Genomic DNA, 56,772 nt, shown 5'->3' on the forward strand with positions numbered 1-56,772 from the left:
ACTGCCACTACCGCAGACAGGCAGCCCAAGAATCATGACAAAACGGATCTACAACTGGAGTACAGGATGCCCGGTGATTCCCGACCTCCGCGCCTGGCCATCGCCGCGCTCGACAATCCCTCCTGCCCGGACGAGGTACGCACTCACCTCCTCAGTGAGGTCGACGATGGGCTGCTGGCCCTCCTGGGCTGGGCGCAGGCGGGCGGTCCGCTCCCTCGGGCCGTGGTAGACGAGCTGCGGAGCAGGTGTGAGCACGTCCCCGCGATGGTCCCCGAACTGTTGGACGCCCCCACCGCGGCCCAGAGGGTCCTCAGTTTCACGCCCCTGAACGACGAGGTATTCCGGGCCGCCCTAGAGCTGCTTCCCAAAGCACCTGATCGAAGCGGACGTGAAGGGGAGAGCATCGACCTGAGGTTGTCCCGCATCGAGGCCGCTCACTCGGCGTGGAACACCATGTGGCACCGAACCCTTGCTTCCCAGCCCGAGCGACACCGGGAGATCCTGGACTGGGCCACCGGGACGGCGGCGGAACAGCGCGTCCGGAATGCGCTCCTCAGCGATCTTCCCTGGGACGTGGAACCGGAGTTGCTCACCGAACTCGCCGAGTACGACCTGCAGCGCCTCCCCGCTGTGCTACTGAGTGCGCGGGCCGCTCGAATGCGACTCGACGGCTCCACAACTGATGAGGTACGAGAGCGGCTCGCCGCAGAGATCTCCGAGCACGGCGAGAAGCGGCTGCACCTGTTGGACCTGGCGCTCGAAGACGACCAGTTCTATGTGCGGATGGTGCTCGATGAGCCAGTGAACTGGGTCGAGCAGCGCGTCACCAAGAACTGGAAGCACATCCTCCACCCGAACGAAGCCACCGATCGGTTCGGACGCCACCGTACCTGGCGTACCTCTGCCGAGACACTAACGGAGCTCGGGCGGCGGTTCGCGACTGCCGCAGTGCAGGTCATCCCCTACTGGCAGGAGGCCTATGACAGGTCCAGCGAGAGGCCTGACAGCCTCCGCTGGCTGCGGGAGACTCTGACCCGTTTTCCTGGGATCACGCCCGAGCTTCGTACTAGCGTCCGCCCAATCATCCGCGCTGCGCAGGCACCCTTCCGAGCGGATGGCCAACCGTGGAACCGCCGCCCGGAGCCCGCCCCCACGGATCGGCTGCGGGAGGATCTGTCCGCGATCAGGGAGTTGCTGGCCGAACCGGACGAACCGTCGGAACTTGAAGAGACACCGCTCGGCACGCCCGATCGGGTGAGCCGCCAGGACCTGGCTCGCCTGCCCACAGACGAGCTCAACCGGTACTTGGACTCCCATCCCGGTGACGACGCCTTGGTGGAGAAGGCCCTGCTCTCGCTCGCCGGTGCGACCTTCAACGGAAGGAAGATCTTCTCTGATGTTCTGGAACGCCACGCAGAGCCCGAGGCTGCGCTGCTTCGGTTGACATGGGATCTACGCCGCCGCCTGGGCGGCGGACCCCACCTGAGGCACGGGTGGGCGGAACTGGTCCTGTCACTGCCCGACGTGCGCGACGAGGTGGTGCGTGCCCTGCCACTCTGGTCCGCTCTCCGTGTTCGTGGAGGCCACTACCGCGAAGGACACCCGGCTGTCGCGTCGGTCGTCCGCGAGGCCCTCGGCTCGAATGTCACAGCGTGGAAGAGGTTCGCTGCCAACCCCGGGGCGAACAGCGGTGACAACGCCTGGCTGAGGCTCGGGGATGTCCTCGACACAGCCGTAGTGGGAACCGCCTGGCCGACGGCACCGCCCAAGCGGTAGATCCTGCGGGGAACACGGGAGGGCTCGCTTTCGAACGCTCGTCGGGTGGTGGCATCGGTCGCGCACTCGCGCATCGCCATCGACGAATCCGAGCCCAGTCGGCACCGCTGAGAATCGAAAAATTCCAGGACACGAATATTCGGGGTATTCCTGGACTCGGGCGCGGCGCATGCGTAGATTACGGAGCGCAACCCCCTATCGCGGAGGTACGACCGTGGACATGGTCCAGATCGCCGGTGACTGCAAGGGCGACGACTGCCCCAAGGTGTTCACCACTGACAGGAACTCGATCGTGGTCCAGGGCGACCTGGTCACGAGCCTGGACAGCCCTGACGGCGAGGCCGTTGTCGAGATTCCCCGGAGGGTGTGGGAGGAGGCCGCCCGTGCGCTTGGAAGGTGACGCCTGGCGCGAGTTCTTCGACGCCTTCAAGGACTACGCGTTCCGGTTGGAGACCCTGCCGGTCTACGGGGTCGCCTCCGAGGACGAGGAGTTCCGGCGCTTCCTGGCTGGCGAGCCGCGACCGGACGAGGAACTGGCGGACTCCCCGTGGCTGCACCGGGTCCGGAGGTTCACAGCGACCGGGCGCAAGGTGGAGCGTGTCCATGTCGTGACGCCGCCGCTGTCGGACTACCTGCGCTACGAGATGGAGTGGGGGTACGACTTCAACATCCTGGCGGGCGAGGACGTGCGGATCCTCGAAACCGACTCCCCGGCGGACCTTCCGTTCCCGGCGCACGAGGACTTCTGGCTCTTCGACGACGAGCACGTCGTCCTCATGCGGTACGAGGACGATGGCACGCAGATCGACCGGATCCTTCTCGAAGGCGCGGATGTCGGAGACTACATCTCCCGCAGGGACGCTGCGCTCCGGATGGGGATCCCCTACGAGCAGTACAGGGCACGACTGAACACATAGTGCTGGAACCGGAGAGCATCGACGGGCGCCGCGGAGAACTGTCCGAGGCGCTCCGTCGTGTGCGTAAGAGAGCGGGATTCACCGGCGAACGACTCGCCTCGCGCGTCGGAATGAGCCAGAGCAAGATATCGAAGATCGAAACCGGGAAGACGGTTCCCACGGCGTTCGATGTCGAACGGATCCTGCGCGTATTGAAGGCCACGCCGGAAGAAGTGGAGGAGATCTCCGCTCTGGCGCGCGTAGCCAACACGCAGTACCAGAACTGGCGCTCCTCACTGCGGCGCGGGCTGCACCACAAACAGGCGGAGTTGGCGACTCTCGAAGCCACCTCGACGACCTTTCGCTACTTCCTCCCGGCCATGATCACGGGACTGCTCCAGACGCCGGAGTACGCCCGAGCGAGCCTGGCGAGTCTGCCCGGGGACCACACGCGTGCCCTGATGAAGCGGTTCGAGCGCCAGTCCGTCCTGTACGACACTGGCAAGGACTTCACCTTTCTCCTGACCGAGCAGGCGCTCAGGTGGCCCCTGTGTCCACGCAGTGAGATGTCGGTGCAGTTGGAACGGATCGCCGCTCTGGCGGAGCTTCCCAACGTCCGGGTGGGGGTTCTTCCTCTGGAACGGGGGCCGGTTCCGGAGGGGCCGCTGTCCACGTTCACCGTCTACGACCAGTCCTTGGCGACGGTCGAGACGTTCACCGGGGCCCTCCTCATCCGGTCCGCGCAGGACGTCGCCCTCTACGCGGAGACCTTCCGCCTCTTCGAAGAACACGCACTGTTCGGCGCGGAGGCCCGAGACTTCATCCGGCGCGCAGCGGAAGCGTTTCGTGAATAACCTCTGATGAGTCCGAACCAGGCCCGGTCGCCTTCCCGTTTCGGTTCCTCGCTTGATTTTATTCAATAACGGGAAACCCGTGGATTCTCCTTCCGTGCGTATCTAGGATCTGAGCGAGTTCGTTGATATCAGTGGGAGGAGAATTCTGGTGGCCATGGATGTGGTCGAAATCGACGGCCTTCGCCTCCGATGCGTCATCGGCTGCACGGACGAGGAGCGCCGCGACCGCAGCGACGTCGTGATCGGGCTCCGGATCGGCGCGGACGCACGGAACGCGGGACGCAGCGACGTCTTGGCGGACGCCTGGAACTACCGGACCCCGACCAAGGGCGTGATCCGGGTGGTGGAGGGCCGGACCTGGTTCACGGTGGAGGCGTTGGCGACGGAGATCGCCAGGGTCCTCGTCACAGAACACGACGCCCCACACGTCAGGGTCAGGGTCCACAAGCCCGGAGCCCTCAGGTTCGCCGACAGTGTCGGCGTGGTGATCGAGCGGACCCCCGCCGACTTCGCCCCCGAGAAGCACTGGGCGGAGGCGGTACCCGCATGAGTCTCCACAGTTCAGCACTCCAAGCACCGAACGGTACTCCGCGCTCTTCCCTCCCGGACATCGGAACCGCTGAGCGCGCCGCGACCGGGATGCTGCGAGCGCTCGGTGTCGACCTGTCCACCGAGTCCACGGAGAACACCCCGGCACGCATGGTGAAGGCCTATGTCGAGCTGCTCACCCCGCGCGACTTCGACCTGACCACCTTCCCCAACGACGAGGGCTATGAGGAGCTCCTCATCCAGCGGGACATCTCCTTCGTCAGTATCTGCGAACACCACGCCCTGCCCTTCACCGGGCAGGCCACCGTCGGCTATCTGCCGGGGGAGAGGATCGTGGGACTGTCGAAGCTCGCGCGCGTGGTCGAGCACTGGGCGCGGCGCCCACAGGTCCAGGAACGTCTGACGAAACAGATCAGCCAGTGGCTGGACGAGCGGCTCAGCCCGCGCGGCGTCGGTGTGGTCCTGCGTGCCGAACACACCTGCATGACCCTTCGCGGGGTTCAGGCGCCCGGCACCTCCACCGTGACGTCCTCCCTGCGGGGTCTGCTCCTGGAGGACGATCGAACGCGCGGTGAGTTCTTCGCGTTGGGCGGTGCCTCGCGATGACAGTGCCCAACCCGATTTCGGCTGTGGTGGGGATCGGTTCCAACATCCGGCCTGAACGGCATGTCCCGGCCGTGTACGCGCTTCTCGAACAGAGGTTCCACGTCACCGCGTCGTCGCCCGTGTACCGTTCCCCGGCTGTGGGGATGCCACCGGGAACCGGGGACTTCCTCAACCTCGCCGTCGAACTGGAGTGGTCCGGGTCCCTCTTCGAACTCAAGGGGGCGTTGGAATCGGTCGAGGATCTGATGGGACGTCGTCGGTCGGACACGTCCGCATGGGTGTCACGAACCGTCGACCTGGACATCCTGACCGCAGGTGACCTGAGCGGGTCCGTCGGAGCGTTCGAGGTTCCGCACCCGGACATCGAGGTCTTCGCACACACGGCGGTTCCCCTGACGGATCTGGCGGGTGAGCGCATCCACCCCCGCCTCGGAGTGTCCTACGGCGAGATAGCCGCGGGGTTGGACACCTCGGCCCTGGTGCGGATCGGCGCCCTGACCGAAGACGGGAACGGCTGATGCGCGCAAAGGGCTGTGCCGTGGCCATCGTCTGCGTCCCCTGTCGGCGCCGTCACGGCTTCTTCGTCCCGTCCTCCGAACTGGTACTCGCCTCCCTCGACGGCGACGAACAGCGGCATCCGGCCTTCGGCCTAGCCGAACTGCTGCGTTCGGACGAGTTCGTCGCCGAGCTGCGACGGCGGGAAGCCAATGAACTGGTGGTCATCGTGGACGACCTCGCCGTGGCCAGGAGCTGGATGCTCCCGCCACAAGCACCCTCCGTGGCGGAACTGTGGCCGGCGCTTCGCCCGAATCTCGAAGCGCTCTTCGCCGGAGGTGCGATCCCGTGTCGCGTCGTGCTCTGGTCCGAGCTGCTAGCCGAGGGGCGCGAGGCCTTCGAGGCCGAGGTGACGGCCGCCGCGCGCCGGTTCCAGTGCGCCGTTGCCAGGCCGGGTGGCAGCCGGATCAGAGCCGCCATGGGCGAGGAGCTGCGCAGGCGTCGACGCTTCGAGCGTGGGACCGGTCGCGGCCACGGAGAGAACCTGATCCGGGAACGCGCGGCCATGCAGGTCGCCAACTACGCGGTCCAGGGACGTCTCATGGCCGACTGGGGTGTCGTCGCCTATGTGCCGTGGACTGAGGACGAGATCCGCCTCATGTCCCTGCTGGAACCAGGGTTCCCCGCGCGCGTCACACCCACGGGGTACGGCGGACGTCCTTCCCGGAGTGATCCGCTGGAGGCCTTCCCCGAAGGACTCACCGACCTGCGGACCGAACTCCGGCTCTACGTGGCGGATCTGCCCGGCACTCCGGGTGCGGTCCGTCCCGGACTCGTGGCGCCTCTCCTTGACGCCGTGGCCGCCCTCGTGACCCCTGGAACACGGTCCGGGGCCGTGCGCCGTATCAAGGCGTTCAACCGGGTTCTGCTCGGCGGTGCGTTGAACCGCAGGAGGACCGAGCAGCTTCTGGACACGGCGCGCCGGACGGAGCCGAGACCCGGTTGGAGACTGGAACAGACGGTGAAGAAGCTGTTCTGCCATCTGACCTCCCGCTATACCGACGAGGAGTGCCGCCGAGAACACCAGCGCCACACCCGGACCGTTCAGGAACTGGCCGGACGGCTCCCCGAGCACGCTCGTACCCGCATAGCCCTGGCACTGACCGGTTCCCTGCCGCTGGCCCCGGAGGGGATGTGGCACCCCTATTTCAGTGACATCGACGTCATGCCCCTCTTCCCAAGCCCGCCCGACGCGGCGGTGCTGGAGGCGGTGCGTTCGGCCTACGCCGCTACAGCGCGTCCCGTATGGCTGCACCTGAACGAGGGCGCCAGGGAAGGGGTCGCCGGTCTCACCCACGACCCGGTACAGGGCCTGTTCGCCGCGGACCGCCTTCACACACTCAACGACGACGAGTTCGGCAAGCTCTCCCGACTGGTCGCCCCCATGCGGCACGTCGGAGGGTCGCCGCGGGTCTTCCACGAGTTCGTCAGCGCCTATACGGAGCAAGCCGCCGCAAGGGAAGGCAACCGGGATGTCCCGTGACCCTCGATGCGCTCTGATCACCGGAGCTGGTCGGCGCGTTGGCGCATACCTGGCCCGCAGTCTCGCCAGACGTGGCTACGCCCTCCACCTCCATGCGCGGACGAGCGCACTGGGCCCTCTCGCCTTCGAACTCCGTGAGGAGTTCGGCACGCCTGTCTTCACACACCACCTGGACCTGGAGGACACGGTACGGGTCCAGGACTGGGCACGGGACCTGAGAGACACGCGTTTCCCGCCGACCCTGCTGGTCAACAACGCCTCCCCTTTCCCATCAGGCCACTCGGTGACGGAGATCGAACACCTCGAACGAGGACTGCGCGTCCATCTCCTCGCACCCACTCTGCTCCTCGACGTCCTGTCCCGAAACGGCGGGCACGTCGTGAACATGCTCGACGCACGCCTACCGCTCACTGATGGGCTCCGGCCCGGCTACGAGCTGTCGAAACACGCACTGGCCGCACTCACCCTGATGGCGGCCAAACGCCTCGCCCCACGGGTGCGCGTCAACGCCATCGCCCCCGGACTGCTCCTGCCCCCACCGGGACACGACGCCGAGGCACTCGGCGTTCTCGCCCGGCGACGAGGACCACTGCGCCGCCCCGCGCACCTGGAGGACGTCGCCTCGGCCCTGTTCTTCCTCGAAGGTGCCGCATCGGTCACCGGACAGGTGATCCACGTGGACGCGGGCGAGCACCTCGGAGCCCCGTTATACGAGTGATCAGGCACAACGCGCATGACACACTTGACCAAACCCCGGGCTCCCAGGCCCGGGAACCAAGAACAGGAAACGGAGTCACCGTGGTAGGGGACATCGGAGAGGACCTCGGACAGCGCGTCGTCGCTGCCGTCGGTGCCGCGTTCGACGTAGCGTGCACGATCGAGGACGCCGTGGTCCGACCCTCCCAGCGAGAGGGTGTGGACTACCAGGTCAACGCCGCTATGGCGCTGGCCAAGCGACTCCGACGCCCCTCCCGCGAGGTCGCCGAGGCCATCGTCGCCCACCTCGATCTGGGTGACATGGCCGAGAACGTGGAGGTGGCCGGGCCGGGGTTCATCAACATCACCCTGTCCACGTCCTGGCTCGGAGAACACGTCGCCCGGCTCGCGGCCGATCCCCGCCTCGGCTACGTACCGGCCACCAGCCCCCAGCGGGTCATCATCGACTACTCCTCGCCCAACATGGCCAAGGAGATGCACGTCGGTCACCTGCGGTCCACCATCATCGGTGACAGCCTGGTGCGACTCATGGAGTTCGCCGGACACGAGGTCATCCGGCAGAACCACATCGGCGACTGGGGGACGCCGTTCGGCATGCTGGTCGAGCACCTCATCGACGAGGGTCTGGCCGAGCGCGAGTTCAGCATCGGTGACCTGAACGTCTTCTACCAGCAGGCGCGAACCAAGTTCGACGCCGACGAGGACTTCGCTGAACGCGCCCGCGCCCGTGTGGTCGCCCTCCAGGCCGGAGACCCCGCCACGCTGGAGCTGTGGGACCGGCTGCTCACCGAGTCCAAGCACCACATCGAGGCCGTCTACGAGCTGCTCGGCGTCCGCCTGACCCCGGACGACTACAAGGGCGAGAGCACCTACCAGCCCTGGTTGAACGACGTTGCCGACGAGCTGGTCCGGCGCGGCATCGCCGAGGACAGCGACGGCGCCCTGTGCGTGTTCCTTGACGGGTTCACCGGCCGCGACGACCAGCCGGTGCCGCTCATCGTGCGCAAGCGCGATGGGGGATTCGGTTACGACGCCACCGATCTGGCCACGATCCGCTACCGGGCCCAGGACCTCAAGGGCGACCACCTCATCTACGTGGTGGGTGCCCCGCAGGCCCTGCACTTCGCGATGATCTTCGCGGCTGCCCGTAAGGCCGACTGGGTCAGCCCGGAGACCACGACGACGCATGTGGGGTTCGGCAGCGTCCTGGGCGAGGACGGCCGGATGCTGCGCACCCGCGCCGGTGCCTCGCTCAAGCTCACCGATCTGCTCGATGAGGCCGTAGAGCGCGCGGGCGCCATGGTGGCCGACCGGACCGACCTGCCCGAGCAGGAACGGGACGACATCGCCCGTGCTGTGGGCATCGGCGCGGTGAAGTACGCTGACCTGTCCTCGGACCGGGAGAAGGACTACGTCTTCGACTGGGACCGGATGCTGGCCATGGACGGCAACACCGCCGTCTACCTCCAGTACGCGCTCGCGCGCATCCGCTCGATCGTGCGCCGCGCGGGCGAGACCCCCTCGCTCGGATCGTCAGTAATGCTGACGGAGCGGGCCGAACGCGATCTGGCCCTGCGCCTGGCCCGTTTCCCGGACGCGGTGCAGACGACCATCGCCCACCTCCAGCCGCACCGGATGCCCACGTACCTGTTCGACCTCGCGACCACGTTCAGTTCCTTCTACGAGAACTGCCCCGTGCTCAAGTCCGAGGGGCGGGTGCGCGAGTCACGTCTCGCTCTGGCGGCACACACCGCGGCCGTTCTGGAGCGGGGGCTCGATCTGCTCGGCATCACCGCCCCCGAGCGACTGTAGAAAGCCGTCCCGGGGCGGCGAATCCTTGTATGGGACCCGCCCCGGCCACCCATGGGTCGTCTAAAAGACCACGACCAGGCAGCCCCTTCGGTTCCGGTGCCGTGGCCGGACCCGAGCGCCTCTAGTCTCGGGACATGGCTTCTGATCCCACGGAATCCTTCGCCCGCCCGAGGGTCGCCGCTGGCGCCCTGTTCTTCGATCACCTCGGTCGGGTGATGATGGTGGTCCCCTCCTACAAGGACTACCTGGATATCCCTGGCGGCTACATCGAGCACGGGGAGACCCCGACCCAGGCCGTGGCTCGTGAGGTGAAGGAGGAACTGGGGATCACTCCGCCGATCGGACGACTCCTCGTCGTCGACTGGGCGCCCAACCCCTCCGAAGGCGACAAGCAGCTCTTCGTCTTCGACGGGGGCGTGCTCGACCAGGACTGGCTGGACCAGATCGTCCTCGACCCAGCCGAGCTGACCGGATACGAGTTCCATGACGTGGCCTCGATCGCGGAGGTGACGATCCCCCGGATCGCGCGCAGGATCACCCATGGCACTCGCGCCCGTGGGGAGGGCACGACGGTCTACCTGGAGAACGGCGAGGCGGTCTCGTAAACGCCTACTCGCTGGCGGAGTGGAGCGTGGTGACGAAGGCGCGCCATTCGGTGCCGCTGAAGGTGAGGTGTCCCGACCCGCGGTTCTGGGTGTCGCGGACGTCTGCTCCGATGCTGTGCTCGCGGACCTCGACGCACTCGTTGGTCCCACCGCTGTAGCTGCTCTTGTGCCAGTCACTCATAGTCGATCGCCTTCATCTCGTCGTGGATGGCTTGCAGTGTCTCCTGCGGGTCTCTGGAGGCCCCTTGTAGAGCAGTGAACACCATACGGCTCCGGCTGATGTCTGCTGAGCCGGAGATGATACGGCCCTCCTCGGCCGATTCCATGTACACCACTTCGGGTTCGTCCGCAGTGGTGATGATGCGCCTTGGCCCCGATGTTCCCGCGTGCCGTGGAGCCCGGACCGGGAGCATCTGCACGGTGATCCGTTCACGTTCGATCTGATGGGACACATACGCCAACTGGTCCCGCTGCACTTGTGGGGATCCGTAGCGGCGCCAGAGTACGCTCTGGTCGATGATCAGCCAGATCATCGGGGCCACGGCTTCGGCCATGCGCTTGGCACGGTCGCTCCTCTCCTTGGCGAGGGCGAGGACCTGTTCATGGGAAAGCCACGGCGCTCCGTATCGGATGAGCGCGTAGGAGTAGTCCTGGGTCTGGAGGTAACCCGGGAACACCAGGGGCTGGTACTCGAACAGGGCGTCGGCGGCGTGGGTGCGCTTGGTGACCTCGTGCAGCCACACCTGACGGCCGGAGCCCGTCAGCTCCTCCCAGAGCTGCTCCAGCCTGCCGTCGCTCTCCAGGATCTCGTCCAGGAACTTCCGGAGCCACGGCCGCGCCATCGCCCGGCCGTTCTCGATGTCGGACACGTGCGAGTCGCTGATCGTGGTGCCGCGCTGGCTGACCCGCCGGGCCAGGGCCTGTTGGGTGAGCTCGGCTTCCGTGCGCAGCCTGCGCAGTTCCCGTCCGAAGGCCTTGAGGGCGCGTTCGTCTGTGTGCATGGGGCCATGTGACCACAAAGAGTCACCCCTGGTGGGGGATTCCACAGAATTCCAGAGTCCCGTGGAAGATTCGGGAACTCTCCGTGCAGCCTTCACCGGGCAATCGTCCCGGCCACATCCTTTTCGCGCGGGCTCTCCCACGGCGGCCAAAGCGACAGCGAAAGGACCCGGTGGAAAACCATGGCTTCAGTCCAGCCGACGATCGATCTGCCCAGGCGCATCGCTCACATGAACCCCGATGTGAGCGGCCTGGTGTGCGGCTCCGACCCCGAGCATGTGCAGACCGCGCGCCGATGGGCCACGCGTGCCATCAGGGCGACGCCTTCGGTGGCCCAACCCCTGGTCGTGTCGCTGGCCGAACTGCACGCCAACGCCCTGAGGCACACCGCCTCGGGGCTTCCGGGCGGCCGGGTGAGGATCGAGCTCGAGCGGCGCCGCTGCCTGTTCCTGCTTCGCGTCACCGACGACGGTCCTGGACCGGGCGCGAAGGTCACCGTTCCCGAAGTCGTCACTACGGCCGGTCCGGCGGATCGGGGAGCCTTCTTGGTGGAAGGCGGTTACGGGTTGGCGCTGGTGGACGCGATGGCCCTGTACTGGGACTTCACCGGCGAGCGGGGCGGGCCTTTGACGGTTCGTGCTGCTTTCGACCGGTCCGGGCGCACTCGCCTGCCGTGGTGATTCTGGGTCCGGTGATGTTTCCGAGCCACAGGTATTGAAGAACCTCGTTCACCCAAGCCACCATCAACCACCCTAGCGAAACCGGCACCGTTTTCGCTGGCATTGGGAACTTTGTTCCTTTTGTGCGGTGTGGGTGAAAAGTGCAGTTCCGGGGCGTGTGCCCTCGGGACCAATGACACCCACCTGCCCCGCAGGGCACGAATTGGAAGAAGACGTGGAGGTGCCCCGGAGCGGTGTTAGCGGCACCGAGCCGGGGCGTGATCAACCACCTGAGCAAGCAGGAGGATGACCGTGCAACACACTACCGGCCGTCACCGCAGGCGGCAGCGAACCCTCGCGGGCCAGCTCTGGGCCCTTGCCACAGCGACGGTGGCCGCGATGCTGACGTTCGTGTTCGTCCCCGACCCACCCAAGCGCGACAGGGCCGCGACCTCTCCGGCACCTGAACGCCCCCAGCCACCTGCTCCGGCCGTCTCGGCGACCGCGTCCGAACCGAGCACCTTGGCGCGGCGGGTGGCGTCGGTCGAAGAGGTGGCTGCGTACTGGGAACACGACGACCACATGGAGCAGTTCGACGCCGCGCCTGAGACCGACCCGGAGGAGGAGTGGGGTGCCCTCGTCCGCCCCTACATGCCCCCGCCACCCCAGATCCGGACGCCGGTTCCCACTCCCCACGTTCCTGAGGGTGACCTGTTGGCCGCCCCGCCGCAGCGGGCTTCGGACGATCTGGCCGATCTGGCCGCGGTGGTCCGGACTTATCTCAACACGGTTGGTTGAGCGGTTCGGACCGGGATGAGGGTGGTGTCGCTTCAGCGGCACCACCCGCCTACTTCATGGGTGGGCGTGATCGCAGGAACGCCCACGCGCGCCTGGATCTCCGAGGGCGGAGATTCGGGTGCTCGGTGTCGCATCCGCGCCTTGCCCGTCTCCATAGGGAGGTGGAAGGCAAAGGAAGGGCGACGACCCCTGGAGGGCGTGCGTGAACGAGTACGAGCAGACACTGTCGAGGTTGGCTCCCCGGATCACCGACCGGGACCGGCAGATCCTGGTGGGCCTGTGGGAGCACCAGGTGATGACCACCCACCACCTGCACCGCATCTACTTCCCTCATGCCGGACCCCGCCGGGCCCGCTCCCGGCTGCTGACCCTGTTCCGGTACGGGTTGCTCAATCGGTTTCGCCGCCACGCACACGACCGCAACGCCCCCGACCACTGGATCCTGTCCCCGACCGGAGCGGTGCTGGTCGCCCTGTACCAGGACAAGGAGCCCGAGGAGCTGAACTTCCGCTCCGACCGGGCCCTGGCGTTGGCCCACTCGCCCCGCCTGGACCACATCCTCGGTCTGGCTGAGACCCGTGCCCTGTTCCTCGAAGATGCCCGTGAGGTGGGCGCTGATCTGCTCCGGTGGAGGTCGGAGCGCGAGTGCAAGGAGAGGTGGGGCCGCTACGTCCGCCCGGACGCTCTCGTGCGCTGGGAGGAGGGCGAGGTGGTCCTGGACGCGTTCGTGGAGTACGACACCGGTACCGAACCCCTCACCCAGCTCAAGCGGAAGATGCCGGGGTATGCGCTCCTGGCCCAGGCCAGCAAGTTGCCGTCGATCGTGCTGTTCGTGGTCCACTCCGACCGGCGCGAGGACAACGCGGCGCGCACGCTCGCCTCCGCCTGCACCGGCACGGTGGGGGTGTACCTGACCACCCACCACCGTCTGGCGGTGGAGGGGGCGGGCGCGCCGATCTGGCGGCTGGCGCACTGCCGTGACCGGGTGGAGCTGTGCGATATCCCCAATGCGTATCCCCGCGAGGAGAAAGGCAATTCCTCGTCCTGGTAGAGAGGTAGGGATTCCCGTTTGTGGCCGCTGGGAAAAGCGGACCTGCGTGCGGTGGCAGCGAGAAGAGGGAGGGATGGTTGGCGCTGCTCGGTGAAGCTTCGGCGGGCGGTCGTGATCCTGGTGGAGAGCTGCCGGTAAGTGGGCCTGTGACTCCGCCTGTGACTGGGCCGGTAAGTGGGCCGTTACCGCGTCCGCCGTGGCCTCCGTCTGGCGCTCCCGCCTTGGGTGGACCACCCCCGGCGGTGGGTTCAGTGCAGGTCGAACGGTCTGTGGGGTGGTCCACCGGCCGCCGCGGCTGTATACCCAAGTGGGTAGTCCTCTTCACGTAGGGCGCGCGGCGCCCGGGGCGTGCGGGGGCGGGCCCGCCCCCGCACACCCACCCCACGAGGGTCTCACTATCCCCACCCACCCGCCCCTCCTACCCTTTCTTGTTCACCACATCATCCATTTATTGACGCACCTCCGCGGCTCGGGTTGGTGCGGTCAAGATCGCGCAGCCAGGCGAGAGTCATGGCGGCGCGTGTTTTCTTCTCGCGCCGCTTTTTCTTGGTTGCCGTGAACTGCTTCGCGGCTCGTCGGGCGAGCACTGGCGGCGCCGCGTGATCGCCACCTCGTGATCGCAGTTCGGGTGTCGCATCTGCGGTGGGGCCGTCTTCCTAGGAGGTCGTCAGAGGGGAAGCGACGACGGATCCGGACGGATCATGAAAGGGCGGACATGGGGGATGCGAATCGGCAGACGCCGCTGGTGGGCCACGTAGCGGCGGGGACACCGCGCCCGCGCCCACTACGCCGGGGCGGCGTGTCGGGGGCGGACGGGCGGTTTGGTGGCCCCGTACGCCCCGACCCGCGCGACGGGGGCTGGCAGGCGTATGCCGCGTGTTGGGGAATGGACCCGAACCTGTGGTTCCCGGCCCAGGGCGGGTCGGTGCGCGCGGCCAAGCGGGTGTGCCGGGTGTGTCCGGTCCAGGTCAACTGTCTGGCCGAGGCGATCAAGCGCGGCGAACTCTACGGGGTGTGGGGCGGCGCCTCGGAGGACGAGCGACGCCAGATCCGCACCGCCAGTCGTGACGAGCGCGGGGGAGGTGTGCGTGGTGGGGGACGAGCGGCCTGACAACGATCACGAAGACGGGGCGCTGGAGCGGTTGTTGACGATCCCTCAGGCGGCGCGGGTGCTGGCGGTACCGGAGTCGTGGTTGCGTGAGCGGGTCCGGTTGCGGCGGGTGCCGCATCGCAGGCTCGGCAAGCACGTCCGCTTCACCACCGCCGACCTGGAGCAGATCGTGGAACGAGCCGCTCACCAGGTCGCTCCCGCACGGCGAACCTTCCAAGGGCGCCCGTACAAGAGATAGGGAGAAGGAGCAGCGGGCCGGTGGGGCGGGAGTGTGCGCCCGCCCCACCGGCCCTTCTGGCCCTAGACCTCTCGGTCAGGAGATGAGCCGCAGGCGCTTGCCGCCGTCCGGATCCAGGTGGGGTGCCGGGGCGGTGGGTGGTCCGTCGATGGCTTCGATGATGGCGTCGTCGATGTCGGTGACCAGGTGCCCGTACCGGTCCATGGTGGTGGTGATCGACTTGTGTCCGAGCCTGCGTTGGATCTTGAACACGTGCACGTCCTTGTCGATCAGCCACGCCACGTGGGTGTGGCGCAGGTCGTGGATGCGCGGCTTCTTGGCCAGGCCGCGCTCTTGGGCCTTCTTCACGGCAGGGACCCAGCGTCGTGAGTAGAAGGAGGAGTGTCGCCACCACGCTCCCGTGTTGGTGGTGAACACGAAGTCCTCGGCGTCCTTGCCCTTCAATCGTGCCTGGATGAGGTTGATGGTGCCGGGCGAGAGCGGGACGCGCCTGCGGGAGTTGCGGGTCTTGGGCGGGCCGAGCTTGAAGGTGTTGTCGCTCTGGCGCTTCCACGCCCTGCGTACGTCCAGGTAGCCGCGTACGGTCGCGGTCCCGTCGGCACCGACCGCTCGGGTGATGGTGATGTCGCGGACCTGGAGGGCGACCAGTTCGCTGTAGCGCAGACCGGTGCGCACGAACACCTCCAGCATGTCGCGCACGTCGGCGTGGGCGGCGTCGCGCAGGATCTGGAACTCCTCGCGGGTGAGGAAGCACATCTCCTGGTCGCCCTCGCCGTCGTCCACGCGGGGTAGGCGGGTGCGGGCGGCGGGGTTGGAGTGGCGTAGCGGCGGGTCCTCGCGGACGGCGGCCTCGCAGATGGTGAACAGCAGCGCGTGCAGGTTCTGGATCGACTTCGGGGCGAGCGGAGGCCGTAGCCATCCGTTCTTCTGTCCGCGTTTGGCGCCCTTCTTGCTGCCCTTGCCGTTGTTGGGGTTGACGGGGGTCCTGGGGTCGGGGATTCCGGCCTGGAGGTGGTTGACCCAGGCCCTCACGTCCTTGGGCTTGAGCTGAGAGGTGTCGCGCAGGTTCACCTTCCCGAAGTGGGGGAGTAGGTGGCGGTCGAGGTCGCGGTGGTAGTCGGCGCGGGTGCGTTCGTCGATGCCGGACATGGAGTCGATCAGTTCGCGGGCGAAGTCGGCGAACAGCACTGGTTCCTCTTCGGGATCATCGTCCTCCTCGATCTTGACCCACCCGTGGCCGGGGACCCACCCCTGCGCCCACCCTTGGCGGGGGATCCAGTTCTCCGGCCACTGGTGGCCCGCTGCCTCGACGTGGAGTTTGAAGGTGTAGGCGTCGGCGTGGACGTTGAACGGTTCGGACTGGGGTGCACCGTCACGGGTGCCGCCAAGCCGCCATTTCACCCAGTACCGGATGCGGCCGCTGGCCAGTTTTCGCTGGTTGATGGTTGCCATGCGTGGACCATCGCTTGGGTGGGGCCGGAAGCGAAGGGAATCGGCGGAAGATCTTGGAGAACCTTCGCCCCGGGCGCCGCGGTGGGCGATCCATCCGCGTTTGCCCTGGTTGCCGGGCTCACGCGGCCGGTCCGTGCACCCGCGTGCACCCCGGCCGGAGGTGTGTATGACGGGATGGGCGGAGCACACCCACCGGCCCGATCCCGGCCCCGTGCACCCGCTGGTGCACCCCCAACGCGAAGACGGCCCCTGGTGTGCGAAGCGTTATCGCACGTCAGAGGCCGTCTTTCGAACGGAGCGGATGACGGGAATCGAACCCGCGTTATCAGCTTGGGAAGCTGAAGTTCTACCATTGAACTACATCCGCTTGCTCCCGCCGGTGATCCTCACTGGCTGGCAACGAACGCTATCCTAGCCCAACTCCGGGGTCGGTGGGCAACTCGCCGCCGGATCGGGTCGCCGTACGAGGTCGCCCCCGCCGCGTTCTCCCAGGCGGTAGGTTCGGAGCGTGCTGCTCTCCGATCGCGATATCAGGTCCGAAATCGACGCCGGGCGGGTCAGGATCGACCCCTTCGACCCCGGTCTCGTCCAACCCTCCAGCATCGACGTCCGGCTGGACCGGTACTTCCGGGTGTTCGAGAACCACAAGTACCCCCACATCGATCCCTCGGTCGAGCAGCCGGACCTCACCCGGCTGGTCGAGACCGACGGCGACGAGGCGTTCGTCCTCCACCCGGGCGAGTTCGTGCTGGCCTCCACCTACGAGGTCGTCTCCCTCCCCGACGACATCGCCAGCCGTCTGGAGGGCAAGAGCTCCCTCGGCCGCCTCGGTCTGCTCACCCACTCCACGGCCGGGTTCATCGACCCCGGTTTCTCCGGGCACGTCACCCTGGAGCTGTCCAACGTCGCCACCCTGCCGATCAAGCTCTACCCGGGTATGAAGATCGGCCAGCTGTGCATGTTCCGGCTCTCCTCGGCCGCGGAGCATCCCTACGGCTCCGCCCGGTACGGCTCCCGCTACCAGGGTCAGCGCGGTCCGACGCCCTCGCGCTCACACCAGAACTTCATCCGCACCCCGATCCCCGCCGAATCCGACTGACCGGATGCGGCCACTCCCGTCGGGGGTGTTGACGGTATGGTCAGGGTTGGACACGTTCCGTGGGGTGGTGTAACCGTTTTGGTGATGTGTCCAATATCACCATAGAATACCATGTGGCATAGATCACAACTGGGTGTTGTGTGGTGCCGGGAACCGCCGTCATAGGTCGACATACCGTTTTTATCCCGGTTAAACCTGTTATTTGCTGGTGACATTCCAACTAAACCGCCGGTGTACATCTCGGTAAGGTGGCGCCCCGACGTGACACCAGGTGGCGGTCTCGCCCCGGTCTTCGGGGTGCGCACGCGGGGGCTCTGCGCCGACCCGCCGCCTGAGGTAACCGCGGGTGGCGAAGGGGCACACGCCTTGTCGGGGCTCGCGGTGGGACAGCCCCGTAGAGGAGACCGTGTCAGCAGTACGTGCAGACAACCTGTACAAGGTGTTCGGCAGGCAGGCAGGGGCCGCGGTCGAGCGGCTCTCCGACGGCAGCCACCGTGACACCATCGCCGACCTCGACGTGACCGCAGCCGTCATCGACGTCTCGTTCGAGGTCAAGCCCGGCGAGATCTTCGTCGTCATGGGCCTGTCCGGATCCGGGAAGTCCACCCTGATCCGCATGCTCAACGGCCTCCTGGAGCCCACCTCGGGCACCGTCGAGGTCGACGGCGTCAACATCTCCGCCCTCAGCAAGAAGGACCTGCTGAGGCTGCGCGGCGAGAAGATCAGCATGGTCTTCCAGCACTTCGCGCTCCTTCCGCACCGTACGGTCCGCGAGAACGCCGCCTACGGTCTGGAGCTGCGCGGTGTTCCCCGCGCCGAGCGCGACCGCAGGGCTCAGGAGACCCTCGACCTGGTCGGTCTCGGGGGCTGGGAGGACAAGCTCCCCCACCAGCTCTCCGGCGGTATGCAGCAGCGCGTGGGCCTGGCCCGCGCCCTCGCCGCCGACACCGACATCATCCTCATGGACGAGGCGTTCAGCGCCCTGGATCCGCTGATCCGCCGCGACATGCAGACCCAGCTCCTCGAACTCCAGAAGACCCTGGGCAAGACGATCGTCTTCATCACGCACGACCTCAACGAGGCCATGCGCCTCGGAGACCGGATCTGCGTCCTGCGCGACGGCCGCGTCGCCCAGATCGGCACCGCCCAGGAGATCCTCAGCGCTCCGGCCAACGACTACGTCGAGCGCTTCATCGAGGACGTCGACCGCACCCGCGTGCTCACCGCCACCGAGGCGATCGACCCCGACGCGCCCGATGACGCGTCCCTCCCCGAGGTCGCGGCCGACACCCCGATCGCGGACCTGTACGGCAGCATGACCACCTCCGACCACCTCCGTGTGGTCGGTGACGACGGCCGGGCGATCGGGACGGTGTCGCGCACCTCCGTGCTCGCCGCCCTCGCGGCCGGGAAGGAGAGCGCGTGACCCCCGTCGACTTCCCGCCGACCATTCCCCTCGGCGCCGGTTTCGAGACCCTCAACCAGTGGCTCAAGAGCAACTTCGGGGTGGTCTTCGACGCCGTCGGCGCCTTCGTCAGCTGGTCAGTGGAGGCCCTCTCCGGGTTCTTCGTCTCCCCGGCCGCCGGTCAGCTGGCCTTCATCGCCGCCGCGATCATCGCCGCCCCCCTGCTCAGGACCCGGCGCCAGCCCCTGGTGGCCGTCGTGGGCGTGGTCTCGGTCCTCTACATCCTCCAGGCCCAGCTCGGGGTCGGCGACTGGGCCATCAACAACCTCCTCCCGCCCGCGCCGATCCGGTGGTTGATCGACGCGACCGGAGAGTACGCCGACGGCTACTTCGTGGTCTCCCTGCTGTTCCTGGCCGCCGTGACGGTGCTCGGGGCGCTGGACAGGGGCACCCGGGTACGCACCGGGGTGGTGGCCGGGGGCTGGCTCGCGGCCGTCCTGCTCGGCTGGTTCCTCCTGCCGGTGGTGGTCACCGAACCCCGCGCCCTGTTGATGCTCCTGCTCCTCAGCCTGCTGGCGTTCTCCGTGGCGGGCTGGAAGATGGGCGTGTTCGCCCTGGTGGCGCTGTCCGTGGTCGCGTCGGTCGACCAGTGGACCAACGCCATGGACACCCTCGGCCTGGTCCTCGTGGCCAGCCTCATCGCGGTGGTCATCGCGATCCCGATCGGCATCCTGTCGGCCTACAACGACACGGTCAGCAAGATCGTCAAGCCGGTCCTCGACCTGATGCAGACGATGCCCGCCTTCGTCTACCTCATCCCGGCGATCTTCTTCTTCTCGATCGGCTCCGTCCCGGGTGTGGTCGCGACCGTCGTCTTCGCCATGCCGCCCGGCGTCCGCCTCACGGAACTGGGCATCCGCCAGGTCGACAAGGAGCTGGTGGAGGCCGGCGAGTCCTTCGGCGCGCCCAGCCGCAAGATCCTGACCGGGATCCAGGTCCCGCTCGCCCTCCCCACGATCATGGCCGGTGTCAACCAGGTCATCATGCTGAGCCTGTCCATGGTCGTCATCGCGGGGATGGTCGGCGCGGGCGGCCTGGGGAACCAGGTCTACCAGGGCATCTCGCGCAACGACGGTGCGCTGGGCTTCGAGGCCGGTGTCGCCGTGGTCGTCCTGGCGATCTTCCTCGACCGTCTGACGGCCGCGGTCACGCACAACACCCCGCAGGCACGCGCCGAGCGCGCGCGCTCGTGAGGGAACGACAGAAGCATCGAGGGAAGGGAAAACACGTATGAACGCGCGTCTGGCATCGCTCACGGCCCTGGGCCTGGGCAGTGCACTCCTGCTGACCGCCTGCGGTGGCGGCGGGCAGGACCTGACCGAGGGTGACGGCGACGACCAGGCGGCGGGCGCCTGTGAACCGGGCGCGGAGGCGCCGGTCGTCGAGGAGGCCGACATCCCGGTGGTCGACATCCCGGAGTCCGGCGAGGACGCCGACGAGATCAACATCGCGCTGATCCCGTGGGAGGAGGGCATCGCCGCCACCGCCCTGTGGGAGGTGCTCCTGGAGGAGAAGGGCTACGACGTCACCATCACCGAGCTCGACGTCGCCCCCATGTACCAGGGCGCCGCCAACGGCGACGTCGACCTGTTCCTCGACACCTGGCTGCCGCAGACCCACGCGGACTACTGGGCGGACTACGGGGACGACCTGGAGAACCTCGGTTACTGGTACGACAACGCCCGCCTGACGCTGACCGTCCCCGCCTACATGGAGGACGTCAACACCATCGCCGACCTGCGTGAGCACGCGGACGAGCTGGGCGGCCAGATCGTCGGCATCGAGTCCGGCTCCGGTCTGGTGCGCACCACCAAGGAGCACGCGATCCCGGGTTACTGCCTGGGCGACGACCTGGAGCTGGTCGAGTCCTCCACCGGCGCCATGCTCGCCGAGCTGGACTCCGCCTACCAGGCCGAGGAGCCGATCGTCGTCACCCTGTGGCGTCCGCACATCGCCTACGCCCAGTACGACCTCAAGGACCTTGAGGACCCCGAGGGCATGATGGGCGGCGCCGAGACCATCCACGCGGTCGGCCGCGGCGGCTTCGCCGAGGACTACCCGAACGCCGCCTCCTGGCTGAGCGAGTTCACGCTGTCCGACGAGGAGCTGGGCTCCCTGGAGTCCCTGACCCTCGACGAGTACGAGGACGACCCGCAGGAGGGCGCTCGCGTCTGGCTCTCCGAGAACCCCGAGTTCCTGGAGCGCACCCTGGGCGACGACGCGGAGGGCCTGGAGTTCTGACCGGCTCCCGGCGTCCCGGGCCCCGTGCCGAGGTCACGAGGCCGTAGGAAACGGATACGGGCCGTCTCCCCGACCGGGGAGGCGGCCCGTACGTGTGCGCGGCCCGCGCGGTTCAGGGCGCGTAGTAGCCGCCCTGGGCTCCGGGCTTCCACTGGTTGGCCTGGTCCCGGCGTTCCCGTCGGGGGAGCAGGTAGGCGGAGAGCAGGCCGCCGATGAACCCGAACAGGTGGGCCTGCCACGAGACGCCGGGGTGTTGGGGCAGGACCCCCCAGATCATGGTCCCGTAGAAGAGGACCACGCAGATCATGATCACGATGTCGATGGTCTTGCGCTCGATGATGCCGCGCAGGATGGTGTAGCCGAAGTAGCCGAAGACGAGCCCGCTGGCTCCGACGGTGAGGGAGAGGGGCTGGCTGAACAGCCACACGCCGAGTCCGCTCACCACCGCCACGATCAGGGTGGTCAGGAGGAACCGGCCCAGACCGCTGAAGGCGACCAGGGATCCCAGGACCAGGAACGGCAGCGAGTTCCCGATGAGGTGCGCGAGGTTGCCGTGCATGAAGGGTGCGGTGAGCACGGTCCAGGGCTCGGAGAAGGTCCAGGCGCGCAGCCCGAACTCACGGTCGAGCCCCCCGTTGAGCAGGAAGCTGTCGAGGATCTCGAAGACCCACATGGTCGCGAGCATCCCCGCTACGGTCAGGATGGCGGTGATTCTGGACTGCTTCACCCCATCGAGGGTAGATCACGTGCCCTTGAGGCGGTATGTCCGTGGGGCGTGTGGTGCGGCCGTCGCCGCACGTGTCCTGAGGGGCGCGGTCTCCCGGAGCGCCGCGCTGACGACGCCCCGGCCCCGCCCGGGGAGGTCGGGCTCAGGAGGTCAGGGAGCGCTCGCGGGGCGGGATACCGGCGACCGCCATGAACGCCTCGACCTTGGCGGGCCTGGTCATCCCGGTCAGCGGAAGGTGCGTGCGGGCGGTGCGGCGGCTGTGCAGCGACGGGAAGCGCTTGGGCCGCCCGGCGGTGTCGTACAGGGCCAGGGAGCGGATCCGGCCGGGGAGCACGTGGTACGAACCGATGTCCTGGAACGGCACGCTCACGGTGTAGCGGCCGCGCACGTAGCGGAACTCGTCGTCGGAGACCTCCAGGACGGGCGCCTTGATGAGGTGGCCGTGGACGGCCAGTGCGGCGCCCATGAGGGCGAGGAGGACTCCCAGGGTGATGGTGGCCCAGTGTCCGGGTTCGAGGACCACGGCGACGACGGCCAGGGCCACGAGGAGGTAACCGGCCGTCAACTCCACGTGTTTGCGGCCTGCGGGGCAGACCATGCGGACGGTTTCGGACACGGCAGATGCCTCTCTCACTGGGTACTGCACGGGGTGACGTCGGTCGCCGATCGCAGCTTATCGGCTCCTCGCCCCTGCGGACTGCGGTTTCGGACACCCCGGTTCACGGTGCAGGCTGCTCGTCTGTGACTGTTGGTAGCTGTTGTTCGGCTTTGTTTCTTTTGTCCGATTGTAATCGGATCTTCCGATGAAGGGATGTTTGTCTCTCCTGTTTTCCGACTGGTGAATGATGCGATCGACGGTGGGTGTTTCTCAGATTATGTGAGCTGTTTGATGCCTGATGTCCGCTTTGTCGGAGGGGTGGATGGAAGGCGCTCGCGTGGATAAACACTGTTGACCTTGGTCCCGATTTCGCGGGGTGTCCGCCGGAAGGTCTTCGTCCATTTTTGGCATGTCCGAATCCGGCTTCGCTGGGTAGCTTCGCTGATATCTCCTCTGGCCTGCGAAGACGTGGGGCCGCGTGGAGTGTTTCCGGGGTGTTGGGGCGCGTGCCGACCACTCTCGGCGACGGCAGCGAACGGGTTGCGGATGGGTCACGAATCCGGCATTGGGGCTATACAGACATTTCGCCTAATGGTCTTCTGAACGACTAATCGCCTAACTTCGGCGGGGTATGCGTCATGTGTTCCGACGCTGCGTGTTCGTCTCGTATTAGCGATCAAGGGTGTAACTGATGCACGAACGAAGGAAATCGCTCGCGCTGGCCGCGGCGGGCGCCTCCGCGATGATGGTCTTGACGGCCTGTTCCGGTTCCGGAGGCGGTCCGGCGGAGGGGGAAAGGGAGGTCACCTGGGTGATCAACAGCCTCCCGGCCGCGTGGGCGAGCACCAACGGCTCGGGCAGTGTCTACACGGTCCAGATGCTCTCCGGCGTGATCCCGCACACCGGTGTCTGGCAGCCCGACGGCACGTATGAGTACAACATGGACGTCCTCGCCGAGGAGCCCCAGGTCATCAACGACGACCTGGACGCCGGGCCGTTCCAGTACAGCTTCACCCTCCACGAGGACGCGGTCTGGAGCGACGGCACGCCCATGACCGGTGAGGACCTGCGCGTCACCGCGATGATGTCGGCCTCCCCGGACGAGGGCTACTGCACCACCTGCGACTCCCGGGGCACCACCAACGCCGACATGATCGACACGATGGAGGTCGACGGCAAGACCATCACCATCACCCTCAAGGAGGGGCTCTCCGACCCAGAGTGGATGAGCCAGTTCGACTCCACCAGCGCCAGCGGCGGCTTCTACCCGTCCCACCTGGCGGAGGAGAACGGCTGGGACGTCGACGACCCCGACGAGCTCGGCGAGTTCTTCACCTGGCTGCACGAGACCCGTCCGGAGTGGTCCGGCGGCCCGTGGATGATCGTCGACGGCGACCTGGAGAACCAGGTGGTCAAGGAGCCCAACCCGGAGTGGTGGGGCGACCCCGTCCAGTTGGACCGCATCATCATGCCGTTCAACACCGACGAGGGCACCTTCGTCAACGCGTTCAACAACGGTGAGATCGACGGCGCCAACCCCGCCCAGTTCAGCGAGGACGTCATCGCGGAGCTGGAGGGCGTCCCCAACGCCACGGTCACCATCGGCGAGGGCAGCACCTGGGAGCACATCGACATCAACACGGAGAACGAGTGGCTCTCCGACGTCGAGCTGCGCCGCGCCATCTTCACCGCGATCGACCGGGACGACATCGCCAACCGCACCTACGGCCAGGGCTTCCCCGACTACGAGCTGAAGAACAACCACATCTTCGACAGCAACAGCGAGTACTACGTCGACCACATCACCCCCACCGGCCAGGGCAGCGGTGACACCGAGGCCGCGCTGGAGATCCTGGAGGAGGCCGGGTACGAGCTCGACGGCGACACCCTCACGCTCGACGGCGAGCAGGTCGGCCCGTTCCGCCTGCGCAGCACGGACACCGTGGTGCGCAACAACTCCGTGCAGCTGATCCAGGCCCACCTGGCCGAGATCGGCATCGACACCACCATCGAGATGACCGACAACCTCGGCGAGATGCTCGTCGGCCAGGACTACGACATCGTCGAGTTCGGCTGGAGCGGCTCCCCCTACTTCACCAGCAGCCCCGAGCAGTTCTGGCACAGCGAGAGCTCCAGCAACTTCGGTGGCTACTCCAACTCCGAGGTCGACGAGCTCACGGAGATGACGGGCACGGCCGCCAACCGCGACGAGGCCGCCGAGTACGCCAACCAGGCCATGGAGATCCTCGTCGAGGACGCCTACGTCCTCCCCCTCCTCGCCGACCCGAACTACTTCTTCGTGAACGACCGGGTCGCGGGCATCGAGGACAACCTCTACTCCAGCCTCCGCGCCACCTACAACATCGGTGAGTGGAGCCTGGCCGAGTAGCTCGGTCCAGGTCTCCGGGCCCGGGCACGGTACACCCACCCTGCCCGGGCCGGTCCTCGTCCACCCTGAAGGATCACACCCCATGCTCGTTTACACGGTGCGGCGCGTGCTGGGCGCGATACCCGTCCTCCTCCTGGCGTCCGTCCTCACCTTCGTCCTGATCGACCTCTCCGGTGACCCGCTGGCCGATCTCCACGTCCAACAGCCGCCCCCGGACCCGGAGGTCATCCAGCTCCAGGCGGAACGCCTCTACCTCGACCGGTCCATGCCCGAGCGGTACTGGCTCTGGATGACCGGCATCGGCGGCAACGGCGACATCGGCCTGCTCCAGGGCAAGTTCGGCCCCTCCACCCAGAGCGCCACCTACGACATCGGCGCCAACATCGCCGAACGCCTCGGGGTCACCCTGCGGCTGGTGGGGGCGGCCATGGTCTTCGCGCTCGGCCTGGCGGTCCTCACCGGGGTCGTCAGCGCCATGCGCCAGTACTCCAAGCTCGACTACGCCCTCACCTTCGTCGGCTTCCTCGCCCTGGCCATGCCGACCTTCTGGTTCGCCGGACTCGTCCAACAGGCCGGGGTCTCGTTCAACGAACTCGTCGGCACCCCCTTCTTCGCCACGGTCGGCGACGGCACCTACCAGGCGCAGGGGCTGTCCCCGTGGGGCCGCTTCACCAACGCCCTCGCGTACATGACGCTGCCGACCATCGTGCTGATGCTGACCAGTTTCGCGTCGTGGAGCCGGTACCAGCGCACCTCCATGCTGGAGGTGCTCAACAGCGACTACGTGCGCCTGGCGCGCGCCAAGGGGCTGCCCAACCGCGTCGTCGTCCGGCGGCACGCCCTGCGCACCGCCCTGATCCCCCTGACCACGGTCGTGGCCGTCGGCATGGCGGCCATCATCGACGGCACGGTCCTGACCGAACGGGTCTTCCAGTGGCGGGGACTCGGCGAGTTCTTCATCCAGGCGGTGGAGGCCAACGACTCCTTCGCCCTCATGGCGTGGCTGATGCTCAGCGGCACCACCGTCATCCTGGCCAACCTCATCGCCGACCTGCTGTACGGCGTGCTCGACCCGAGGATCCGCTATGAGTGAGAACAGGGCGCCGGACACGGTCCGCACGATCGACGCCGACGGGGTGGGCGGCGTCGAGCGCACCCAGCTGCAGATGATCACACGCCGGTTCCTCCGGCACCGGCCCGCCATGATCAGCCTGGGCGTGCTGGTCGTGATCACGCTCTTCGCCTTCGTCGGCCCCTACCTGTGGACGTGGGACCACACCGTCCACCGGGAGATCCCGCCCAGCGTGCCGCCCAACGCCGACCACCCGCTCGGCACCACCACGGCCGGGAACGACGTGCTCGGCCAGCTCATGCGCGGCGCCCAGCAGACCCTCAAGGTGGCGTTCACCGTGTCGATCCTCGGCACGGTGGTCGGCTCCCTGTGGGGGGCGACGGCCGGGTACTACGGCGGCCGGGTGGACTCCCTGATGATGCGGATCGTCGACGTGTTCATGATCGTCCCGCTGCTGGTCATGGTCGCCGCGATCGCCGGAAGCGTGCGCGGGGGCACCACGTGGTGGGCGGTGGCGCTCATCATCGCCGCGTTCTCCTGGGCGCAGATCGCCCGTGTCGTCCGCGGCGTGGTGCTGTCCCTGCGGGAGCAGGAGTTCGTGGAGGCGGCCAGGGCGGCGGGCGCGTCGCCGGGCTGGATCATCGTCCGGCACCTGCTGCCCAACGCGGCCGGGCCGATCATCGTCGCCGCCACCCTCCTGGTGGCCGTGGCGATCCTGCTGGAGGCGGGGATGTCCTTCCTCAGCTTCGGCATCCAGCTCCCCGACATCTCCCTCGGCCAGATGATCGGCGACGCCCGCACGGCCGCCTCCACCCGGCCCTGGCTCTTCTACCCGCCGGGCGTCCTGCTGGTGGTCATCTGCCTGACGATCAACTTCATCGGTGACGGGCTCCGCGACGCCCTGGACCCGCGACAGACCATGGAGCGCCGATGACCGCGACCGACGCGACCAACAGTGAGAGGGAAGGCACCGTGGACCGCGACGACGTGGTGCTGGAGGTCGACGGCCTCAGCGTGACCTTCGAGTCCGACGACGGGCCGCTGCGGGCGGTGCGCGAGGTCTCCTACGTGCTGCGCGCGGGGGAGGCGCTGGGGATCGTCGGCGAGTCCGGATCGGGCAAGTCGGTGACGTCCATGGCGATCATGGGCCTGCTGCCCCGCAACGCCCGGGTGACGGGTTCGGCGCGCGTGCTGGGCCAGGAGGTCATCGGGCTGACGGACGCCCAGATCAGCAAGGTGCGCGGCGAGCGGATCGCGATGATCTTCCAGGACCCGCTGACCTCGCTCAACCCCGTCTACACCGTCGGCTACCAGATCGCCGAGGCCGTGCTCGCGCACCGGAACGTCAGCAGGGCCAAGGCGATGGAGCGCGCGCTGGAGCTGCTGGAGCTGGTGGGCATCCCCCATCCGGAGCAGCGGCTCAGGCAGTACCCGCACGAACTGTCGGGCGGTATGCGCCAGCGCGTGGTGATCGCGATCGCGATGGCCAACGAGCCCGACGTCATCATCGCCGACGAACCGACCACGGCGCTGGACGTCACCGTCCAGGCCCAGGTCCTGGAGGCGCTGAACGCGGCGCGGCGGGAGACCGGCGCGGCGCTCGTGCTCATCACCCACGACCTGGGCGTGGTGGCCGGGAACGTCGACCGGGTCGCCGTGATGTACGGCGGCCGCATCGTGGAGTCGGGACCGGTGGAGGAGGTGTTCTACCGCCCGCGGATGCCCTACGCCCTCGGCCTGCTGGGCTCCCTGCCGCGGTTGGACGCGGGCCGGCGCGAGCGCCTGAACCCGATCACGGGGACGCCGCCGTCCCTCAGCGCCATGCCCCCGGGGTGCTCCTTCGCTCCGCGCTGCCCCCTGGCGCGGCAGCAGTGCCACGAGGAGGAACCGCTCCTGCTGGGGGTTGACGAGCACGGCGACCGGGTCTCCGCCGACGTGACCGATCCGGCGGCGCACTCCGCCGCGTGCCACTTCAGCGCCGAGCTGGGCGAGTCCTCCCCCGCGGACCTGTTCCGCCCCGCGCGGCAGGGAGCCGGGGAGGGCGGCGCGGCGGAGGACACCGGTGGGGACCGGGCGGACACGGCGCCGGACCCCGCCGGGGGCGAACCCATCCTCACCGTCACGAACCTGGTGAAGAACTTCCCCATCCGGTCGAAGGGCCTGCTCAGGCGGAAGATCGGCGAGGTGCAGGCGGTGTCCGGCATCTCCCTGGAGCTGCGGGAGAGGGAGACGCTGGCCCTGGTCGGCGAGTCGGGGTGCGGCAAGTCGACCACCGCCCGGCTGCTGCTGCAGCTGATCCGGCGGACGTCGGGGGAGGTGTACTACCGGGGCCAGCCGCTGCACACGCTCACCCCGCGCCAGATGCGTCCGCTGCGGCGCGACCTCCAGCTGGTCTTCCAGGACCCGTTCGCCTCGCTGGATCCGCGGATGACGGTGGCGGACATCGTGGCCGAGCCGCTGCGCATCCACGGTGAGGGCAACGGCTCGGCCCGGCGGCGGGTGGGCGAGCTGCTGGATCTGGTGGGACTGAACCCGGAACACGGGTCCCGGTACCCGCACGAGTTCTCCGGAGGCCAGCGCCAGCGCATCGGTGTCGCGCGCGCCCTGGCGCTCAACCCCCGGGTGCTGGTCCTGGACGAGCCGGTCTCGGCCCTGGACGTGTCCATCCAGGCGGGGGTGATCAACCTGCTGGAGGATCTCCAGGACGAGCTGGGCCTGTCCTACCTGTTCGTCTCGCACGACCTGTCGGTGGTCAGGCACATCGCCGACCGGGTGGCCGTGATGTACCTCGGTCGGATCGTGGAGACCGGCACCACCGAGCAGCTCTTCGGGGCGCCCGCGCACCCCTACACCCAGGCGCTCATCTCCGCCATCCCGCTGCCCGACCCGGTCAAGGAGCGCACCCGGGAACGGATCATCGTGACCGGTGACGTCCCCAGCCCGGCCGACCCGCCGTCGGGTTGCCGGTTCCGGACGCGGTGCCCGAAGTTCGCGAACGAACTCTCCGCCCAGGAACAGGTCCGCTGCGTGGAGGAGCCCCCGGAGCTGGCGGACCGGGGCTCCGGCCACCACGACGCCTGCCACTACTCGGAGGTGGTCGAGCTGATCTGACCTCGGTTCCCCGGACCCCGGCGGGCCGGGCGCCCGGCGCGACCCCGCGCCGCCGCCCGGCCCGCCATCGCCGTTCCGGGGGTGTTCGGGGGCGTCGTCCGAGGTCGCGGGGTCGTAAGCGGATCGGGGACGGCGGTGCGAACGAACCCGGTGCGCCCGGCATCCGACCGGTGGGCACGCCTGGGTGGGGGCGGGTCTCCCCGGAAGGAGTCCGTGGCGACGGGTTCCCCGTGTTCCGTCCCCCCAGGCGCGTCCGTGGCCCGGCGGGGACACCGTCGGCTACGTTCGTGGCGCCGTTCCCACGGCGCCGTACAGGACCGATGATCTCAGAGGAGATCCATGACCCTCGTAACCCCCGGCGACCCACGCCCCGCACGTGGTCGCCTCCGTCGCTCCGGCCGCGGAACACGGATGGCCGCGGCGGCTCTGGCGGCGATCCCCCTGGTCGCCCTCGCGCCGTTCACCGGCTCGTCCGCGCTCGCCGACGCCGTCGACGAGCAGGAACGCCTGGCGGATCTGCGCGCCGACATCGACGCCCTGCTGGAGGACCCCGCCCTGGAGGGCGCGGTGTCCGGTGTGGTCGTCGTCGACCCGGAGACCGGCGAGCGGCTCTACGCGCGCGACGGCGGCGCCCCGCTGCTCCCGGCCTCCAACATGAAACTGTTCACCACCGCCGCCGGACTGGAGGTCCTGGGCACCGACCACACGTTCACGACGGACGTCATGGTCGAGGACCGGATCGGCCGGGGCGGCTCCTCCGTCTCGGACCTGTTCCTGGTCGGCGGCGGCGACCCATCGCTGACCGCGGACGATCTGGACGCGATGGCGCGGGAGGTCGCCGACTCCGGGGTCCGGACCGTCCGCGGCGACCTGGTCGCCGACGACACCTGGTTCGACGACGAGCGCCTGGTGGACGACTGGTGGCCCTCGGACGAGCCGTACGCCTACAACGCGCAGATCTCCGCGCTGACCGTCGCCCACGGGGAGCGCCTCGACACCGGGGTCACGGAGGTCGTGGTCACCCCGACGGTCGACGGTGAGGCGGTCGACGTGGACCTGGGCGCGGCCGAGGGCTACATGGAGCTGGACAACCGGGCCGTCACCGTGGCGGCCGGGGAGAGCGGCTCCGTCGTCATCGACCGTCCCACGGGCACCAACACCATCACCGTGACCGGTTCCCTGCCCGAGGACGCCCAGCCGGTGGTGCGGCTGCGCACGGTCGACGAGCCCGCGGCCTTCGCCGGGCACGTCTTCCGGGAGGCGCTGGAACGGCACGGGGTCCGCGTCCGGGGCGACGTGACCCTGGGCGAGAGCCCGAAGGACCTGTCGGACGCCGAGGTGCTCGCCGACCACGAGTCCGACCGGCTGGGCGAACTCCTGGTCCCGCTGTTGAAGTTCAGCAACAACGGGCACACGGAGATGCTCGTGAAGAGCATCGGCCGCGAGGTCGCCGACGAGGGTTCGTGGCCGGCCGGTCTGGCCGGTGTCGAGGAGGCCGTGGCCGGTCTCGGCGTGGACACCGGCGACCTCGTCCTCAACGACGGTTCCGGCCTGTCGCGGACCGACCGGGTCACCGCCGACGCCGTCACCGACCTGTACACGCGGGTGCGGGACGCCTCCTGGTTCGACACGTGGCGGGCGGCGATCCCGGTGGCGGGCGACCCCGACCCGTGGGTGGGCGGCACGCTCACCAACCGCATGCGCGGCACGGCCGCGGACGGCGTCGTGCGGGCCAAGACCGGCACGATGTCCGGGGTCAGCGCCCTGTCCGGGTACGTCACCGGCCCCGACGGACGCGACCTGGTGTTCAGCGTGATCAACAACGGTCACTCGGGCTGGGCGCCGTACCACGTGCAGGACGGGATCGCGATCCGGATCGCCGAGTACCTGGGCCACGAGGCCCCGGTGACGACCTTCTCCCAGCGGGGCGCGACCCCGCGGCAGGGCAGCGGCGAGCTGGAGTGCTCGTGGGAGCTGACCTGCTGACCTGCTGACCGGTCGGCTCCGGTCGGCTGACGGTCGACGTGGCGGGGCGCGCTCCCCTGGGGGCGCGCCCCGCTCCCGCGCGGACCCGGCTTCGGACCGGCCCCGGGGCGGGACGGTGCCGGGGCGGGGCGTCCCCGGCGGGCGGGGGGTTGTCCACAGGCTGTGGACGCGACCCTCCGGAATGGCCCGAAGAATGGCAGACTCGACCTCAGGCGCCCCCGTCTCCAGCACCCGCCGCTCCGGATCCGCGGCGCCACACCGTTCCCACCCCCCGTTGACGGGCGTGCCCCGGGAAGGCGCGCCCGCCACGACGCCCCGGAAGGGTTGGTGGTCATGTTCAGCAGCCTCCAGGGGCTCCCCGTGCACGCGTCGGCCGCCCTGCTGGGCTCGGCGGTCGCGGACGGAGCCGCCTGGGTCGGGCAGATCCTGTCGCTGGCCCTCTTCGCCCTCCTGCTGCTGGGGCTGGGGGTCCTGGCGAGCCGGATGATGGGCGTCCCCTTCCATCTGCCCCGGCTGGCGTTCGCGGGCATGGTCGGCATGGTGTTGGGCGGGGTCCTCGGGGTGACCCTGTACGCCGGTTCGATCCAGGCGGCGATGGAGCTCGACCCCGACCGGCGGGCGGCCCCGGGGTTCCTCGCCTTCACGTACCTGTCCATGGCCGCGGCGGCCATGCTGGTCTTCGTCGCGGTGGAGCTGGCCCTGCCGCAGGGCACGCGGCTGCGCCCGGTGGCCTCCGCCCGCGCGGTCGTGCTCTGGTCCAAGCGGATGGGCCGCTACCGCCGGATCGTGTGGATCCTGGCCAGACACGGGCTGTGGGGGTACGTCACCGGACGGCGCGACGGCGAGGAGGACGCCTCCACCCAGCGCCGCCTCGCCCGCTCCCTGGCCCGTTCCCTGGAGGAGGCCGGGGTGGTGTTCGTCAAGCTCGGGCAGGTGATGGCCACCCGCCGCGACCTGCTGCCCCCGGTGTTCGTCGAGGAGCTGGGCCGCCTGCACAGCGAGGTCGCGCCGGTGCCGTTCGACCGGATCCGCGAGTGCGTCGAGGGGTCGCTGGGCCGTCCGCTGGACGAGGTCTTCACGGACTTCTCCGCCGAACCGCTCGCCGCCGCCTCCATCGCCCAGGCCCATCTGGCCCGGTTGACGGACGGCGAGGAGGTGGTGGTCAAGGTGCAGCGCCCCGGCGTGGGGCCGGTCGTCCACCGCGACCTCGACATCATCCGGCGGCTGGCCCGCAGGTTCCAGCGGGGCACCGACTGGGGTCCGGCCATCGGGGTGGTGGACCTGGCGGAGGGGTTCGCCGAGGCGCTGCTGGAGGAGCTGGACTTCGAGGTGGAGGCGGCCAACATCGCCGCCGTCGCCGAGGCCGCCGCCGACTCGCCGGTGCGCATCCCCGCCGTGCACGAGACCTACACCACGCGCCGGGTCCTGGTCATGGAACGCCTGCACGGCACACCCCTGGGCGGCGCCGACCTCAGCGGGGCCGACGGCGGCCGCCTCGCCCGCGTGCTGCTGGACTGCCTGCTGGAACAGGTGATGCTCAGCGGCATCTTCCACGCCGACCCGCATCCGGGCAACATCCTGCTGCTCGACGACGGCGGCGTGGGGCTGCTGGACTACGGCTCCGTGGGCCGCCTGGACGGCCGGACCCGCGAGGCCCTGCGCATGATGCTCATGGCCCTCGACCGCACCGACGCGGTCCTGCTCACCGACACCCTCCTCGACGTGGTCGACGACCCCTCCGGGGTGGACGAGGAGCGCCTGCGCCGGGCTCTGGGCCAGTTCATGGCCCGGTACCTCCAGGGCGGCGCGACCGCCAGCATGCGCATGTTCACCGAGCTGACGCTCATCGTCACCCGGTTCGGTCTCTCCCTGCCGCCCGAGCTGGCGGCGGTGTTCCGGTCCCTGGCGACGCTGGAGGGCACACTGGTGCACCTCTGTCCGGGGTTCGACACGGTCGGCGAGGCGCGCAGGTTCGCCCAGGAGCGGATGGCGCACGCTCTGAACGGGGAGAACATCCGGGACGCGGCGATGGTGGAACTGGCCGCGCTCATGCCCGCGCTCCGCCGCCTGCCCCGGCGGCTGGACCGGGTCACCGACCAGTTGCACAAGGGCAGGTTCACCGTCCGGGTGCGTCCGTTCGCCCACCCCGCCGACCGCGCCCTGCTCCGGGCGATGACCCAGCGCGCGGTGCTCACGGCCCTGACCTTCGCCACCGGCTTGATGTCGGTGGGGCTGTTCAACGTCACCGAGGGCCCCGACGTGGTGTGGGACGAACTGTCCGCGCGCGCCCAGGTGCTCGACATCGTGGCCTGGGCGCTGCTGGCCGCGTCGGGGCTGATGATCCTGCGCCTGCTGGTCGGTATGGCCAAGGCCGGTGTCGCGCGTGGCGGGACGGACACCTGATCGTGGTGCGCGGATGCGTCGCCGGGCGCGCGGGGCGTGCGATCCCGAAGACGATGATCCGGGGGTGTACCGCCGGAGGCGGACGTCTCGGAGGTGCAACGCCGGACCGGCGCGTCCCCGCTCCGGCGGCCCCGGCGGCCCCGGCCCGGGGGCGGCTACCAGGCGCGGCGGCCGAGGTGGGCGAGCAGGCGGGTCTGCTCGTCGGCGTCCTCCGGAGGGGTCAGTTCGGGACCGCACACGCCCTCACGGCGCAGGTTCGGGCCGAACGTGTCGGCGGTCCGGCGCGCCCAGCGCACGTCCTCCGGCGCGATGCGCTCGTCCTGCCCGGTCGCACGGCACAGGTCCCAGCGGTGGATCACCAGGTCGAACCCCAGGAACCGGTCGACCGCCTCGGCGAACGTGGTCCTGCCGAAGAGGCCGTCGAACTCGGCTGCGGCGCGCTCGGGGTCGCGCAGGTCGCCCAGGACCACCGCCCGGGCGGCCCGCCACGCGGCGGCCGGGTCGTCGTCCACCGGGGGGATCTCGCCGAGTTCACGACCCACCAGGCCGAGGAACATGCCCTGGGTGTCCACGACGTGGCGGACGAGGTCGCGCGCGGTCCAGCCCGGACAGGGCGTGGGGGACGACCACCCGTCCTCGGGAACGGCCGCGACGGCGGCGGCGAACGCGGCGGACAGCCGGTCGTAGCGCGTGGCGATGTCACTCATGGCGGAGCCCTCTCTCCCGGATCGGCGGTGGCGCCCAGTCTGCTCCGAGTGCCCATGACCGTCTTGAACAAACGCGACAGACAGGTGTTCGAAGATGGGTGAGCGAACGGCCGTCACCGGGAGGTCGGGGCCACGGACCGTGGAACGGGACGCGCGCGGCATCCTCGACCCCCGGACCGGGTTGACCCGTTTCCGGCTCGACCGCCACGCGCCCTCGGCGTCCGTCTCCCGCTTCGTGGACCGCTACTGGGTGGCCTCGTGGGACCTGACCGGGCGCGCTCCGCACGTCCAACGGGTTCTGCCGCACCCCGTGGTCAACGTCGTGTTCCACGACGGCGGCGCCGCGGTGTACGGACCCGCCACACGTGTGCTCCCGCGCCGGTTGGAGGGGACCGGTTGGGCGCTGGGGGTCATGTTCCGCCCCGCCGGGTTCCGCCCGCTCCTCGGCCGTCCCCTGAGCACGATCGTGGACGCCGTCCTGCCGTGGTCGGAGCTCTTCGACGCCGACCTTCCCGCCCATGACGCTCCCGCGCCCCTGATCACGTGGGTGGACGACCTCCTGGCCGCGCGGCTCCCCGCCCGGCGCCACCCCGCCGAGGACACCGCCGACCTCGTGGACCGGCTGGCCGCCGACCCCTCGGCGGTGAGCGTGTCCGCCCTGGCCCGGCGCGAGGGGGTCGGGGTGCGCCTCCTGCAACGCCGGTTCGCCGACCACGTCGGTCTCTCCCCCAAGACGGTGATCCGCCGGTACCGGATCTACGAGGCGGCCGAGCGCGCCCGGTCGGGGGAACGGCCGGACTGGGGCGCGCTCGCCGCGGAGCTGGGGTACAGCGACCAGTCCCACCTGACCCGCGAGTTCACCTCCGTCATCGGGATGTCTCCGGGCCGGTACGCCGCTCTGGGGCGGCGGACACCAGGCGGCTGAGGACCGCGTACACCTCGTCCACCTTCGGCGCCGGGTCGGCGGTGCACCCACGCAGGATCAGGCCGTCGACGGCGGCGGCCGCCCCCGCCCTGGCCACCGGGTCGGGCAGGTAGGGCGCCAGGAAGGCGTCCACGGCCTGGTTCCAGCGCTCGATCTGCGAACGCATGGACGGCCGCCTGGCGGCGATGAGGAAGAGCTCGCACTCGGCCATCACGTGCGCCCGGTCGGCGTTCGACCCCGTGGCCACCAGTGCGGCGAACCCGCGCAGGGCGCCGTCGGGGTCCTCGGGCAGCGCCGCGATCGCGGCCACGTAGGTGTCGTTGACCCGGGTGAGGGCGTCCACCAGCAGGTCGTCCACGGCCGCGTAGTAGTAGGTGACCGCGCTCGGCGGCACCCCGGCCTCGGCCGCGACCCGGCGTTGGCTGACGGCGGCCACGCCCTCGCGTTCGATGATCCGCATCGTGGCGTCCAGGAGGAGGCGTCGGCGCTGTTCGCCCTTGCGCCGTCGGCCGTCGGTGATGTGCTCGGTCTCGCTCACGTGTTCCATTGTCCGTGGTGTCCGGTCGCTCCCGCCGCCGTCGACGGGGCTTCGGCCGGGAATGTCGTCCCCTGGGGGAGCGTTCCGTCGACGGGGTCCGTACACCGGGCGGGGGTCAGTGGGAGCCGCCCATCTCCAGCGCCATGACGCCGCCGATGATGAGGGCGATCCCGCCCGCCTGGATCCAGGTGAGGGACTCGCCGAGGAACATCGCGCCGATCACGGCGACCAGGGCGATGCCCGCCGCCGCCCACACACCGTAGGCCACGCCGAGCGCCATCCCCCGGCTCAGGGACTGGGAGAGCATGGCGAAGGCCGTGACGTATCCGACAGCCACGACGACCGAGGGGACGAGCCGGGTGAATCCCTCGGACAGCTTGAGCGACGTCGTCGCGGCGACCTCGGCGAGGATCGCGCCGCACAGCCAGATCCAGGGCATGGGGCCCCCTTCGGAGAAACCTGATCGAATGCTCCAGATACTACCCAGAAACCTGTTCGTTCGCTCAGGTATTCCCGGGGGTGATCGGTCTGCGTGCGCGGGTGGTCTCGGATGACCGTAATCTCGGGACCGGAGGATCCGACCCCTACCCCTGGGATGTATCGTCGGCTGTTCCGGCGCGTTCGCCCCACGCGTCCGGGATCACCTCTCTATACCGATCCGCGGAAGTTCCGAACCTTTTCGGCGTTCGCGCGTCTCACTATCGACAGCGTGCGTTAGGCACCCGGCGTTCAAGATGGAGGTCCAGACGTGACGGGCAACACCACCCCGGCGGTGACGCGTCGGTTCGGCATCGGACTGATGGCGCTGGCGCTCGCGGCCACTGCCTGTACGTCCGGTGGCGCCGAGACCCAGAGCAGCGAGGACACCGCCGTCGACGCCGAGCCCGCGGCGCTGTCGATCACCCCCGAGGACGGCGGCGCCGACGTCGCCCCGAACTCCCCCATCCGCGTGACCGCCGAGGGCGGTGTCATCACCGACGTCCAGGTCGAGCAGAACGTCGTCAGCGAGGCGTCCCTCACCGGCACCGGAGAGGGCGAGACCGACCTCCTGCCCATGACCGGAACCCTCAACGAGGACGAGACCGAATGGGTCAGCGACTGGAACATCCGTCCCGGCTCCGAGGTCGTCGTCACCGCCACCGCGGCGAACGCGGCCGGTGAGGAGACCGAGCTCTCCCACACCTTCACCACCCTCGACGCCACCCCCGGGCAGCGACTGGAGGTGGACCCCTACACCACCTATCCGAAGGCCGGGGCCACCGTCGGGGTGGGGATGCCGGTGGTGATCGGCTTCGACCTGCCCGTCACCAACAAGGAGCAGGTGGAGAGTTCGATGGAGGTGATCGCGGACCAGGAGATCGCGGGCGCCTGGAACTGGGTGTCGGACCGGCTGGCCGTCTTCCGCCCCGAGGAGTACTGGGAGCCGTACCAGAACGTCACCGTCGACCTCCACCTGGCGGGCGTCGAGGCGTCCGAGGGCGTCTACGGTGTGCGCGACTACCAGATCGACTTCGAGATCGGCCGTGAGCTGATCATGACGATGCACGTGCCCGACCACGAGATGGTCGTCAACATCGACGGCGAGGAGGACCGGGTCATCCCGGTCAGCAACGGCGACGCCTCCAGGCACATCTACACCACCACCTCCGGCACCCATGTGCTGATGGAGCGCTACGAGCAGCTGACCATGGACTCGACGACGGTCGGCATCCCCGCCGACTCCCCGGAGTCCTACAAGGTCGACGTGCAGTACGCCGTCCGCACCTCCAACAGCGGCGAGTTCCTCCACGAAGCCTCCTACAACGGCAACATCGGCATCGCCAACACCTCCCACGGCTGCACGAACCTGCGGCTGGAGGACGCCCGGTGGGTCTTCGAGAACACGCTCATGGGCGACGTCCTGGAGACCACCGGCACCGACCGCGAGCTGGAGTGGAACAACGGCTGGGGCTACTACCAGATGTCCTGGGACGAGTGGCTGGGCGCCAGCCTGACCGGTGAGCAGACCACCGACGGCTCCGGGACCTCCGGTTCCCCCCACGGTGAGGGCCGGTAACCGGAACCCTCCACCGAGAGGCGCCGACGGGGGCGCCGGGAACCCGAGGCGGACTCCCGGCGCCCCTCGTCGTTCCGGAGTCCCACGGGCGGCTACACGACCGGACGGCGACGAGGGAGCGGGTCGACGGGCGCGGGTCGCGCGGACCGCAGTCGGGCCAGCGCCTCCTCCGTCGGCGAGCCGGGAACGGGGCAGTAGGTGATCAGGCGCTGGTCGGTGTCGGGGATGAGCAGCACCTGGCAGTCGAACTCCAGCCGTCCCGCCTCCGCGTGGTGCACGGTCTTGCGGTGTCCGCGCCGTTCCCGCACGTCCCGGGCCGCCCACATGCGCGCGAACCGCGGTGAGACCCCCAGGAGCGTGGTCACCATGCCGGTGATCCCCGGGTCTCCCGGGTACCGGGCGTAGGCGGCGCGCAGGTCGGCGACGGAGGAGCGCGCGAAGTCCTCGACGTCCGGATCCTCCCAGCGCGGGTCGTCCTCTGGGCCGTGGAACATCCACTCGATGACGTTGTGCCGCGAACCGTCCGCCCGCTCGGGCGCGCCGCCGAGGAAGTGCGCCGCCATCTCGTTCCAGGCGAGGACGTCGTACCTGGCGTCCAGCACGTAGGCGGGCGTGGTCGTCAGGCCGGCGATCAGGTGGCGCACGCCCTCGGGTACCTCCCGGTCCGGAGCCCGGGTCTCCGGCTGCGGTGCCCCGGCCACCCGGAACAGGTAGGCGCGCTCGTCCGCGTCCAGCATGAGGGCGCGGGCGAGCGCCTTCAGCACCTGCGGTGAGGGGTTGGGGCCGCGCGCCTGTTCGAGGCGGATGTAGTACTCGACCGACACCCCGGCGAGCTGGGCGACCTCCTGTCGTCGCAGGCCGGGGGTGCGTCTGCGCCCGGTGTCCGGCAACCCCGCGTCACGGGGGCCGATGCGGGCGCGTCTGGTGCGCAGGAACGCGGCGAGTTCGCGACGGTCCGCCACGGCGTGCCTCCTCGGGGGTCGGGACACCAGGGTGCCCCATGCCGGGCCGCCGTGGGTGGTACGACCGGTACCACCATCACCGGGTCCCTTCCGGCCGCCGCCCACGGGCTCGACGATGCATCCATGACCGACACACACGAGGCGAAGGTGGCCCTGGTGACCGGGGCGAACAAGGGGATCGGATTCCAGACCGCCCGGTTGCTCGGGCTGGAGGGGATGACGGTGCTGGTCGGCGCCAGGGACCCCGGACGCGGAGCCGCGGCCGAACGCGCGCTCCGGGACGAGGGCCTCGACGCCCGCGCGGTGCGGCTGGACGTCACCGACGGGCGGAGCGTCGCGGCCGTGGCCGCGTGGGTGGAGAAGACCCACGGGCGGTTGGACGTCCTGGTGAACAACGCCGGGATCGCCGAGGGGTGGGGGGCGTTCGGTGACACCGACCTGGCGGCGGTGCGCCGCATGCTGGAGGTGAACGTGGTCGCGGTCATCGGGGTCACCGACGCGTTCCTCCCGCTGCTGCGCGCGTCGGCCGCCGCGCGGGTGGTGAACGTGTCCAGCGAGGTCGGATCGATCGCCACGATGGCCGACCCCGACGGCCCCTTCCGCGACCTGCCGGTCACGCCCGGCTACCCGGTGTCCAAGTCCGCGGTGAACATGGTGACCGCGCTGTACGCCAGGGCGCTCCGGGACACCCCGATCAAGGTCAACGCGGCCAACCCCGGGTACTGCGCCACCGACCTCAACGGCCATGGCGGCCACCGTACCGCCGAGCAGGGGGCGCGCGTGAGCCTGCGCCTGGCGACCCTGCCGGAGGACGGGCCCTCCGGCGTGCTGTGGGGCCATCTGGCGGCGGAGCCGGATCAGGAGTGCCACGGAGTCCTGCCCTGGTAGGGACGGGCCCCGCTCACCGGGCGGCCCGCCCCCTCGTGCGGGGTTCGCCCCTCACCAGGAGCGCACTCCGCCGATGGGTGCGGGCATCCGCTCGTTGAGCCAGGTCCAGGTGCCGTCGTTCTCGGTGAAGCGGCGCTGGACGCGGTCGATCTCGGTGAGCGGGTTGGTGAACACCTGGCGCCAGGCGCCGGCCGCGCGCTCCTCCAGGTAGAGGCAGTGCGCGTCGGTGCGCATGCGCACCGCCTGGAGGGTGTGGGAGGAGCCGTCGTTGAGGTGGATGCGGTAATAGGCCATGGGAGTCCCCCGGATCTGGTCGCGTCAATGTGAGGACGGCGTGTCCCGGAACGAACGCGGCGCGCCGTGCGCGCGTGGTGGACCAGTTTCCCGGGGCGCGTGACCGCGTCGTCGACCGATGGCCACGAGAATCGCTGAAGGGTGGCGGCGGGAATGCCGAGACCCGGAGTGCTCCGGGGAACGGGCGCGGGTGCCGGGGCACCGTACTGTCCGTGTTTTCGGACTCTACTCCTGTGGTGTGGCGGACGGAGCCAAACGGAGGGTTTACCGCAGGCGAATTCTCCCCCGCACAGGTGCGGAGGGAAAGAAACGGACACCGGATCACCTATGTGAAATAGTGGTTGTCCCCCGCATTCTTCCGTGGTGTGCCGGTATTCGCGGTCAGGCGCGGACTCCGCCGTCCCCGAACCGTCCGTTCGCCCGCTCGGAGGCGGGGGTGAACGGACGGGACCGGTGAGGCGTCCCACCCGTGTGATCGATTTCCTCCCGTGGGACGCGACCGACGCCGTACCGCGGGGTGGAGGCCCCCAAACCCGAGGACTTCCATGACCCGCCCGCCCCTCCCGCCCCGTGTGCCGCCCGGTCTGACGCCGCTCCATCCGACCGACCCCCGGGCGATCCCGCCGTTCACCGTCCACGGCCGACTCGGCGCGGGCGGTATGGGCGTGGTCCTGGCGGCGACCGACCTCCAGGGGGCCTGGGTGGCGATCAAGGTCGTGCGGGCCGAGTACGCGAACGATCCCGAGTTCCGGGCCCGCTTCGCCAGCGAGATCGAACTGATGCGCCGGGTCCGGGCCCGCTGCATCGCCCCCGTCCTGGCCCACGACACGGGTGCGCCCCAGCCCTGGTATGCCACCGCCTACCTGCCCGGTCCCACGCTGGGCGACCGCGTCCGCCGGGGCGGTGCGCTGCCGCTGCCCCGGGCCCGGGTGCTCGCGGCGGGTATGGCCGAGGCCGTCGCCGCCATCCACGCGTCCGGGGTCCTGCACCGCGATCTCAAGCCGTCCAACGTCATCCTCGCCCCCGACGGCCCCAAGGTGCTCGACTTCGGGATCGCCCGGGCGGTCGACGAGACCGGCCTGACCCGGACCGGTGGCCTGGTGGGCTCCCCGGCGTGGCTGAGCCCGGAGCGCTACCGGGGCGTCAGCGGGCCCGAGGCCGACGTGTTCGCGTGGGGGGCGATGGTCGCCTTCGCCGCCACCGGGCGACCGCCGTTCGGCAACGGCGGGGCGGAGACGCTCATGTACCGCATCCTCAGCGAGGAACCGGACCTGGACGGGCTGCCCGAGGAGCTCGCGGGACCGGTGGTCCAGGCCCTGGACAAGGACCCCGGTCGCAGACCGCCGGCGGCGGAGCTCGTGCACCGCGTCGCCGGTCCGCTCCCGGACGGCCCCGGGAACGACGACACGACCATCGTCGACGGGCTCATCCGCGACCACTGGGAACCGGACACCGGGGACGCGGAGGCGGCGTCCGGGGCGACCGTGCCGACCCCCGCGCCGCCGCCGTTCGAGGCGCCCGCCCCGCCGTCGCCGCCCTTCCCGGCCGCGACGCCGCGGCGTCTCCCGCACGCGGCGGCCTCCTCACCGGTGCCGCCCCCGGCCCAGCTTCCGGTCCCGACGTCTCCACCGGTCGGCGGCGGGGCGCGGCCCCGCCGCCGGAGGCTCCCCGTGCTCCTGGGCGCCGGCGCCCTGTCGCTCACGGTTCTCGGCGCGTTCGGGCTGTACGCCGCCGAGCGCCTCGCCGCCGACGGCGCGGGACGGGACCGGGAACCCGCCGACGGGACGCCGGCGGCCGTCGAGCCCGCCGCCCCGAACACCCTGTCCGGGGAGTTGCGGGGCTCCGGTTCCTCCTTCGCCGCCGCCGCTGTCCAGACGTGGGCGGTCGAGTACATGCGGGAGCGGCAGCCGGGCGTCACGGTCTCGTACGACACCGTGGGCTCGGGCGCCGGAGCGGAGGCGTTCGTCGCGGGCGAGACCGACTTCGGTGTCGCGGACTTCGGCCTCACCGACAGCCAGCGCCGGGAGGCCGAGGACGCCCGTGGCTGCCCGGTCGCGCAGTTTCCCCTGGTGACCGGTGCCGTGGCCGTCATCACCGCGACCCCAGCGGTGGGTGACATGACGCTGAACGCCCGCCAGCTCGAGGTGATCTACACGGGGGAGGCGACCAACTACCGGGATCTGCCCGCCTACCACGACGACCCGGAGACGATCGACTACGAGGTCCCCGACCTGGAGGTCCGGCCGGTCCGCCACCTCGACGCGGCCTCCACCGCGAGAGTCTTCAGCGAGTACCTGGCCGTGAACGGCGCGAGGTGGCGGGAACGCCACGGCGAGGCAGGGCGGGGCACCGACTGGGGATCGGCCTCGGTCGCCGCCCAGGGCGACGCGGGCGTGGCTCAGACGATCCGGGAGTACGAGGGCGGCATCGGCTTCGTCAACGCCGTCCACCTGTCCGAGGCCGATCTGCTGGACGTGGCGGTCCACAACGCGGAGGGCGTCCCGGCCCGTCCCACCCCCGAGGGCACGCGCGCGGCGACCGAGCAGCTGCGGCTGGACTCCGACGGAACCGCCTCGCTGCCCCGGGCGGTGGGCGACGCGTACCCGATCATGCGGATCAGCCACGTGTTCGCCTTCGAGTGCGACGACGGGGACGGGAGCGGCGCCGCGCTGCGGGACCTGTGGACCTACGCCCTCTCCGAGGAGGGCTCGAAGGTCGTCGAGGAGGCGGGTTACACCCCGCTCGGTCCTTCGATCGGCGGTCGGGTCGGGGAGATCGTCGCCCGCGTCGGCGGGGGCTGACCCCGGCGCCTGGGGGAGGGGTCAATCCCCCTCACCGGAGGCCAACCGTGCCCGGGCCTCCATGAGCGCGAAGCCCAGGAGGTTGAGTCCGCGCCAGTGCTCGGGCCGCTCGGCGTTCTCGTTCCGGGCGCTCAGCCCGATCCCCCACACCCGGTCCCGGGGGCTGGCCTCCACCAGGACCCGGTCGCCGGTGCCGAGCAGGAACGACCGCAGGTCGGGATTCTGCCCGAACTTGGCGACGTTGCCGTCCACCACGATCCCGAACCGCGCCTCCTCCCAGGTCGCCTGGTCGAAGCCCCGGACCTGCCGCCCGAGCTTCTTGGCCTCCCCGGGGTGTCCGGCCGCGACGATCCGCTCGGCCGTCTCCGCGTCGTCGAACAGCCGGGCCTTGCCCGCCATCATGTAGTGCTCGGCCGTGGCGTAGGCGGTCCCGTCGACGGTGAAGTCGGCGGGCCACCACTGCGACAGGCAGCTCGCCGAGACCCCGCCCGACGCAGGCGGCCGGTGGCCCCAGAAGTGCACGTACTTCGGACGGCCCGTCGCCGCGGTCAACTCACTCACCGATCGCGCGTCGGCCGGGTTCCAGGTGTCCGTCATGTCCCGCATCGTCCCAGAGGGGTCCGACATCCGGACACCGGTTTTCCGGTTCGCCGACGGTTCCACCCGTGGCGGACGCCCCGGCGCGGGTGGAACCGGTTTCCGGGCCGGGGCGGTCGACCGCGTAGTAGCGTTGCGTGGTGCCTCGGAGGTCGGAGGTCAGCGGCGTGCCGTGGGTCCCGGCGCCGACGGCGCCGGGAGCGGGGTCGACGTGTCGCGGGGGAGCGGTGGCCGGAACGAGATGGCTCGACGAGGGCGAGCAGCGGACCTGGCGGACCTTCCTGATGGCCGTCCACCTGCTGGACGGCGCCCTGGACCGCCAGCTCAGAAGGGACTCCGGGCTGCCCCACGCCTACTATCAGGCGCTCGCGATGCTCTCCGAGGCCCCGGACCGCTCGCTGACGATGACGGAGCTGGCCAGGATCCTGCGCTCCTCGGCGAGTCGGCTCTCCCACGCCGTGGCCCGCCTTGAGAAGGAAGGGCTCGTCCGCCGGTCCAAGCGCCCGGGGGACCGGCGGACGACGGTCGTCTCGCTCACCCCCGAGGGGATGGAGGTGCTGCGGGAGGCGGCGCCGGGGCACGTGGAGGAGGTGCGCAGGGTGCTCTTCGACACGCTCTCGCCCGCCCAGGTCGCCCAGCTGGAGGAGATCTCGGAGGCGATGCTCGGCGCCCTCGACCCCGAGGGGGCCGAGCCCCGCTACCCGCGTTCCTAGAGGGAACCGGCGGGCGGGGCGGGGCGGTCGCGTCCCGCCACCGCCTCCGAACAGGGTGGACGTCGGCTTGGGCTGCCCGGATTTCGTCACCTTACGTGGTCGAATGGGAACGAAGGTGCATGTAGTTTCTTGGGAAAAGGTTGTAGTCTCAAGTGACCGCTTCGGGGCGCCTTCCCCCGGAGCGCCCGCTCACGAAAGCAGGAACCCCATGAACGAGCAGTCCTCATCGCTGAGAGTCGGCGACTTCACAAGCCTCCTGGCCAGGCTCGTCGTCGGCGGCGTGTTCATCTACCACGGTTGGCCCAAGCTGGCCGACCCCGGCGCCACCGCGGAGTTCTTCGGGATGGTCGGCGTCCCCATGCCCCAGGTCGCCGCGGTCGTCGGCGGTCTCGTCGAGGTCGGCGGCGGGGCGGCGCTGATCCTCGGGTTCGCGCTGCCCGTCGTCGGGATCCTGCTGGCCCTGGAGATGGTCGGCGCCTACGTCTTCGCCCACGCCGGTCAGGCCTTCTCCGAGTTCGAGCTGGTCGTGGTGCTCGGCGCCGCCGCGCTCGCGCTCGGGTTCTCCGGTGGCCGCTTCGCCCTGGACCGGATCCTGCCGTGGAGTCGCCGCCGCCGTCAGGAGTAGCCGCCGGGGCGTGACGGAGCCCTCTGGAAGTCGGAGACGCGGCAGTCCCCGACCCTCCAGGGGGCTCCGTCGTCGTGTGCGGGGGGCGCACGCTCCGGACGCCCTTGGTGACCAGGGGTGACACCCTCGTCGCCGACTTTGCGGACCCCCGTTCGGAAACGGTCGGCCCGGGGCACTTCTCTACTCAATTCACCATTCAGGCCCGGTGCTATAAGGATTTGTGTATTGTGGTGTTTTCGGGTCGGTGGGTAGAATCATCAGGAATCCACGTCGACAGTGGGGGGAAACGATCTCCGCCCCCGTTTCCCTTCCCCCCGTGCCGAACGGGAGCCTGCTTGTCCCACCTGGCCGAATACCCGCCGTACCAGAATTCCGCCGACTGGCAGCTGCGTGTCACCGATCGGAGCGGTTCCGCCCTCCACGGGGCGGCGGCACTGGTGACCCCCCACCACCTGGTCACGTGCGCCCACGTCGTCCGAGCCGCCGTCGGCGAGGCGGGCCCCGGCAGCCGCGTGAGCGTGGACGCGCCACGGGGCGCCGAAGGGTGGACCGCCACGGCCGAGGTCCTCCCGGGCGGGTGGTGGTGGCGCGACGGCAGCCCCTGGGACGCGGCCGTTCTGCGGCTGGACCGCCCCGCCCCGGCCCGCCCCGCCGTCCTCGCCGGCCCACCGCGGGTCGGCGACCGCGTCCGCGTCGTCGGCTTCGCCCAGTCGCCCTCCGGGCGGTGGGTCACCGGGAGCGTCGCCGGTTCGGGCGGCAGCCACCCCGAGTACGTCCAGATCGACACCGACCCCGGGGCCGGAGCCGTCTTCACCCGGGGTTTCAGCGGTGGCGGTGTCCGAGAGGAGGAGACGGACGCCCTTGTGGGCATCGTGTGTGAGGCGGCCACCGAAGGCAGGCTGGGCTGGATGATTCCCATGACGGAGATCCGCCCGGTGTGGGAGTCGGACCGGGCGGTTCCGACACCCCCCTCCCCGCCCCGGCTGCGGCCCGCCGCGGAGCCCCCGACCGAGGGGGCCGTGCGGCGGGCGGTCGTCGCGACCGGCCTCGCCATGTCCGACCTGGACACCCTCACCTCCCCCGACCAGCGCAGATCCTTCCACCAGGGGCTCGACCGGCGCCTGCGGACGCGGGTGCGCCTCGACCAGGACCCGCGCACCTTCGCCGCGTCACTCGTCCATCTGGCCCACCGCGAGTTCGACCTCCTCGCCGAGGTACTGGACCAGTTGGACGCGTGGGAGGAGGGGAGCGCCTCCATGCGGCGCGTCCGCGACGCCGCGGCTCCGCTGCTGGAGTGGGGCTCCGGGTGAACGCGCGGGACGTCGAGAACCTGGCCCTCGCGCTGTGCGACGTCGAACACGTCTACTCCCAGGAGCACCGGGAGCAGCTCATGCGGTACCTGCCCAGGGCCGTCCGCCGGGGCGTGGACGCCTCCGGGGCGCCCTCCGTCTTCGCCCGCCGCCTCGTCCTGTTCTGCCGGGAGCGCGAGTGCGTCGGCTGTCTGGTGCGCTGGGTCCTGCACCTGGAGGACCGCGGCCGGAGCGCGCGGGCGGCGGCGGAGGCGGCCCGCCCCCTTCTCGACGAGGAGGAGTACACCCTGCTCGCCCAGCACGTCGAGGTCCGCGACGCCCGGGACGTGGGCGCCGTGCGGGACGCGCTGACCCCCGTCCTCTTCGACAAGGTCGAGGCGGTCTTCGAGCGCGTCCGGCCGGCCACCTTCCGGGTCGACACCCCCGAACCCGTCACGGCCTGGGACGCCCTGATGGACCTCGCCGAGCGCCCCGCCCCGCCGGACGGGGCGCCGCCGGTGCTCCTGTTCTGCGCGGAGGTCGCCCGCCACCTGAGGACGATCGACACGGGCCTGCTGGAGGAGTGGGGCCGGGGGCTGCGCCCTCCGGAGCCGCCCGGGGCTCCGCCCGCGCCGGAACGCCCGGCCCGCCTGGTCGTCCGCGTCGGACAGGGCACGCGGCGGGACCGCTACGAGGTGGAGTACTGGACCGTCCTCAGCCAGCGCCGGGGCGAGGAACCGGACTTCTGCGACCACGACGTGTACCCCGACGTCGATCCGGCCTCGATCGGGGAGCGGGTCGGCGGGCTGCTCAGCCGGATGGAGGCCGACCCCCGGACGGCGCACCACGGCGGCAGGCGGGTCGAGCTGGTCGCTCCCCTGATCCTGCTCGACCGCCTCCGGGCCGAGACCTGGCAGCGCACCCGCTCCGGCGGTGTCCCCCTGGGCGCCCGCGCGGAGGTGGTGTACCGCGCGGAGGAGCTGCTCCCGGACCGGGCGGGCCGTGACGCGTGGGGCACGTGTGTCAACAGATGGCGTCAGTTGGAATCGAGCGGAGAGGCGCTCGCGCTCGACGAGTTCCACGATCCGGGAACGGACGACGATCCCCTTCCGGAACGGCTCCGGGACGACCGGGTGATCGTTCTGTCCGTTCCCTCCCGACTGGGTCGTTGGTATACACAGGTCTGGTCGGCGATTACGCTTGGAGTTCCGGTTGTGGTCTGGCGATCCGCGGAATTCGGCCCGGGAATCGGATCATGGCTGAACCCGGTTCGCGTGGGACGGGAGGTGACGGTGACCTCGGAGGAAATCCGCGCGCTCCCCGAAGTTCTCCACAGCTCCCGGTCCGGACGCGTGTCACCGAGTGAGAGCGGGTACATCGAGGGCAGTCTCGAGATCGCCGTCATCTACCACGATCCCCTTCCGGTACTGCCGGAACCCCCTCCGCAGATGTCCACCGACAGCATCCGATAGCCCCCTGGGCGCGGTTCGAAGGGCATGCCATGACCACACCCCCCGGAACAGGGCCAGCCGACTCCGCGCGGACGGTGCCGGAGTGGTGGATCTTCCATGGCACCGGTCAGCCCCGCCGCCACCTCGACCTGGCGGCCCAACTGCCGCCGCCCCCGCCGTGGCGCGTCTACGGGGGCGCGCCCGACCCCGGCGCCCCGCCGCCGGACGACCCGCCCCCGGAGGAGGACTCCTCCCGGGTGCTCGGCCGGGGCCGGTCTCCGGCGGTCCCGCTGGGCGCCCGCCGCCGCCGTCTGCTCGACAGGGTCAACGCCGCGATCCTGCTGCGGCGACCGCTCCTGCTCGTCGGCCCGCCGGGGGTGGGCAAGTCGAGCCTGGCGCACCAGATCTCCCGCGAACTCGGGTTGGGCCGGGTGCTGCGCTGGGCGGTCAACAGCAGGTCCACCGCCACCGAGGGGCTCTACTCCTACGACCCCCTCACCCAGATCCACGACCTCAACGTGGAGGGCGCCCGCCGCCGCGCCCTCGGGACGGCGGACCGCCGCTACGGCGCGGGGGCCGACGGCGACCCGTTCGAGGCCCACCTGCGCAGCAGCGCCGAGTCCATCGGCCGCTACCTCACCCTCGGCCCCCTGGGCACCGCCTTCCTCCCCGCCGCGCTGCCGCGCGTGCTGCTGGTGGACGACTTCGACCTCGGCGACTTCGACCTGGCGGGCGACCTCCTCGACCTCTTCGAGAACGGGGGGTACCGCGTTCCCGAGCTCGCCAGGCTGGCCGGGGCCGCCGAGTCGATCGAGGTGGGCACCGACGACCCCGGCCGGACCGTCCGCGTCACACGCGGCGAGGTCCTGTGCTCGGCCTTCCCGATCACCGTCGTGACCTGCAACAGCGACCGCGACCTCCCGCCCGCCTTCCTGCGCCGCTGCGTCCCGGTGTACATGGAGTTGCCGGACGAGGAGGAGCTGGTGTCGATGGTCGCCGGACACTTCAACGGCGCCACGCCGCCGGGGACACGCGCCCTGGTCACCGAGTTCCTGCGCCGGACCGCGGACGGCCACCGGCTCTCCGTCGACCAGCTGCTCAACGCCGTCCACATGCTCGGGACGGTGGACGGGGCGGGCACGGCGCCCGGCCCCGAGCACGTGGAGCACTTCTCCGAACTGCTGTGGCACCGGCTCACGGAAACCCCGGGATGAGCGCCCGCGCGGAACACGGCGGCGGCCCCAGGCGATCTGGCGACCGCTCCGACCCGTGGGCCGAGGCGCTCGGCGCCAGCGCGACGGACCTGGCGGACGCGGTCTACCTCGCCGCGCTGCGCCGGACACGGGCCGACACCCGACGCGGCGGTCCGCCCCGGGAGGACGGGCCGGAGCAGGACCCGCCCCGGTCCGCGCACGGCACGGACCCGGCGCGGACGGCCCCGCCCGGAGCGGACCCCGAGGCCCCCGACCCCCCCGAGACGGAGGAGAACACCGGTTCTTCCGCGCCCCGGGTGTCCACAAGCCCGGTGTCCCAGGGGTCCGGAACCCCGCCGCAACCGCCCCCCGGGACGCCGGTCGACACCGTCCACCTCCCCGGGGGCACCGGGCGGGACGGGCCGTACGACCCGACGCCGCTGGTCGAGGCGGGCGAGGCCGTGCTGGGGGAACGGCAGGAACTCCTCGCCGCCCTCAGACCCTTCAACCTCAAACTGCCGCAGGGGCGGCGCGACCGCCTGGACGTGGAGGGCACCGCGCGCAACTACGCCCGCGCCCTGCTGGACACCCTGCACCGGCCCGAGGACGACCGGGAACGGCACGCGGTCCCGATCGTCCCCGAGCTGCGCGCGCGGTCGCTGCGGGCGGTCGACCTGGTCCTGCTCGTGGACGACGGCGTCACCATGCTGTTCCAGCGCGGGGTGGCGGCGGCCTTCTCCCGGTTGGCCCGAGGCGGCGGCGTCTTCCGGTCGGTGCGGGAGCTGCGCTTCGACTCCGGCCACGGCGGGGAGCCCGTCCTCAGGGACACCGGGGGCGCCCCCGGACGGCTCCCGCCACCGCCGAGGACGGGTACGCGGATCGTCCTGGTGCTCACCGACGGACTCGGCGGAGCCTGGCGGGACCGCGTGTTCCAGGGGTGGCTCGCCGGGGCCGCCGCGACCGGGGCCGTCGCGGTCCTGCACCTGCTGCGCCCCCAGCTGTGGCGGCGTGGGGCGCTGCGCACGGTTCCCGTGGAGCTGAGCGTGTCCGGACGCACCGAACCCGCCCCGCCCAACACCGCCTACGTGCGCGAACGGACGATCCCCCGCGACGGTGAGGAGGACCCGCCGCCGTCCGGGACGGTCGTCCCCGTACTTCCGCTCCGCCCGGACGCCGTCCACGCCTGGGCGTCCTTCGTGATGGGACGCGACCGCGGCCGCCTGTGGGTCCACTCGGCGGAGTTCCCGGAGACGGCCGACCGGGAGGACGCCGGGACCGACGCCGGTCCCGACGACGGCTCCGACGGTGGACGCGGGTTCGACGCGGTCCGCGCCGTGCGCCGGTTCCACCAGACGGCCACCCGCGACGCCTTCGAACTCGCCGTCGCCCTGGCCGCGGTGCCGCTCGTCCCGCGCGTGGTGGGCGCGGTGTGCGAGGACGTCTTCGGCGGCCCCACGCCGTCGGAGCTGACGGAGGTCTTCTTCAGCGGGCTCCTCACCCGGGACCCGGGGCCGGACGGGGGCGGGGAGCGCTGGGAGTTCCGCGAGGGCGTACGGGAGGCGCTGCTGTCGCTGGGCGGCCGGGTCCCCGACATCCGCCGGATGCTGGCCCTGGCCGCCGACAGCCTCGACCAGGTGGACCCGTGGTTCGGCGATCTCGGCCGGATGCTCCAGGGGCGGCGCGTGGCGGAGCCGCGGACCGTCCAGGCGCCCCGGCGGTGGGTGAATTCGATGAAACCCGCGATGGAGAGCATCTCCCTTCACCGCGATTACGCGGGTTCGGGCGGCATGTACGCCGACGCCCTTCCCGATCCCGGGAAAGCGCGTTTGGAAAACCCCTCGGAGGTCGCCGTTTCCGAGGCTCCTGGTCTACAATCACCGCAGGGTCCCGGATCTACGCACGCGACCAAGAACAGCACAGGGAAAACGCGGAACCCTGCACACAGTTCCGCCCCATCGGGCGACAAAAACGGTATGTCCATAATCCCGTCGAGTGGGGGAATGATGAACGATTCTGTCGACCCACCCACCGGTGGACGCTCGCGGGGTCGGCCGTTGAACGCGGTCTGGGTGCAGGTCCCTCGGAGGAACACCGCCTTCACCGGGCGCGAGGAACTGCTGTCCGCGCTGAGGTCACAGCTGGTCAAGGACCAGCGGCAGGTCATCACCGCGCTCAACGGCATGTCGGGGGTCGGCAAGACCGAGCTCGCCAAGGAGTACCTGTACCGGTACGCCGAGGAGTACGACCTCATCTGCTGGTTCCTGGCGAGCCACGGCAACCAGCTGCGCGACGCCTTCGCCTCGCTGGCGGCCAGGTTCGGCCTCGACAGTGTCGGCGCGGGCAGCGAGCACGTCATCCAGGACGTCCTGGAGGCGCTGCGGCGGGGTGTGCCCTTCGGACGCTGGTTGCTGATCTTCGACAACGCGCAGTCCCGGGAGGAGCTGGAGCAGTACCTTCCTGTCGGGGGCGAGGGGCACGTGATCATCACTTCACGGGACAGCAGCTGGACGCGCAGGGGCGGCGACACCTTCCTGTCCGTGCGGGAGTTCACCCGCGCGGAGAGCATCGAGCTGCTCAGGCGCCGCGGTCCGACCTCGCTGACCGAGGACGAGGCCGACCGCCTGGCCGAGGAACTCGGCGACCTCCCCCTGGCCCTGAACCAGGCGGCGGTGTGGCTGCACGAGAGCGGGATGGACACCGAGGAGTACCTGCGGCAGTTCGCCGACAAGTCCACCGAGATGATCCAGCTGCTGTCCCCGGTGGACCCCGACTACCCGGTCCCGGTCGCCGCCGCGTGGAACGTCTCGCTCGATCGGCTCGCGACCACCAACCCGGCCGCGCTCCAGCTCCTCCAGCTCTGCTCGTTCCTGGCCACCGCGCCCATCCCGCGCTCACTGTTCAACTTCGCGCGGCAGATCGACGCGCCACCCGAACTCCGCCAGGCGTTGGAGGAGCCCGCGCGGTTGGGGATGGCCATCCGCGACATCGGGCGCAACAGCCTCGCGCACATCTCGCACCGCAACAACACCATCTCGCTGCACCGTCTGGTCCAGCGCGCGGTCCAGGCTCCCATGAGCGACGAGGAACGCGAGACGATGCGCCACTGCGCCCACCAGCTCCTGGGCCGCAACGACCCCCAGGACGACTCCGTCGCCGCCCACCAGCGGTACGCGCGGCTGGTGCCGCACGTGTGGGCGTCGGAGGCGTGGAACTGCGAGGACCCGTGGGTGCGCAACCTCGTCATCCAGCTCGTCCGCAACGCGGTCCCCGCCGGTGAGATCGTCGAGGCCGGACGGCTGGCCAGGACGGCCCACGAGTGGTGGCGCCGGACCCTGGGCGAGGAGCACCGCAACACCCTGCACATGGCGCTCCAGATCTCCAAGGTCATGCGCGAGGAGGGCAAGCTGGTGGAGGCGCACGAACTGTGCGAGTCCACCCTGCGCACCCTGCGCGAGCGGCACGGCGAACAGTCCCCCGAGGCGCTGGAGGCCGAGCGCGAGCACGTGCGCAACCTGCGGACCGTGGGCCGGTTCACCGACTCCCTCCAGGAGACGGCCGACATCTACCAGGGCCGGGTGCGCATGTTCAGCGAGGACGACCCGCTGACCCTGGAGATGGCGCACAACCTGGGCTACAGCCTCCTGCTCAGCGGCGACCCCAGGGCGTCGGTCGACCGCTACCGCGACGTCCTGGACCGGACGGAGGCGGTCCTGGGGCCGGACCATCCGAACATGATCGGCACCTCCAACGGGTACGCCGAGGCGATGATGGAACTGGGCCACTACCGCGAGGCGGAGCGGATCCAGACCGAGGTCGTGCAGCGGTGCGCCGCGGTCTTCGGCCCCGACGACGCCGGGACGCTGTCCAACGAGTCGGTGCTGGCCGTGATGCGGCGGCGGATCGGCGACCACGCCGGCGCCTTCGCCCTGTCGGAGCGCACCTGGCAGCGGTTCCTGGCCAAGCTGGGGGTGGACAGCAGCGACACCCTGTACGCGGCGCTCATCCACACCCTGTGCCTGAACGCCGTGAACCGGTACGACGAGGCGCTGGAGCTGGCCGAGGTGTCCGGCGAGCGCTACGTCAAGCTCCTGGGCGAGGAGCACCCGCACGTCGTGGCGGCCACGGTCAACCGGGGCGTCATCCTGCGCCGCCTGGGCCGGGCCGCTGAGGCCCGGGACATGGACGAGCGGGCCCAGACCCTGCTGCACGAGCGGCTCGGCGCGCACCACCCGAGCACGCTGGCGTGCCGGGTCGACGTCGCCAACGACCACTTCCTCACCGGGAACATCGCGGGGGCGCGCGAGCGCGACGAGATGACGGTCGCGGACTGCCGGGTGGAGCTGGGCGACCGCCACCCGCTGACGCTGGTGGCCCGCCGTAACCTCCTGGTGGACCGCAGGACGCAGGGTGAGGACGTGGCGGAGGAGTTCGACGCGCTGGAGGCCGCCTACCGGGACGTCATGGGCGCGGACCACCCGGCGACGCTGAGCATCCGGCAGACGGTGCGGGGTGACGCCGACATCTTCCTGACGCAGATGTGACCGGGCGGTGCGGGCCGTCCGCACCGCCGTTCATACACCGTGGGCCAACCGGGCCAGGACGGCCCACTGCTCCGGGGGGAAGACGAGCACGGCCAGGTCCCTGTGGGTGGAGTCGCGTACAGCGACGCGGCCGGCGTCCCACAGCGCCGCCTCGACACAGGTGCTCGTCCCGTTCTGGCTGAAGCTGGAGACGCGCCACGTGCCCGGTTCCCGTCCGAGCCCTCTCACGTGTCCCTCCGAGGACGCCGTCTTCCCTGGTCTTTTCTATGCACGAGGCGGCCTCGATTCTCCCAGTTCCATCATCGGTCGCTCCTGTTTCCCGCGCAGTCCGGAAAGTTCGGTCGCTCGCTTTGTTTTCTGATAACGTTCGGACTCACTTGTACATGCCCACTCAGCTACCGATCATGTGGTCGCTGTGGCTGCTCCCCCCGAGAGGTGCATTAAGTGTCGCGACTCGTGCGTTTCAGCGTGGACGGCGGTGACCCCGTCGTCGTGGAGGTCGACGACGGCCGCGACGACAGTGTGCTGGTCAGCGGGGGTAGGGAGATCGAGGACGCCACCCAGACGTTCACGGAGAAACTCTCCGCCGTACGCAAAGCCGTTTCGGTGACACTCGACGAACTGGGAAACTCCCTGAAGCCGGACGTCATCAAAGTGACCTTCGGAGTGAAACTCACCGCGGAGGCGGGAGCGGTCATCGCCAAGTCGTCCGTGGAGGGAAATCTGCACGTCCAGATGCAGTGGGGCCACGAACGCCCCGAGGAAGAGCAGCAACAGGACTGAGACGTCCGCGTCGCGGCCGGATCGTCGGCCGACGACGCCTCGACACCCCGACGGCCGACGTCAGCCGGTCGGCCTGCTCATGGTGACGCGCCACAGCCTGCGCGGCAGCTCGCCCTCGCTGAACTCGTGCACCTCGTCGAGATCCCAACCCTCGGCGAGCTGGCCCACCAGCTCACGGCCGAAGAAGTGCACGGCGAACCCGCCGTGTTCGTAGATGTCGTCGCCGTGGGAGGTCCCGGCGCCGTAGTGCGCGTCGCCCGTGTGGCGCACGGTGTACACGAACGCGCCGCCCGGTCGCAGCACCCGCCGGACCTCCCCGACCAGGGCCCGGATCTGTTCCGTCGACAGCGCCATGCACAGCAGCATGTGCGCGAAGACCCCGTCCACCGACGCGTCGTCCCACGGCAGCGGTTCGCGCGCGTCGTGCGGGTGGGGCGTGACCCGGTCGGCCAGGCCCCGTTTCTCCGCCGCCTCCGAGAGCTGTTCCAGCCCGGTGGCGCTGAAGTCCGTCGCGTGTACCGTCAAGCCCTGGTCCGCCAGCCACAGCGCGTCCCGGCCGTGCCCGGCGCCCAGCTCCAGCACCGTCCGCGCGTCCCTCTCGGCCCACACCCGCGCCGCGTGCCGGGCGGCCTCCGAGGGCTCCGCCCCGTACATGTGCGGGTTCCGCGCATAGACGTTCCGCCAGTGTTCCCGCTGGTCAGCGCCGAGTCCCTCGCTCATGCCCGCCCTTTTCGATCGCGTCGTGTCCCCCACCTTCCTACCGTGCGGCGGCGCTCCTGAGCTGGTCGGGGACCGTCCGAGCGTGCGGGCACGGGGCCTGGAGGAGGAGCCCCGTGCCCGCCCCCCTCGTTCCGGCCGGTCAGTCGACCGGTTCCGAGGCTCCGTCCGCGCCCGTGCGCAGCAGGGCGGCGATCAGGAGCAGGAGGAGCACGCCGATCCCGGCGAGGATCCACAGCACCTGGTGGAAGGCGCCGTCGTAGGCCCCCGTCAGGAAGTCGAGGAAGGCGGGGTCGTCGCGGAGGCCGGAGTCCGCCCCGCCGGTGTGCCCGCCCGCGACCGCGTTGGCCACCTCCCCCGGGTCGCCCGCGCCCTCGAACGCGTCGATTCCGGCGCCGATCCGCCCGCCCAGCAGGGTGGCCAGCAGCGACCCGTACACCGCCACCGCGACCGCCTCGCTTCCCAACCGGAGCGTGTTGAGGAACCCCGCGGCCATCCCGGCCTTGCGCTCGGGGACGATCTCCAACGCGAGCCGGTCGACCAGCCCGGCGGACAGCCCCATTCCGGCCCCGGTGACGAGCATGGGCGCGGCCACCACGGCCACCGACACCCGCGGCCCGAACAGCAGCAGGCCCAGGTCGCCCAGCACCAGGCAGAGCAGGCTCGCGTAGACGAGCGCGAGCGCGGGCGCCCCGCGCGAGACCAGCGACGCGGCCAGCATCGGACCCACGAACACCGGCAGGGTCAGCAGCACCATGACCAGCCCGGCCGCACCGGGGCCGTAACCGCCGATCACGGTCAGGTAGCTGGGCAGGTGGGTGAGGATCGTGACGAACCCGAACGACGCGGCCACCGGCACCAGGCACAGCCCGACGAACCGGCGTTCGGTGAGCAGCCCCAGGTCCAGGATCGGATTCTCGCGCCCGCGCTCGAGCGCGGTGAACGCGGACAGGGCCACGACCGTTCCGGCGAACAGGCCGAGCACCCGAGCGCTGGCCCAGCCCCACTGGGAGCCCTGCACGATGGCGGTGGTCAGCAGCAGCATGGCGGTGATGAACAGCGCCGCGCCGAGCACGTCGATCCGCGCCCCCGGTCTGCCCGTCCCGGGGGCGGCGCGGGCGATCACCGGCACGGCGGCGAGCACCAGGGCCAGTGCCAGCGCGTGCGCACCGAAGATCCAGCGCCAGCCCAGAGCCTCCACGACGAGCCCGGACAGCGAGGGACCGAGCGCCACTCCCACCCCGGCGACGGTGCCGAACAGCGCGAACGCCCGCGCCCGCGCGGGGCCGTCGAAGACGGTCGTCAGGATGGCGCTGCCGCAGGCGAAGACGGCGGCGCCGCCGACCCCGGCCAGGGCCCGCGCGACGTCGAGCATGGCGATGTCGGCGGCGAACGCGCTGGCCAGCGACGCGGCGCCGTAGACGCCCGCGCCCAGGGCGAAGGCGCGCGCCCGGCCGACGACGTCGGCCAGGGAGCCCCAGACCAGTGTGAAGCAGGCGAAGGCGACGTTGAACGCGTTCAGCACCCACTGGAGGGGGACGAGGTCGGCGCCGGTGTCGGCTCCGATGGTGGGGAGCGCGACCGCGGTGCCGGAGATGGAGGTGGGGACGACGAAGACCGCGAGGAGGACCGCGGCCAGGGTCAGTCTCCGTGCCGACGTCCCGGGGGCCGTGTCCGGTTCCGGCGCGGGCGGGGCGGCCCCGCCCTCCGGTGTGGGGGAGTTCTGGGTGGTCACGGGGGTTCTCCTGGGGTGATCCGGCTCCACACAGGGAGGTACGAAAAATTTCGTACCTAAGGTTCACATGACCCATAGGTATGATGCAAGTAGTACCTACACTCCCCGTCATCGCCAGGAGCCGGAATGCCAGACCCGGAAGGCCACCCCTCGCGCGACGAGATGGATCTGCGGACGGTGCTCAGCGCGCTGGCCGACCCCCTCAGGTTCAGGGTCGTCGCCGCGCTCGTGGCCGAACCGGAAAGGGTCGAGCGGCACTGCACGTCGTTCGGGCTGCCCGTGTCCAAGTCCACGCGCACCCACCACTTCCGGATCCTGCGCGAGGCCGGGCTGATCCGCCAGGTGGACCGGGGCAACAGTCGGATGGCGCGGCTGCGGCGCGAGGACATCGAGGCCCGTTTCCCCGGGCTGATCGCCCTCATCGCCGAGGCCGGTGTCCCCGAACCCCAGGACGCCTGAGGGCGTCCGGTCGTCCCGGGCGCGGGCCGCCGGATCGATCAGGAATCGAGAAGCGCTGGTCAGCGCCGTGTTTCTAGTGTGGTCGCCACAGAGATCAGAGCGACTGACCGGAGGCGGCCATGGCACGGGGACAGCGGGCGGACAGCAGTGGAGGGCACGGGCCGGTGTCGCGGTGGGCAGCACCGTGCCAACGCGCGCATGAGGCGCAGGATCCGCGGCTGTCGCGGTTCGTTCATGGGCATGGAC

General features: G+C 70.2%; 52 protein-coding genes and 1 tRNA gene. 38 read left to right on the plus strand and 15 right to left on the minus strand.

What is annotated here, in order from left to right:
* The 11 genes from DVR05_RS01980 to DVR05_RS02030 all read left to right on the plus strand — a co-directional run.
* A partial coding sequence (locus DVR05_RS01980) for a hypothetical protein (protein ID WP_232831930.1) occupies positions 1-1,776 on the plus strand: 1,776 nt, incomplete at its 5' end.
* 220 nt (positions 1,777-1,996) lie between these two features.
* The gene (locus DVR05_RS01985; RefSeq protein WP_232831941.1) at positions 1,997-2,176 is read left to right on the plus strand and encodes a hypothetical protein; all 180 of its coding nucleotides are present in this window, start codon (positions 1,997-1,999) and stop codon (positions 2,174-2,176) included.
* Positions 2,160-2,693 carry a DUF6879 family protein gene (locus DVR05_RS01990; protein ID WP_116244069.1) on the plus strand — a complete coding sequence of 178 codons (534 nt, stop codon included), beginning with the start codon at positions 2,160-2,162 and terminating at the stop codon, positions 2,691-2,693. The genes DVR05_RS01985 and DVR05_RS01990 overlap by 17 nt, the downstream gene beginning before the upstream one ends.
* Complete coding sequence (locus DVR05_RS01995; RefSeq protein ID WP_198658998.1) at positions 2,693-3,526, plus strand: helix-turn-helix transcriptional regulator; 834 nt, start codon at positions 2,693-2,695, stop codon at positions 3,524-3,526. The genes DVR05_RS01990 and DVR05_RS01995 overlap by 1 nt, the downstream gene beginning before the upstream one ends.
* Before the next feature lie 154 nt (positions 3,527-3,680).
* On the plus strand, positions 3,681-4,076 hold the full coding sequence (locus tag DVR05_RS02000; RefSeq protein WP_232831931.1) for a dihydroneopterin aldolase: 396 nt from the start codon (positions 3,681-3,683) through the stop codon (positions 4,074-4,076).
* Complete coding sequence (gene folE, locus DVR05_RS02005; protein ID WP_116244071.1) at positions 4,073-4,681, plus strand: GTP cyclohydrolase I FolE; 609 nt, start codon at positions 4,073-4,075, stop codon at positions 4,679-4,681. The genes DVR05_RS02000 and folE overlap by 4 nt, the downstream gene beginning before the upstream one ends.
* Positions 4,678-5,199 (plus strand): 2-amino-4-hydroxy-6-hydroxymethyldihydropteridine diphosphokinase, encoded by a 522-nt coding sequence (gene folK / locus DVR05_RS02010; protein ID WP_116244072.1) that lies wholly within the window; start codon positions 4,678-4,680, stop codon positions 5,197-5,199. The genes folE and folK overlap by 4 nt, the downstream gene beginning before the upstream one ends.
* Positions 5,199-6,719: a hypothetical protein gene (locus DVR05_RS02015; protein WP_157982376.1), complete on the plus strand. Its 1,521-nt coding sequence runs from the start codon at positions 5,199-5,201 to the stop codon at positions 6,717-6,719. Before folK ends, DVR05_RS02015 begins: the two co-directional genes overlap by 1 nt.
* Positions 6,709-7,437 carry an SDR family oxidoreductase gene (locus DVR05_RS02020; protein ID WP_116244074.1) on the plus strand — a complete coding sequence of 243 codons (729 nt, stop codon included), beginning with the start codon at positions 6,709-6,711 and terminating at the stop codon, positions 7,435-7,437. The genes DVR05_RS02015 and DVR05_RS02020 overlap by 11 nt, the downstream gene beginning before the upstream one ends.
* Positions 7,438-7,517: 80 nt before the next feature.
* Complete coding sequence (gene argS / locus DVR05_RS02025; RefSeq protein WP_116244075.1) at positions 7,518-9,248, plus strand: arginine--tRNA ligase; 1,731 nt, start codon at positions 7,518-7,520, stop codon at positions 9,246-9,248.
* A 134-nt stretch (positions 9,249-9,382) separates the two neighbouring features.
* Positions 9,383-9,853, plus strand: coding sequence for an NUDIX hydrolase (locus DVR05_RS02030; RefSeq protein WP_116244076.1), 471 nt, complete (start codon positions 9,383-9,385; stop codon positions 9,851-9,853).
* A 4-nt stretch (positions 9,854-9,857) separates the two neighbouring features.
* Here the strand turns inward: DVR05_RS02030 and DVR05_RS02035 are convergent, their stop codons facing one another.
* Both DVR05_RS02035 and DVR05_RS02040 read right to left on the minus strand, forming a co-directional pair.
* A complete protein-coding gene (locus tag DVR05_RS02035; protein WP_116244077.1) occupies positions 9,858-10,034 on the minus strand; it encodes a DUF397 domain-containing protein in 177 nt (58 codons plus the stop codon).
* Complete coding sequence (locus tag DVR05_RS02040) at positions 10,027-10,854, minus strand: helix-turn-helix transcriptional regulator (RefSeq protein WP_116244078.1); 828 nt, start codon at positions 10,852-10,854, stop codon at positions 10,027-10,029. Before DVR05_RS02040 ends, DVR05_RS02035 begins: the two co-directional genes overlap by 8 nt.
* A gap of 180 nt (positions 10,855-11,034) precedes the next feature.
* Between DVR05_RS02040 and DVR05_RS02045 the strand changes: the two genes are divergently transcribed.
* The 5 genes from DVR05_RS02045 (at position 11,035) to DVR05_RS02065 (ending at position 14,709) form a co-directional block, all read left to right on the plus strand.
* Positions 11,035-11,532: an ATP-binding protein gene (locus tag DVR05_RS02045; protein WP_116244079.1), complete on the plus strand. Its 498-nt coding sequence runs from the start codon at positions 11,035-11,037 to the stop codon at positions 11,530-11,532.
* Positions 11,533-11,817: 285 nt separating this feature from the next.
* Positions 11,818-12,309: a hypothetical protein gene (locus DVR05_RS02050; protein ID WP_116244080.1), complete on the plus strand. Its 492-nt coding sequence runs from the start codon at positions 11,818-11,820 to the stop codon at positions 12,307-12,309.
* 202 nt (positions 12,310-12,511) lie between these two features.
* Positions 12,512-13,360: a replication-relaxation family protein gene (locus DVR05_RS02055; RefSeq protein ID WP_116244081.1), complete on the plus strand. Its 849-nt coding sequence runs from the start codon at positions 12,512-12,514 to the stop codon at positions 13,358-13,360.
* A gap of 715 nt (positions 13,361-14,075) precedes the next feature.
* Complete coding sequence (locus DVR05_RS27700; protein ID WP_116244082.1) at positions 14,076-14,471, plus strand: WhiB family transcriptional regulator; 396 nt, start codon at positions 14,076-14,078, stop codon at positions 14,469-14,471.
* A 34-nt stretch (positions 14,472-14,505) separates the two neighbouring features.
* Positions 14,506-14,709 carry a helix-turn-helix domain-containing protein gene (locus DVR05_RS02065; protein WP_232831934.1) on the plus strand — a complete coding sequence of 68 codons (204 nt, stop codon included), beginning with the start codon at positions 14,506-14,508 and terminating at the stop codon, positions 14,707-14,709.
* 75 nt (positions 14,710-14,784) lie between these two features.
* Here DVR05_RS02065 and DVR05_RS02070 read toward each other — a convergent pair whose 3' ends face one another.
* On the minus strand, positions 14,785-16,161 hold the full coding sequence (locus tag DVR05_RS02070) for a site-specific integrase (RefSeq protein WP_116244083.1): 1,377 nt from the start codon (positions 16,159-16,161) through the stop codon (positions 14,785-14,787).
* 296 nt (positions 16,162-16,457) lie between these two features.
* Positions 16,458-16,528 (minus strand) — tRNA-Gly (locus DVR05_RS02075).
* 141 nt (positions 16,529-16,669) lie between these two features.
* Between DVR05_RS02075 and dcd the strand changes: the two genes are divergently transcribed.
* The 4 genes from dcd (at position 16,670) to DVR05_RS02095 (ending at position 20,966) form a co-directional block, all read left to right on the plus strand.
* On the plus strand, positions 16,670-17,260 hold the full coding sequence (gene dcd / locus DVR05_RS02080; RefSeq protein WP_116244084.1) for a dCTP deaminase: 591 nt from the start codon (positions 16,670-16,672) through the stop codon (positions 17,258-17,260).
* A gap of 430 nt (positions 17,261-17,690) precedes the next feature.
* Positions 17,691-18,686 (plus strand): glycine betaine/L-proline ABC transporter ATP-binding protein, encoded by a 996-nt coding sequence (locus DVR05_RS02085; protein WP_116244125.1) that lies wholly within the window; start codon positions 17,691-17,693, stop codon positions 18,684-18,686.
* Positions 18,683-19,918: a proline/glycine betaine ABC transporter permease gene (locus DVR05_RS02090; protein ID WP_116244085.1), complete on the plus strand. Its 1,236-nt coding sequence runs from the start codon at positions 18,683-18,685 to the stop codon at positions 19,916-19,918. Before DVR05_RS02085 ends, DVR05_RS02090 begins: the two co-directional genes overlap by 4 nt.
* Before the next feature lie 37 nt (positions 19,919-19,955).
* The gene (locus tag DVR05_RS02095; protein WP_116244086.1) at positions 19,956-20,966 is read left to right on the plus strand and encodes a glycine betaine ABC transporter substrate-binding protein; all 1,011 of its coding nucleotides are present in this window, start codon (positions 19,956-19,958) and stop codon (positions 20,964-20,966) included.
* A 112-nt stretch (positions 20,967-21,078) separates the two neighbouring features.
* Here DVR05_RS02095 and DVR05_RS02100 read toward each other — a convergent pair whose 3' ends face one another.
* On the minus strand, positions 21,079-21,693 hold the full coding sequence (locus DVR05_RS02100) for a rhomboid family intramembrane serine protease (protein WP_116244087.1): 615 nt from the start codon (positions 21,691-21,693) through the stop codon (positions 21,079-21,081).
* A 142-nt stretch (positions 21,694-21,835) separates the two neighbouring features.
* On the minus strand, positions 21,836-22,309 hold the full coding sequence (locus DVR05_RS02105; RefSeq protein WP_198658999.1) for a hypothetical protein: 474 nt from the start codon (positions 22,307-22,309) through the stop codon (positions 21,836-21,838).
* A gap of 673 nt (positions 22,310-22,982) precedes the next feature.
* On the opposite strand from DVR05_RS02105, the gene DVR05_RS02110 reads away from it, so the two are divergent.
* The 6 genes from DVR05_RS02110 to DVR05_RS02135 all read left to right on the plus strand — a co-directional run bounded on the left by DVR05_RS02110 (position 22,983) and on the right by DVR05_RS02135 (position 33,252).
* Complete coding sequence (locus DVR05_RS02110; protein ID WP_116244088.1) at positions 22,983-24,680, plus strand: ABC transporter family substrate-binding protein; 1,698 nt, start codon at positions 22,983-22,985, stop codon at positions 24,678-24,680.
* Between the two features lie 82 nt (positions 24,681-24,762).
* Positions 24,763-25,773, plus strand: a complete 1,011-nt coding sequence (locus tag DVR05_RS02115; protein WP_116244089.1) for an ABC transporter permease — start codon at positions 24,763-24,765, stop codon at positions 25,771-25,773.
* Positions 25,766-26,686 (plus strand): ABC transporter permease, encoded by a 921-nt coding sequence (locus tag DVR05_RS02120; protein WP_116244090.1) that lies wholly within the window; start codon positions 25,766-25,768, stop codon positions 26,684-26,686. The genes DVR05_RS02115 and DVR05_RS02120 overlap by 8 nt, the downstream gene beginning before the upstream one ends.
* Positions 26,683-28,863, plus strand: coding sequence for an ABC transporter ATP-binding protein (locus tag DVR05_RS02125; RefSeq protein ID WP_116244091.1), 2,181 nt, complete (start codon positions 26,683-26,685; stop codon positions 28,861-28,863). Before DVR05_RS02120 ends, DVR05_RS02125 begins: the two co-directional genes overlap by 4 nt.
* Before the next feature lie 411 nt (positions 28,864-29,274).
* Positions 29,275-30,849, plus strand: coding sequence for a D-alanyl-D-alanine carboxypeptidase/D-alanyl-D-alanine-endopeptidase (gene dacB, locus DVR05_RS02130; RefSeq protein WP_198659000.1), 1,575 nt, complete (start codon positions 29,275-29,277; stop codon positions 30,847-30,849).
* Positions 30,850-31,182: 333 nt separating this feature from the next.
* Positions 31,183-33,252 carry an AarF/ABC1/UbiB kinase family protein gene (locus DVR05_RS02135; protein ID WP_116244128.1) on the plus strand — a complete coding sequence of 690 codons (2,070 nt, stop codon included), beginning with the start codon at positions 31,183-31,185 and terminating at the stop codon, positions 33,250-33,252.
* 155 nt (positions 33,253-33,407) lie between these two features.
* Here the strand turns inward: DVR05_RS02135 and DVR05_RS02140 are convergent, their stop codons facing one another.
* A complete protein-coding gene (locus DVR05_RS02140; protein ID WP_116244092.1) occupies positions 33,408-33,959 on the minus strand; it encodes a TIGR03086 family metal-binding protein in 552 nt (183 codons plus the stop codon).
* 94 nt (positions 33,960-34,053) lie between these two features.
* Here DVR05_RS02140 and DVR05_RS02145 point away from each other — a divergent pair, with 94 nt between their 5' ends.
* Positions 34,054-34,884, plus strand: a complete 831-nt coding sequence (locus DVR05_RS02145; protein WP_232831935.1) for a helix-turn-helix transcriptional regulator — start codon at positions 34,054-34,056, stop codon at positions 34,882-34,884.
* Here DVR05_RS02145 and DVR05_RS02150 read toward each other — a convergent pair.
* A complete protein-coding gene (locus DVR05_RS02150) occupies positions 34,826-35,431 on the minus strand; it encodes a TetR/AcrR family transcriptional regulator (protein WP_198659001.1) in 606 nt (201 codons plus the stop codon). The genes DVR05_RS02145 and DVR05_RS02150 overlap by 59 nt on opposite strands.
* 106 nt (positions 35,432-35,537) lie before the next feature.
* Positions 35,538-35,861, minus strand: coding sequence for a multidrug efflux SMR transporter (locus DVR05_RS02155; RefSeq protein WP_116244093.1), 324 nt, complete (start codon positions 35,859-35,861; stop codon positions 35,538-35,540).
* A gap of 309 nt (positions 35,862-36,170) precedes the next feature.
* On the opposite strand from DVR05_RS02155, the gene DVR05_RS02160 reads away from it, so the two are divergent.
* Complete coding sequence (locus tag DVR05_RS02160; protein ID WP_116244094.1) at positions 36,171-37,478, plus strand: Ig-like domain-containing protein; 1,308 nt, start codon at positions 36,171-36,173, stop codon at positions 37,476-37,478.
* Positions 37,479-37,570: 92 nt separating this feature from the next.
* Here DVR05_RS02160 and DVR05_RS02165 read toward each other — a convergent pair whose 3' ends face one another.
* Positions 37,571-38,440: a helix-turn-helix domain-containing protein gene (locus DVR05_RS02165; RefSeq protein WP_116244095.1), complete on the minus strand. Its 870-nt coding sequence runs from the start codon at positions 38,438-38,440 to the stop codon at positions 37,571-37,573.
* A 123-nt stretch (positions 38,441-38,563) separates the two neighbouring features.
* Between DVR05_RS02165 and DVR05_RS02170 the strand changes: the two genes are divergently transcribed.
* On the plus strand, positions 38,564-39,328 hold the full coding sequence (locus DVR05_RS02170; RefSeq protein ID WP_116244096.1) for an SDR family oxidoreductase: 765 nt from the start codon (positions 38,564-38,566) through the stop codon (positions 39,326-39,328).
* A gap of 51 nt (positions 39,329-39,379) precedes the next feature.
* Here the strand turns inward: DVR05_RS02170 and DVR05_RS02175 are convergent, their stop codons facing one another.
* Entirely contained in the window at positions 39,380-39,622 is a 243-nt protein-coding gene (locus DVR05_RS02175) for a hypothetical protein (RefSeq protein WP_116244097.1), read from the minus strand.
* A gap of 545 nt (positions 39,623-40,167) precedes the next feature.
* Between DVR05_RS02175 and DVR05_RS02180 the strand changes: the two genes are divergently transcribed.
* Entirely contained in the window at positions 40,168-42,423 is a 2,256-nt protein-coding gene (locus tag DVR05_RS02180) for a serine/threonine-protein kinase (RefSeq protein ID WP_116244098.1), read from the plus strand.
* A 21-nt stretch (positions 42,424-42,444) separates the two neighbouring features.
* On the opposite strand, the gene DVR05_RS02185 is transcribed toward DVR05_RS02180, so the two are convergent.
* Positions 42,445-43,020 carry an NADAR family protein gene (locus DVR05_RS02185; protein ID WP_116244131.1) on the minus strand — a complete coding sequence of 192 codons (576 nt, stop codon included), beginning with the start codon at positions 43,018-43,020 and terminating at the stop codon, positions 42,445-42,447.
* 227 nt (positions 43,021-43,247) lie between these two features.
* On the opposite strand from DVR05_RS02185, the gene DVR05_RS02190 reads away from it, so the two are divergent.
* The 6 genes from DVR05_RS02190 (at position 43,248) to fxsT (ending at position 52,832) form a co-directional block, all read left to right on the plus strand.
* Positions 43,248-43,733: a MarR family winged helix-turn-helix transcriptional regulator gene (locus tag DVR05_RS02190; RefSeq protein WP_116244099.1), complete on the plus strand. Its 486-nt coding sequence runs from the start codon at positions 43,248-43,250 to the stop codon at positions 43,731-43,733.
* Positions 43,734-43,941: 208 nt separating this feature from the next.
* Complete coding sequence (locus tag DVR05_RS02195) at positions 43,942-44,358, plus strand: DoxX family protein (RefSeq protein WP_116244100.1); 417 nt, start codon at positions 43,942-43,944, stop codon at positions 44,356-44,358.
* 335 nt (positions 44,359-44,693) lie between these two features.
* A complete protein-coding gene (locus DVR05_RS02200; RefSeq protein ID WP_116244101.1) occupies positions 44,694-45,668 on the plus strand; it encodes a trypsin-like peptidase domain-containing protein in 975 nt (324 codons plus the stop codon).
* Entirely contained in the window at positions 45,665-47,119 is a 1,455-nt protein-coding gene (locus tag DVR05_RS02205; protein WP_232831936.1) for a hypothetical protein, read from the plus strand. The genes DVR05_RS02200 and DVR05_RS02205 overlap by 4 nt, the downstream gene beginning before the upstream one ends.
* Before the next feature lie 29 nt (positions 47,120-47,148).
* Positions 47,149-48,312, plus strand: coding sequence for an AAA family ATPase (locus DVR05_RS02210; protein ID WP_116244102.1), 1,164 nt, complete (start codon positions 47,149-47,151; stop codon positions 48,310-48,312).
* The gene (fxsT, locus tag DVR05_RS02215) at positions 48,309-52,832 is read left to right on the plus strand and encodes an FxSxx-COOH system tetratricopeptide repeat protein (protein ID WP_232831937.1); all 4,524 of its coding nucleotides are present in this window, start codon (positions 48,309-48,311) and stop codon (positions 52,830-52,832) included. Before DVR05_RS02210 ends, fxsT begins: the two co-directional genes overlap by 4 nt.
* 30 nt (positions 52,833-52,862) lie before the next feature.
* On the opposite strand, the gene DVR05_RS02220 is transcribed toward fxsT, so the two are convergent.
* The gene (locus DVR05_RS02220; protein ID WP_116244103.1) at positions 52,863-53,060 is read right to left on the minus strand and encodes a DUF397 domain-containing protein; all 198 of its coding nucleotides are present in this window, start codon (positions 53,058-53,060) and stop codon (positions 52,863-52,865) included.
* Positions 53,061-53,276: 216 nt separating this feature from the next.
* On the opposite strand from DVR05_RS02220, the gene DVR05_RS02225 reads away from it, so the two are divergent.
* A complete protein-coding gene (locus DVR05_RS02225; protein WP_232831938.1) occupies positions 53,277-53,615 on the plus strand; it encodes a CU044_2847 family protein in 339 nt (112 codons plus the stop codon).
* A 60-nt stretch (positions 53,616-53,675) separates the two neighbouring features.
* Here the strand turns inward: DVR05_RS02225 and DVR05_RS02230 are convergent, their stop codons facing one another.
* A complete protein-coding gene (locus DVR05_RS02230) occupies positions 53,676-54,335 on the minus strand; it encodes a class I SAM-dependent methyltransferase (protein WP_116244104.1) in 660 nt (219 codons plus the stop codon).
* Between the two features lie 139 nt (positions 54,336-54,474).
* Positions 54,475-56,067 carry an MFS transporter gene (locus DVR05_RS02235; protein WP_198659002.1) on the minus strand — a complete coding sequence of 531 codons (1,593 nt, stop codon included), beginning with the start codon at positions 56,065-56,067 and terminating at the stop codon, positions 54,475-54,477.
* 126 nt (positions 56,068-56,193) lie between these two features.
* On the opposite strand from DVR05_RS02235, the gene DVR05_RS02240 reads away from it, so the two are divergent.
* Entirely contained in the window at positions 56,194-56,526 is a 333-nt protein-coding gene (locus tag DVR05_RS02240; protein ID WP_116244105.1) for a helix-turn-helix transcriptional regulator, read from the plus strand.
* Positions 56,527-56,772: the final 246 nt, after the last annotated feature.

This window comes from Nocardiopsis sp. FIRDI 009 (assembly GCF_003386285.1).
Lineage (GTDB): Bacteria > Actinomycetota > Actinomycetes > Streptosporangiales > Streptosporangiaceae > Nocardiopsis.

Excerpts from the sequence above, each read along its gene's own strand:
- DVR05_RS01985 (WP_232831941.1), top strand. The coding sequence starts at position 1,997 with ATGGTCCAGATCGCCGGTGACTGCAAGGGCGACGACTGCCCCAAGGTG.
- DVR05_RS02000 (WP_232831931.1), top strand. The coding sequence starts at position 3,681 with ATGGATGTGGTCGAAATCGACGGCCTTCGCCTCCGATGCGTCATCGGC.
- folE (WP_116244071.1), top strand. The coding sequence starts at position 4,073 with ATGAGTCTCCACAGTTCAGCACTCCAAGCACCGAACGGTACTCCGCGC.
- folK (WP_116244072.1), top strand. The coding sequence starts at position 4,678 with ATGACAGTGCCCAACCCGATTTCGGCTGTGGTGGGGATCGGTTCCAAC.
- DVR05_RS02015 (WP_157982376.1), top strand. The coding sequence starts at position 5,199 with ATGCGCGCAAAGGGCTGTGCCGTGGCCATCGTCTGCGTCCCCTGTCGG.
- DVR05_RS02020 (WP_116244074.1), top strand. The coding sequence starts at position 6,709 with ATGTCCCGTGACCCTCGATGCGCTCTGATCACCGGAGCTGGTCGGCGC.
- DVR05_RS02030 (WP_116244076.1), top strand. The coding sequence starts at position 9,383 with ATGGCTTCTGATCCCACGGAATCCTTCGCCCGCCCGAGGGTCGCCGCT.
- DVR05_RS02035 (WP_116244077.1), bottom strand. The coding sequence starts at position 10,034 with ATGAGTGACTGGCACAAGAGCAGCTACAGCGGTGGGACCAACGAGTGC.
- DVR05_RS02040 (WP_116244078.1), bottom strand. The coding sequence starts at position 10,854 with ATGCACACAGACGAACGCGCCCTCAAGGCCTTCGGACGGGAACTGCGC.
- DVR05_RS02045 (WP_116244079.1), top strand. The coding sequence starts at position 11,035 with ATGGCTTCAGTCCAGCCGACGATCGATCTGCCCAGGCGCATCGCTCAC.
- DVR05_RS02050 (WP_116244080.1), top strand. The coding sequence starts at position 11,818 with ATGACCGTGCAACACACTACCGGCCGTCACCGCAGGCGGCAGCGAACC.
- DVR05_RS27700 (WP_116244082.1), top strand. The coding sequence starts at position 14,076 with ATGGGGGATGCGAATCGGCAGACGCCGCTGGTGGGCCACGTAGCGGCG.
- DVR05_RS02070 (WP_116244083.1), bottom strand. The coding sequence starts at position 16,161 with ATGGCAACCATCAACCAGCGAAAACTGGCCAGCGGCCGCATCCGGTAC.
- DVR05_RS02095 (WP_116244086.1), top strand. The coding sequence starts at position 19,956 with ATGAACGCGCGTCTGGCATCGCTCACGGCCCTGGGCCTGGGCAGTGCA.
- DVR05_RS02110 (WP_116244088.1), top strand. The coding sequence starts at position 22,983 with ATGCACGAACGAAGGAAATCGCTCGCGCTGGCCGCGGCGGGCGCCTCC.
- DVR05_RS02115 (WP_116244089.1), top strand. The coding sequence starts at position 24,763 with ATGCTCGTTTACACGGTGCGGCGCGTGCTGGGCGCGATACCCGTCCTC.
- DVR05_RS02120 (WP_116244090.1), top strand. The coding sequence starts at position 25,766 with ATGAGTGAGAACAGGGCGCCGGACACGGTCCGCACGATCGACGCCGAC.
- DVR05_RS02125 (WP_116244091.1), top strand. The coding sequence starts at position 26,683 with ATGACCGCGACCGACGCGACCAACAGTGAGAGGGAAGGCACCGTGGAC.
- dacB (WP_198659000.1), top strand. The coding sequence starts at position 29,275 with ATGGCCGCGGCGGCTCTGGCGGCGATCCCCCTGGTCGCCCTCGCGCCG.
- DVR05_RS02135 (WP_116244128.1), top strand. The coding sequence starts at position 31,183 with ATGTTCAGCAGCCTCCAGGGGCTCCCCGTGCACGCGTCGGCCGCCCTG.
- DVR05_RS02140 (WP_116244092.1), bottom strand. The coding sequence starts at position 33,959 with ATGAGTGACATCGCCACGCGCTACGACCGGCTGTCCGCCGCGTTCGCC.
- DVR05_RS02145 (WP_232831935.1), top strand. The coding sequence starts at position 34,054 with ATGGGTGAGCGAACGGCCGTCACCGGGAGGTCGGGGCCACGGACCGTG.
- DVR05_RS02150 (WP_198659001.1), bottom strand. The coding sequence starts at position 35,431 with ATGGAACACGTGAGCGAGACCGAGCACATCACCGACGGCCGACGGCGC.
- DVR05_RS02155 (WP_116244093.1), bottom strand. The coding sequence starts at position 35,861 with ATGCCCTGGATCTGGCTGTGCGGCGCGATCCTCGCCGAGGTCGCCGCG.
- DVR05_RS02170 (WP_116244096.1), top strand. The coding sequence starts at position 38,564 with ATGACCGACACACACGAGGCGAAGGTGGCCCTGGTGACCGGGGCGAAC.
- DVR05_RS02175 (WP_116244097.1), bottom strand. The coding sequence starts at position 39,622 with ATGGCCTATTACCGCATCCACCTCAACGACGGCTCCTCCCACACCCTC.
- DVR05_RS02180 (WP_116244098.1), top strand. The coding sequence starts at position 40,168 with ATGACCCGCCCGCCCCTCCCGCCCCGTGTGCCGCCCGGTCTGACGCCG.
- DVR05_RS02185 (WP_116244131.1), bottom strand. The coding sequence starts at position 43,020 with ATGACGGACACCTGGAACCCGGCCGACGCGCGATCGGTGAGTGAGTTG.
- DVR05_RS02195 (WP_116244100.1), top strand. The coding sequence starts at position 43,942 with ATGAACGAGCAGTCCTCATCGCTGAGAGTCGGCGACTTCACAAGCCTC.
- DVR05_RS02210 (WP_116244102.1), top strand. The coding sequence starts at position 47,149 with ATGACCACACCCCCCGGAACAGGGCCAGCCGACTCCGCGCGGACGGTG.
- fxsT (WP_232831937.1), top strand. The coding sequence starts at position 48,309 with ATGAGCGCCCGCGCGGAACACGGCGGCGGCCCCAGGCGATCTGGCGAC.
- DVR05_RS02230 (WP_116244104.1), bottom strand. The coding sequence starts at position 54,335 with ATGAGCGAGGGACTCGGCGCTGACCAGCGGGAACACTGGCGGAACGTC.
- DVR05_RS02240 (WP_116244105.1), top strand. The coding sequence starts at position 56,194 with ATGCCAGACCCGGAAGGCCACCCCTCGCGCGACGAGATGGATCTGCGG.